This window comes from Ruegeria jejuensis, assembly GCF_041537905.1.
Classification (GTDB): Bacteria; Pseudomonadota; Alphaproteobacteria; order Rhodobacterales; family Rhodobacteraceae; genus Ruegeria_C.
On the sequence record NZ_JBGRUO010000007.1, the window covers coordinates 114652 to 172322 of the forward strand.

Below are 57671 nucleotides of genomic sequence, written 5' to 3' on the forward strand. Positions count from 1 at the left end.
ATCACGGCGATTGCCTTGGGGATCATGGCGTTTCGCAGAAGTGGAGCATGTATGACGTTGTCACCCGCGTGCCCCTGATCGTCTGGTCGCCCAAGCGGTTTGCCGGTGGGCGCACCGTTGAGGGGCTGTGTCAGCTGTTCGATCTGGGCCCGACCATTCTGGAACTGGCCGGTGTCGAACCCGCGTCCGATATGGAGGCGCGTAGCCTCGTGCCCGCGCTGAAGGACGAAGATTGGGAGGCGCGGAGCGAGGTTTTCTGCGAGCAGGCCGGGGACATGGTCATGACCGGTGCCGATTTCATCACCATGATCCGCGACGAGCGCTGGAAGCTGGTGCATTTGCTGGGCACCGACGAGGGGCAGCTGTTCGACATGGAAAACGACCCCGACGAAATGGAAAACCTGTGGCTCCGGCCCGAACATCGTGAGCGCAAGTTTGAGATGAAAGACCGGATTTTGAACTGGTTGATCCAAAGCAATGTGCAAACGCGGGACCGGACCGAAGCGTTCCGCTGACAATCCAGATATTCAGGAGGAAAATGAATGGAGACGATGCAGGCCATCGAGCTTATCGAGCCGGGTGGACCCGGAATGCTGCGACTTGGAAGTGCCGAACGCCCCGTGCCGGGCGCCGGTGAGGTCTTGATCGAAGTGGTTGCTGCGGGTGTGAACCGCCCGGACTGCCTGCAGCGCAAAGGGGCCTATCCGCCGCCGCCCGGTGCGTCCGAAATTCTGGGGCTCGAAGTTGCGGGAACCATTGTGGCGGTGGGCGACGGGGTGTCTGATGGTGAAATCGGGCGCAAGGTCATGGCGCTGATCAGCGGTGGGGGCTATGCCGGATATGCGACGGCAAATGTGCTGCATGTTCTGGACGTTCCCGGGACGCTCAACATGGCGCAGGCCGCAGCATTTCCCGAGACGTTCTTCACCGTCTGGCACAATGTGTTTCAGCGCGGCGAGCTCAAGGCGGGAGACGTGTTTCTGGTGCACGGCGGCACCAGCGGTATCGGCACCACCGCGATCCAGCTTGCCAAGGCATTTGGCGCCAAAGTCATCGCCACCGCGGGTTCGGAGGAAAAGCGCAAGTTTTGCGAAGACCTTGGCGCTGATCTGGCCATCAATTACCGCGAGGATGATTTTGTCGAAGCGGCGCGCAAGTTTACAGACGGGCGCGGGGTCGATCTGATCCTGGACATGGTCGGCGGGCCCTATATCGACCGCAACCTTGATGTGGCGGCGGTTGAAGGCCGTCTGGTCCAGATCGCTTTCCTTCAAGGCCCCAAAGCCGAGGTGGACTTTCGCAAATTGATGCAGAAACGGCTGAACTTCACCGGTTCAACCCTGCGCGCGCGCTCTGTCGAGTTCAAGGAGGTGCTGGCCAATGAACTGCGCGATCAGGTTCTGCCACTAGTCGAAGCGGGCAAGATTAAGCCGGTGATGGATCAGGTCTTTGCACTCAAGGACGCCAGCCTGGCCCATGCGCGGATGGAACAGGGCGATCACATCGGGAAGATCGTGCTCGAACTGTGAGGTTGCGACGCGTCGGCCTTGCTCACCGGCGCGCCCTTACATTGTGCTGCCGACCTTGCGCATGACGGCGAGGTATCGGTCAAAGTTCTCTTCGAACCGGAATTTGTTCGAAGAGATGGCAAGCGCATGGTTGGGGATCGGATGGAATGGTATGGCGATGCAATGGCTGCGGCTGGTGTATTCGGCGCGGTCCAGCGCATAGCCGTTTTCGCGGATCAGCTCGATCTCTTCCCAGAACTTCGCGCGGTCGGTGATGGTGTTGGGCGTGCGCGGTGTGAGCGGATTTTGTTCGAGGAAATCAGCAACCTCGCGGTCGGTTAGCATCGACAGGAGCAACTTGCCCGATGCGCGCGCATGGGCATTGCCCAGCGTGCCAAAGGATACATCGTCAGAACGAATGCGGCCGGCTCCGGCTGCACTGGCAACAACGGTCACATCATTGCCGATCCAAGCGGCGGCATAGGCGGCCTCACCGGTTTCTTCGGCCAGGCGCGTGACCACGGGGGCCAGAATCTCTTGCGGCGTGTACTGGCGCAGGAAACTGGAGACCACGGGCAGCAGGGCCGGGCCAAGCGTGTAGCGCCGACGCGGGTTCTTCCGCAGCACGTTGATATGCTCAAGCGTGTGGAGCAGGTGATAGATCGACTGTCGCGATACACCCAAGTCTTCGACCAGCTCCGGGACGCTGCGCCCGTCAGCTGATTGGGCGACCAATGTCAGGATGTCAAAGGCGCGCGCTGCCGATCTGACCCGGATTTCATTGTTTTCACTGCTCAAATCGCGATTCTCCTCAAAATTATCATCATTATATGAAGATATATAATATCTTGACACATCTTGCGCAAACACCAATATTGGACTAACCAAAATACAAATTGGCATTTTGGGTGGACCAAAATGCAACGCCGAGGGAGGAAGCGCGTTGAATAACTTTGATTTTCTTGTCGACTCGCTCTATCGAATCGCTCGAATCCGCGCCGCCGAGCAGGCTGTGTGGGATTTAAGCGGTGGCAAGGACCCCAAAGTCATCGGTTCCGTACATCTCTGCGCCGGACAGGAGGCGGTTCCCGTCGGGGCGCTGGCGGGGCTGACAGACACAGATCAGATCATCTCAACCTATCGCGGCCACGGCTGGGCGATTGAGTCCGGCCTGACGCTGGAGCAGGTGATCGGCGAAGTGTGTCATCGGTCAGTCGGCATCAACCAGGGCCGTGGCGGCAGCGCTTACATGATGGCCCCGCATAAACGCTTTATCGGCGAGAATTCGATAGTTGGCGCCGGTGTGCCGATGGCCTGCGGTGTGGCGATGGCGAACCTGCGCGAGGGCAACGACAACGTGGTGCTGGTCTCGATCGGAGATGGCGCGATGAATCAGGGTTCGGTCAGCGAGGCGATGTCCTTCGCCAAGGCGCGAAACCTGCCAATGATCCTGATTTGCGAGAATAATGGCTGGGCTGAGATGACCAAGGGAACGGTCATCAACAAGGTCGAAAAGCTGACGCGCCGCGCTGCGAGCTTTGGCATTCAGGCGCTGTCGGTCGATGGCACCGATGCGCTTGCCGTACGCGACGCCGTCAAATCCATGGCAGCGCGGGCGCGGGCCGGTGAAGGGCCCGCAATGATCGAATGTGCGGTTCCGCGCCTTTGGGGTCATTACAACCGCGATATCGAGCATTATCGTCCCAAGGCCGACAAGAAAGAAGCAGAACAGCGGGATCCGCTGGAAAACCTCAAGACCTATCTGGTTTCAAAGGCGATCCTGTCGAGCAGCAAGGCCGAAGAACTGATTACATCGGCGCAGGAAGAGGTGGCGCAGACCGTGGAAGCGGTGCTGGCCTCAGCGCCGCTGGACCCCGACACGGTTGATCTGCGCGCAGTAACGGCTGAACCCGATGCTCAAGGGACATCACCGACGCGGGCCGAACCGCGCGAGTTGACCTATGCGCAGGCGCTGAACGAAGCCTTGCGGCAAGAGCTGCAGGCGCGATCGGAAGTGGCCGTCTACGGCGAGGATGTAGGTTTCGCAGGCGGCATTTTTGGTGTGACGCGCAATCTGCAGAAAGAATTTGGTGAAGACCGCGTCTTTGACACGCCGATTGCCGAGGCGGCCATCCTTGGTTCTGCGGTAGGTGCGGCGATGCAGGGCATGCGCCCCGTGGTCGAGATCATGTGGGCCGATTTCATGCTGGTCGCGCTGGATCAGTTGATCAATCAGGCGGCCAATATCCGCTCGATCACCGGCGGCAAGACCAATGTGCCGATGGTCATGCGCACGCAACAAGGGGCCACTCCGGGGTCCTGTGCGCAGCATTCGCAATGCCTTGAGGCCCTGTTGGCGCATATTCCCGGCCTGAAGGTCGGGCTGCCTGCAACCGCTCAGGACGCCTATGACATGCTGCGCAGCGCGATCGCTGACCCAGACCCCTGCGTCATGTTCGAAGCGCGCGAATTCTACATGCAGACCGGACCGGTTGAGACCAGCGACACTGCGGAACCGGTTGGAAAGGCACGCCTGCGATGCAGCGGCAATGACGTGGCGATTGTCACTTGGGGAACCATGGTTCCCGTGGCCATGGAGGCGGCAGCGATGCTGAAGGAACAGGGTGTTTCGGCCTCTGTCCTGGATCTGCGCTGGCTGGTTCCGATGGATACCGATGCGTTGATGAAAGTGGTGCGCAAGGCGGGCAATCGCGTTGTTGTGCTGCATGAGGCCAATAAAACAGGCGGTTTTGGAGCCGAAGTTCTGGCCTGCGTGTATGAGGCTGTACTGCATTCGGAAAAACCAACCGTGACGCGCGTTGCCATGCCGGATGTGCGTGTTCCAGCCGCACCGCAACTGATGAAAAGCCTGCGCCCAAATGCAGAACGTGTCGTGCAGGCGGTCAAGGAAATGCCGACCTTCGTCGCGAAAGCAATGGTCTAGCCACCGAAAGAGACCTGGAGCCCCAAAGACGATGCAATCGACACTGACCATAAGCTGGCGCGACCGTCCCATAGATCCCATCGTGGTCGAAGGGGTGGAGTGCGGCTTTGCTCTGGCCAAACGCTATGGCTATGCAGGCGTCGAGTTGAACGGCAACTCGTTTGAATTTGAAGTCCCGCGCCTCAAACAACTGCTGGATCAAACCGGGTTGCACCTGTCCAGCATCATGACCGGTGCCGTCAACGGCAATGGCGATACCTTGTCCAGCAAGGATGGCTGCGCCCGGACGCGCAGCAAGGCTGCCATTCACCGGGCCATTGATGTGGCCGCAGAATGTGGTGGCCTGGTGTCACTAGGGCTTGCCGTCGGTGGGCGTTCCGGGGCAGGGCGCGAGCAACTGGTCGGCAGTCTGCGACAGCTGTGCGATTATGCCGCCGAGAAAGACGTGCGACTCTGCGTCGAGCCGATCAACCGATACCTGGGGTCCGGCATTGTCACTGTGGCCGACGCGCTTGCGCTTATTGCCGAGGTTGACCGGGACGGGCTTGGGATCACGCTTGATGTCTTTCAGGCCAATATCGAAGAAACCTCGATTGCCGATGCCATTCACCAGGCTGGGCCTCATTTGTACCATATTCAACTGGCCGACAATACGCGGCTGGTTCCTGGTACGGGCTCGATTGATTTCGACACCATCCGCACAGCACTCCGCATGGTGGGCTATTCGGGCTGGCTGTCGGCCGAACTTATGCCCGAGCCGTCCCCTGACGCGGCGGCGCGGGATTGGATGACGTTCTACCAGGAGTTCACAGCAATGCCACCAGACCTATCCTTGCAGCGCTTCGAGGGTCTCGTTCAGAAACTGAACGCCGACCCTGTGTTTCTTGAGCGCGCAGCGTTTTTCGAAGGGACAGCTTCGCTGTCGATTGACGGAACCGAATGGGTGTTTCGTTTCGCCGACGGCAAGATCGTCAACGTGCGCGAGGGCCTGCCCGCCGCCGGTGTCGATTTCCGCTTCATCGCGCCAAACGACGAATGGGACAAACTGTTCTCCGGCAAGTCCCACCTGATCAAATCGCTGAACAACTATCACGGCACCATGTCTGTCGAAGGCGATCCGGCAAAGCTGAACGGCAACATGCGCCCTCTCTTCTACCTCTTCTCCAGCCTGAAGGAGATCGGCAATGCGTAAGAACGCAATCGGTGAATATATCCGTGTCGGTGACTGCGACGCCTATGTCGAGATCATGGGCGAGGGCCGCCCGCTGATGTTCTTTGCGCCTGCCGGTCGTGACAACATGCACTGGCGCGACAGCCTGCGCCATTTCAGCGATCGCTATACCTGTATCGCAGTTGACCTCCCGGGTCGGGGCAAATCCACCATCTACTCACGGGACCTGCCGTATCTGCTGACTGACAAGCAGATGTGCGATTTCCACTATGAGATCCTCAAGGCACTTGGATTTGACGAGGTCGCCGTCTGCGGCACCTCGATGGGCGGCACATTGTGTTATTCAATGGCCGCCTATTACCCCGATCTGGTCAAGGTGTCCGTGCCTGTTCAGGGGTCGATCAACCGCCCCCTGATGCGGCGTCCCGCGCTGGAGTATCTGATCCATCCCCATAACAACATCATGCATGGGATGGCGGACAATATGGGCAGCCTGATCGGCCGTCGCTGCACCGACGAGGGGCGCGAGTTCCTTGAAGATACGCTGCCCTACACCAATCCACGAGCATTGCACGCCGATCTGGTCGCTTTTGTCGAAACCGACCTGAGCGACGTACAACATCAGATCAAGGCGCCAACCCTTGCCATCGCCGGAACCGATGACTGGCTGATGAACAAGGAAGTGCTTGAAAAAACAATCGCAGATATGCCCGAGGGCTTGGACATCACTTATCACCCGCTCGACCAGCTTGGACATTTTGTCCATCTCGAGCGACCCGACGAGTTCTTTGGGGCCGTCGATCCATTCCTTGCAACGCACTATCCGGCAGGGGGTTAACCACAACACAAGCAATTTTCATGGGAGGAAAACATGAAATATTCCATCATCAAGGCCGCCGCAGCGGCGTTGACGCTGGCCGCGAGCACCGCAGGTGCCTGGGCCGAGGACCTGACCAAGATCCGCTACGGCTACCTGCCCATCCCGCTGATGCCGCTGTTTGCGGCCGAGGCGCACGGGCTGTTTGAGAAACACGGGGTTGACGTCGAACTGATCAAGTTCACATCCGGCCCTGCCGAGTTCCAATCACTTCAGGCGGGCAGCATTGACCTGGCTCAGGGCGCACTAGCTGCATTCTACATGGCGTCGTCGCGCGGGCTGGACGCAAAATGGGTGTATACTTTTGGCGATGCCGGACCGATCGAGGGCTTTGTTCTAGCCGAAGGCACCAACATCGAGTCCTATGCCGATCTGAAGGGCAAGAAAATCTCGGCGCCGTCGGGTTCGATCCTGCATCTCTATCACGTGTCGCAGGCGCTGGATGCCGGTCTAGAGGTCAGCGATATCGAGTTCATCTCGCTGCCGCCCCCGCAGGCCGTTCCGGCGGTTGAGAATGGAAATGTGGATGCGTCATGGTTCTGGGAACCTTTCATCACCATTTCCAGCGAGAAGGGCGCCAAAGAGATGTATCGCGCCCGCGATGTTGGCCTGAGCGACTTCTTCGGCATCGCTGCCAGCGGCAAGTGGCTGGACGATGAGGCCAATCAGGCCGCCCTGGCGCGGATGTTGAACGCAATGGAGGAGGGCGTGGCGATGTACGAACAAGACCCCGCACCGACGCTTGCGAAGGTCGAGGAGTTCACCGGCATCAAGCAGGATCTGGCGACCCGCATCATCGACGGGATCGACTGGGCCAGCCTGGCCAAGCAGACCGAGGCCGATTCCCCATTTAACATGACGACCGAGGGTGCGGGTGCGCATGCGCAGCTGCAATGGGTTCAGGATCGTGCTTTGGCCGCCGAGCTGATGGACAAGCCGGGCGATCTGGATAACTTCCTTGACAGTCGCGCTGTAAGTCAGGCGAGCAAATGACGCCAATACTCGAAGCAAAAGGGCTGGAGAAATCATTCTCCGGCCCAAACTCAAAATCCGATTTGATGATCGCGGTTCAGGATTTCAATCTGGAAATCCAGCCGGAAGAGATCGTCTGTATCGTCGGGCCAAGCGGCTGCGGTAAGTCCACATTCCTTGACATGGTTGCGGGCTTCACCCAGCCAACAGGCGGAACGTTAAAGGTGCTGGGCGAAGATGTGAAACGCCCGCATCCCGATCGCGGTGTGGTGTTCCAGCAGCCAGTGCTGTTTCCCTGGATGAGCATCCACGACAATGTGGTCTTTGGTCCGAAGTCACGGGGCATCTCTGCCGAGAAATACGAACAAGACGCTGCGCGCGTGATCAAAAGCGTGGGTCTGGAAAAATTCCGCGACCATTACCCTTACCAGCTGTCCGGGGGGATGAAGCAACGGGCGCAGATTGCGCGGGTTCTGGTGGCCAGTCCGAAACTCATCCTAATGGACGAGCCATTCGGCGCGCTGGATGCGCAGATGCGGATCAACATGCACGAACTGCTGATCTCGGTCTGGGAAGAATACAAACCCACGATCATGTTCATCACGCATGACGTGGAAGAGGCGCTGTTTCTTGCAGATCGCGTCGTGGTGATGTCGCATCACCCCGGCACAATTGCCCGCATCTATGACATTCCGTTCGAACGGCCCCGCACCTATGGGATCACCGCTGATCCGCGGTTCGCCGAGTTGCGCGGAGAGATCGTGGAAATGCTGCGCGCCAAGACAGAGGAGGCTTTCTGAGATGAGTCGTCAAAACAACTTTCTGAGCCTTCTGTCCGGCTTTGTCCTGTTCGCGATCTGGTCTTTCGTGACCATGACCGGAATGGTCGACGGCACGACGCTGCCCAGCCCGGTTACACTATTCCATACAATCGTCGATCTGGCGGCAAACGGGTACAGTGGCTCGACGCTGTGGGGTCATATCGGCATCAGCATCTTCCGCGCTCTGTCCGGGTTTTCGCTGGCGATCATCATCGGTGTTCCGCTGGGGCTCATGATCGGGCGCAGCAAAGTTCTGGAGTCGCTGACCGCGCCTATTATCGGGTTTTTCCGACCCATTCCGCCCATCGCTTTCATCACGCTGTTCGTCTTCTATTTCGGGATCGGCGAAGGCCCCAAGATCGGTCTGATCTTTATGGCCTGCCTGTGGTACGTGATCCTGAATTGTGCTGAAGGTGTCCGCAACATTCCCGATCTGATCATCCGTGCCGGTGAGAATATCGGACTGACCCGCCTCCAGCTGTTTTTCAAGGTGATCATTCCGGCCTCATTGCCGGCAATCATGACAGCGGTGCGCGCGGCCTCGGCGATCAGCTGGACGCTGGTTGTGGCCTCCGAACTGATCGGCGCGCAGGCGGGGCTGGGCTTTATGATCCTGGACTCGGCCCAGTACTTCAACATCCCCGTCACCTATGTGGGGATCATCATCATCGGGTTCATTGGCCTGCTGTGGGAACTTGTGATTGCCGCAATCCAGCGGCGGGTTCTGCACTGGCAGGGCAAATAGACACCTCCCAGGGGCGAAGAGGGAAACAGCCGGTCTGCGCCCACCGCGGCCCGTCTGTTTCCCTCGACGCTTGGTTTTAGCCCGCGAATTCGTGGGACTTAAGGCCGGTCGCTCCCAACCCCTCAATCACAAAGACTGCACCTGCATGAGGATCTTCCGGCAGATTTTCATGTGCGATCAGATGATTGGTCGAGGTGACGTAGAGAGTATCAAGGTTTTTGCCACCAAAGGCGCACATGGTGGGGTAGGTGGTGGGCACTTCGATTTTCCTTAACAGGTTGCCACCGGGTGAAAAGCAGCCAATCGCGCCGCCCCGTACGAAGGCGGACCAGTAGTTTCCGTCGGTGTCCACCGCAGCCCCGTCCGGACGACCCGGCACGTTGCTGAAATCGTGAAACACCTCACGCGCGCCCAATACGCCAGTCTCCGGATTGCGGTCCCGGACATAGAGCTCGTTTGCAGGTGTGTCGGCGTAGTAGAGCCGCGACCCATCCGGCGCAAAGGCAACACCATTGGCAATTGTCAGGCCATCATCGATTTGGGTAACGGAGTGGTCCGTCCCGATCTTGTAAAGCCCTGCTGTCGGTAATCTGCGCGCATCGCAATGCGAGCCGATCCAGAAGCACCCATCAGGTCCGACACGCCCGTCGTTCAGACGATTGTCGGGCCGGTCGGGTTCGGGGTCGACCAAAAACTCAGTCGCGCCGGTTTCCGGGTCAAACGCATGAAGCCCGGATTTGAGCGAGGCAATCAATTGGCCGTTTGCGCGCAGACCAAGGGCACCGACAGGTTCAGGAACCTGCTGCGTGCCGAAAGATCCGTCAGACAGATCATGATGCCAGATTTCACAGTTCAGGCTGTCAACCCAGAACAGTTTCGAACGCCGATGATCCCACAAAGGGCTCTCGCCCAACGTGTTCAGAAACGAGCCCAGGCGATGAAGTTTCATTAGGTCACGACCGCATTGTTTATGTTGCCGGACTGTCCCATATTATGGTTTGAAATTCAATGTTTAGGGGCAAAAAGCCTGCGGTATTTATGCCTTTTCTCGACCCTGTTTTTTGTTTGTGCGGATGGCATCTGTGCGGGCCGTTTTTTGAAACCGAATTGACCAAGCCCAGCTTTGTCCAAGACAGCCTCGGTTCGGCTGTCAGATCAGCCCTTCGATCAGTGCGATATCAGCGTTGCATGCTCCTGCGCGTTTTTTTCTTGCGGTTTGGTATTCTGTTGAGTTGTAGCAGTTGCGGGCCTGCTGCATCGTGTCGAATTCGATGATGACGCGTCGTTGCCAGTTTGTGCCTTCCAGGGTTTCTGCCTCGCCGCGGGCCAGAAACCGGGCGCCGTATTTGCGGAACGCTTCGGGGGCGATGGACTGGTAGTCCTGATAGGCGTCGGGGTCGGTCACGGTGACATTGGCGATCCAGTAAGCCTTTGGCGTGTCAGTCATTTTCTGTTTTTTCCTCTGCTGCGAGCAGCCTGTCGGCGATGGCACTGGTGTCATCCAGATGTCGCTCGACAGCCCGGCGCGCGGCGTCTGGATTACCCGAGATGATGGCCTGGCAAATCTGTTCCATATGGGCGATGCCCGGGCGTTCGCGGTTGGTGGTGGACAAGGTCATCATCCGCAACCGGCTGATCCGGCCGTTCAGGCGCTGAACGATGTCCCAGGCGATATATTGCCCGGCGCCGTCGAAAATCTCGGAGTAGAAATCCGCCGTGGCGCGGAACAGCGCGCCGGGTGCCTTGTCCGAGAACCCGCGTTTCAGCTGCTCAAGCGCGTCCGTGAGGGAGTGCGCCCGCTCGGGCGTGATGTTGCGGGCGCAGCCTTCGGCGGCTGCGGTTTCGAGCATGCGGCGGATGGCGTAGATCTGACGCGCATCCTCGCGGTTCATGATGGCGACGATCGGGCCGCGCCCGGGCAGGATCTCGACCAGGCCTTCGGCTTCGAGATAGCGTATCGTTTCGCGGATGACGGTTCTGCTGACGCCCAGCTGGTCGCAGAGCGGGCGTTCGACAAGCCGTTGGCCGGGCTGGAAAACTCCCTCGATGATGGCCTCGCGCATCCGTTCCTGCACCATGTCCCGCAGGGTCGCGGGGGGGTGGTCGATCTTCGTCAGTTTTGCGGTGCTCATGCCGGTATGGCTAGCAGGTCGCAGGGGGTCGGACAAGGTATGATTGACAGATGGTATTATGGTATACCATAGTTTCCACATCGAATCGCAAGGAACACATTCATGCCCGCCGAAATCCGCAAAACCCTGCTGCATGTGGAAAACACCCTGATCGAAGGGGGCAAGGTTGCTGAACAGCCGCTGAAGATGATCGCCGCTCTTGCCGTGATCACAAACCCATGGGCCGGGCGTGGTTTTGTCGAAGATCTCAAGCCCGAGATTCATGATTGCGCCCCGGGTCTGGGTCAGCTGCTGACGGATATGGTGCTGGAGGCCGCCGGGGGTGGCGACAAGGTCGAAGGATACGGCAAGGCGGCCATCGTGGGTGTGAATGGTGAGGTCGAGCACGGCTCGGCTCTGATCCACACGCTGCGCTTTGGCAATTTCTACCGCGAGGCGGTGGGCGCCAAATCTTATCTGGCCTTTACCAACACCCGTGGCCCGGCAAACGCACCGATGCAGATTCCGCTGATGGACAAGAATGACGGTGGGCGGCGCAGCCACTACCTGACGATCCAGCTGCAGGTTGCAGATGCGCCCGCGCCGGACGAGATCATGATCGCGCTTGGCGCCTCGATCGGCGGGCGTCCGCATCACCGGATCGGGGACCGCTATCAGGACCTCAAGGAACTGGGCCATGACGTTGACAACCCTGCAGCTGTCTGAGCCTTTCGGCACAGTCACCTATCGCGAGGCGGGGCTTTCCCATGCCGGGATGGCACCGCCGCTGGTGCTGATCCATGGTGTGGGGATGCAGTCGGCGGCCTGGGGGCCGCAGATCGACGCGCTTGCCGGGGCGCATCATATCATTGCTTTGGACATGCCCGGCCATGGTGGCAGCGACCAAATCCCCGCCGGGTCCGATTTGCCCATCTTTCTGGATTGGTTGCTGGCGGTTTTGGATGCGTTGCAGCTGAAACAGGTCAATCTGGCAGGCCATTCCATGGGCGCGCTGATTGCCGGTGGCTTTGCGGTGCGCAACCCGGACCGGGTGGCCCGAGTCGCCCTGTTGAACGGTGTCTATTGCCGCGACGCGGCGGCCAGCAGATCGGTGATCGCGCGGGCCGAGCTGATCGGCACCGGGGCATTTGATCTGGAAACGCCGCTGCAGCGCTGGTTTGGGGATACTGCAACGGACCGGGCGGCACGCGACTGCGTGGCGTCGTGGCTGTCCGAGGTCGATATCGACGGCTATGCCACCGCTTACGGTGCGTTTGCGCGGGGCGACAGGCTTTATGCGGACGGGTTCGGGCAGATCGCCTGCCCGCTGCTGGCGCTGACAGGCGACGGCGATCCCAATTCAACCCCGGCCATGTCGCAGGCCATGGCGCAGGCGGCCCCGCGCGGGCAGGCTGTTGTCATCGAAAACCATCGGCATATGGTCAACCTGACGGCTCCGGATGCGGTCAACGCAGCGCTGGAGACCTGGCTGGCAACCCCACTGCAAGAGGGTGATCCCACATGATCGAATTTGACCCCGACACATTGAACGACCCGCGCGCCCTGCGAAACGCCTTTGGCACGTTCATGACCGGCGTGACCGTTGTGACGGCCCATGACGATGCCGGCAACCCGCTGGGATTTACCGCAAATTCCTTTGCCTCGGTCTCGCTTGATCCGCCTCTGGTTCTGGTCTGTCTCGCAAATACCTCACGCAATTACGACACGTTCGCGAACACGTCGCGCTTTGCCATCAACATACTGGCCGAGTCCCAGATCGAGGTCTCCAACACCTTTGCCCGCCCGGTCGAGGACCGGTTCGCCAAGGTGGACTGGCAGCCGGGGCCGCACGGATCCCCCATTCTGGACGATGTATCGGCCTGGTTCGATTGCAGCATGTTCAACACGGTGGATGCAGGCGATCACCTGATCCTGATCGGCGAGGTCAAAGCCTTTGATCAAAAAATCGCACCGGGGCTGGGCTATGCCCGCGGCGCCTATGTCACCCCCGCCGCCGAGGCGAAGGCGATGAGCAAGCGCACCGGCATGATCGTATCCGCCCTGATCGAACGGAACGGGAAGATCCTGTTGCAGGACGATGGCAATGGCGGTCTGACGATCCCGGCCACCGACGATGTGGCAGATGGGGCCAACGCGGCGCTGATGAGGCTGATCAGCGACAGCGGGGTACAGGCGGAACCGGGATTTGTCTTTTCCGTCTATCAGGATGAAGCGCGCAAACACCAACACATCTCATTCCTGTGCCAGGCCGCCGATGGCGAGCCCGAGAACGGTGTCTACACCGAGCTCAACGCGTCCACATTGATGGATGTCGCTGATCCGGCGATCTGCACCATGCTGGAGCGGTTCGCCAGGGAAAGCCGCATGGGGAATTTTGGGGTGTATTACGGCAACGAGGTGAGTGGCGAGGTCAAGCCGCTTACCCCTGGGAGTTAAGTCGAAAATGAAGTTCTCACTCTTTGCGCATATGGAGCGGATCTCACCGGATCAGGACCAGAAACAGCTCTATGACGAGTTCATTCAGCTCTGCAAGATCGCTGACGATGGCGGGATGCACGCGGTCTGGACTGGCGAGCACCATGGCATGAACTTCACCATCGCGCCGAACCCGTTCCTGAACCTGGTCGATATCGCGCGCCACACCAAGAACGTGCGGCTGGGCACGGGTACCGTGATCGCGCCGTTCTGGCACCCGATCCGTCTGGCGGGTGAGGCGGCCATGGCCGATATCATCACCGACGGTCGCCTGGATCTGGGGATCGCGCGCGGGGCCTATACGTTCGAATATGAGCGCCTCATGCCGGGTCTGGACGCCTGGGAGGCCGGTCAGCGCATGCGCGAACTGGTCCCCGCCGTGCAAAACCTGTGGCAGGGCGATTATGTGCATGAGGGGGAATTCTATCAGTTCCCCAAAACCACATCCGCCCCGCAGCCCGTCCAGCAGGATGGTCCGCCGATCTGGGTGGCCGCACGCGACCCCAACAGCCACGAGTTTGCGGTTCAGAACAACTGCAACGTCCAGGTGACGCCGCTCTGGAACGGGGACGATGAAGTCCGCAGCCTCATGTCCAAGTTCAACGATGCCTGCGCCAAGTTCCCCGACATTCCGCGACCCAAAGTCATGCTGCTGATGCACACTTATGTGGCCGGGGATGATGCGGATGTGAAACAGGCCGCGATCGAGCTGAACCGGTTCTATTGCTATTTTGGCGCGTGGTTCATGAACAAGCGAGAGATATCACAGGGCCTGATCGACCCGCTGAGCGACGAGGAGATCGCGGCGCATCCCTTCTATACCCCCGAGAATATGGAGCGTGATCTGGTGATCGGCACCGCCGATACGGTCATCGACCGGCTGCGCCAGTATCAGGAGCTTGGCTATGACGAGTATTCCTTCTGGATCGATTCCAGCATGCCGTTCGAGCGCAAGAAAGCCTCGCTGGAGCGGTTCATCAAAGACGTCATGCCGGCCTTTCAGTAAGGGATCGTCGTAAAATGCAGCAGTTTCAACAGTATATCGATGGCGCCTTCTCGGACGGGTCCGACCGGTTCGACAGTCTGGACCCGGCAACCGGCACGGTCTGGGCGCAAATGCCCGAGGCCGGGGCCGAGGATGTCAACAGGGCTGTTGAGGCTGCCGAACGCGCGTTCTTCTCGCCCGAATGGGCGGGGATGACCGCCACCGCACGCGGCAAGCTGCTCTACCGGCTGGCCGACCTGATCGCGGAAAACGCCCCGCGTCTGGCCGAGCTTGAGACCCGCGATACCGGCAAGATCATCCGCGAAACATCGGCGCAGATCGCTTATGTGGCGGAATATTACCGGTATTATGCCGGGCTGGCCGACAAGATCGAGGGCGCGCATCTGCCGATCGACAAGCCGGATATGGAAGTCTGGCTGCGCCGCGAGCCGATCGGCGTTGTGGCGGCGGTGGTGCCCTGGAACTCGCAGCTGTTCCTGTCGGCGGTCAAGATCGGACCGGCGCTGGCGGCAGGCTGCACCGTTGTTCTGAAAGCGTCCGAGGACGGCCCGGCGCCGATGCTGGAATTTGCGCGCATCTTTGATCAGGCAGGCTTTCCCAAAGGCGTGCTGAACGTCATCACCGGCGGCCCCATGGCCGGGGCCACCCTGACCAGCCATCCCAAAGTGGCCCATGTCGCCTTTACCGGCGGGCCAGAGACAGCGCGCCATATCGTGCGCAACTCGGCCGAGAACCTGGCCTCCACCTCGCTGGAACTGGGCGGCAAATCGCCGTTCATCGTGTTCGAGGATGCCGATATCGAAAGTGCCGTGAACGCGCAGATCTCGGGCATTTTTGCCGCCACCGGGCAAAGCTGCGTGGCCGGGTCGCGCCTTGTGGTTCAGGCTTCGATCAAGGACGCTTTCCTGGCCCGCCTCAAGGAAAAGGCCGAAGCCGTGGTCATCGGTTTGCCCGATGATATGGGCACCGAGGTTGGCCCGCTGTGTACAAAGCGTCAGCGCGACATCGCGGTTGATCTGATCGCACGCTCCGTTGCTCAGGGCGCCAAGCTGGTGACCGGCGGCAGGCCCATCGACCGGGACGGGTTCTACTTCCCGCCCACCATTCTGGATTGCTCGGACGCGCGAGATGCGGACAGTCTGACCAACGAATTCTTTGGCCCGGTTCTGTCGGTTGTGTCTTTCGAGACCGAAGACGAGGCCATCGCCATCGCCAACAACACGCAGTTCGGTCTGGCCTCGGGCCTGTTCACCCAGAACCTGACCCGCGCGCACCGCATGATCCGCGCCATCCGCGCCGGCATCGTCTGGGTCAACACATATCGCGCCGTCAGCCCCATCGCGCCGTTTGGCGGGCATGGCCTCTCCGGCCACGGCAGAGAAGGCGGAATACAAGCCGCGCTGGATTACACCAAGGTCAAATCCGTCTGGCTGCGAACCAGCGACGACCCGATCCCAGACCCCTTCATCATGCGGTGACGGCCAACTTGAGAAACCGCGCGAACAGAAAAGCGGTGCATTCCTACATCAACAGGAGGACTACACTATGGCTGATATCCGGCCCCCTCAAAACGGCGACCATCTGGTTTCCGAAAAGGGGATTTTCAAAGGGCTACACAACGGTATGAGCATCGCGTCTAAGGCGATGGTTGCCGCATTTGTGCTGTTCACCATTCTCAATGTCGACTTCGCCAGCAGCGTCTATCAGGGCGTGCGGTCCTGGGTCGAAGGGGCGCTCAGCTGGTATTATATCAGCTCTGTCCTCATTCTGTTTTTTGTCTGCCTGTTCCTGATGTTCAGCCGCTTTGGCTCGATCCGGCTGGGCGACGATGACAGCCGCCCCGAATTCAGCAACTTTTCGTGGTTCGCGATGCTGTTCTCGGCGGGTGTGTCCATCGGTATCCTGTTCTTTGGTATCGCCGAGCCGCTGTTCTACTTCGATAATGCGGCAGGCTGGGGCTATCCGAACAATCCGTTTGCCGATGCGGCAGGACACACCGAGATGAACGTGCAACGCGCGGTGGACGCGGTTGTTGTCACCAACTTCCATTGGGGTCTGCATGGCTGGGCGATCTACACCATGACCGGTCTGGCACTGGGGTATTTTGCGTTCCGCAAAAAGCTGCCTCTGACCTTCCGGTCGGCGCTGTATCCGATCCTGGGCGACCGGATCTACGGCCCAGCGGGTCACGCGGTTGATCTGTTGGCGGTTTTCGGCACCGTCTTTGGTATCGCAACCTCGATGGGGCTGGGTGTTACCCAGATGGCCGAGGGGCTGAACGTGCTGTTCAACACCGGCACCGGCACCGGCCTGAAAGTCGGACTGGTAGTTGGCATTTCGATCATCGCGACCCTGTCGGCGGTATCAGGCATCGGAAAGGGTATTCGTATCCTGTCGGAATGGAACATCATCCTGTCCATCCTGCTGGTTCTGTTCTTCCTGTTCGCAGGCCCGACCCAGTGGCTGATCGGGTTCTTCATCAACGCAGTTGGCGACTATGCAACCGGTCTGTGGTCGATGGGGTTCTGGACCGCGTCCGAGCCCGGAGACGTATCCTGGCAGGGTGGCTGGACCATCTTCTACTGGGGCTGGTGGCTCAGTTGGGCACCGTTTGTCGGCATGTTCGTGGCGCGCATTTCCAAGGGTCGCACCATTCGCGAGTTCATGCTGGGTGCCATGTTCGTCCCCACTACGATGGCGTTCATCTGGATTTCGATCTTTGGCGGCAACGCGCTGTTCCTTGAACTGAATGCAGCCAATGGCGTGGGGTCGGCCGGTCTGATCGACATGGTGAACAACTGGAACCTGGGCGGGACCTTGTATGGCACGATTGAACTGCTGGCGGTGAACGGAACCCTGTCCTGGATCGTATCTGCGCTGGCCACCTTCCTGCTGGCCACCTGGTTCATCACCAGCTCGGATTCCGGCACGTTGGTTGTGACCACGATCCTGTCGATGGGCAACGCACACCCGCCGAAACTGCACCGGGTCGTATGGGGCGCCGCGCAGGGTCTGGTGGCGGCCGTGTTGCTGATGGCAGGTGGTCTGTCAGCCTTGCAAACGGCCGCCATTGCAGCCGCGCTGCCGATCTCGATCCTCGTGGTTCTGATGGCCTGGGGCGTTATCAAATCGCTTATCGAGGACAGTTCAGCCGCAAAACCAGCGACTGACGCGGCGCCGGATGGCACAGCGCTGGATGGCGATCTGCACGCCTGATCCCAACACAGAAGCTTTTGAACGGGCGGGGGTAATTCCGCCCGTTTTCGATCCTACAGGAGACTACGATGCTGACTTTGACGCGTTCCGACCTTTTGATCGGGGATGCCTATCTGAACGGAGAATGGGCCGGACGTAACGCCCGGTTCGACGTCACGAACCCCTCGACAGGCGAGGTTCTGGTGCAGGTTGCGGATTGTTCCGTCGCGGATGCCGATGCCGCGATTGCCGCCGCGCAGAAGACCCAGAAGGGCTGGGCCGCGCTGACCGGCAAAGAACGTGCGGCCATTCTGCGCAAGTGGTTTGACCTGATGGTTGCCCATGTGGACGATCTGGGCGCGATCCTGACGGCGGAAATGGGCAAACCACTGGCCGAGGCCAAGGGCGAGATCATGTATGGGGCAAGTTTTGTCGAATGGTTCGGCGAAGAGGCCAAACGCGTTTACGGCGACACCATCCCCGGCCACCAACGCGACAAGCGTATCATGGTGCTGAAGCAGCCGGTTGGTGTTGTTGGTGCCATCACGCCATGGAACTTCCCGAACGCAATGATCGCACGCAAGGTCGCCCCGGCGCTTGCGGCAGGGTGTGCGATGGTGGTGAAACCGGCGGCGGAAACGCCTTTGTCGGCGCTGGCTATGGCGCGGCTGGGCGAAGAAGCCGGTCTGCCGCCCGGTGTCTTTTCGGTTCTTCCTTCGACCGACAGTGTCGGGATCGGCAAAGCCTTCAGCGACAATCCTGTGATGCGCAAGATCAGCTTTACCGGTTCGACCCGAGTGGGCAAAATTCTCATGGAGCAGGGCGCGGCCCAGATCAAGAAGCTCTCGCTGGAACTGGGTGGGAACGCGCCGTTCATCGTGTGTGACGATGCCGATCTGGACAAGGCCATCGAAGGCGCGATGATCTCGAAGTTTCGCAATGCCGGACAGACCTGCGTGTGTACCAACCGGTTTTACGTGCAGGATGGTATCTACGACGCCTTTGTCGCCAAGCTGATTGCTGCGGTCGAGGCCCTGCCTGTGGGCGACGGCTTTGCCGAAGGGTCTGCCATTGGTCCGCTGATCACACCTGCGGCGGTCTCGAAGGTGCGGGAACATATCTCTGACGCGGTGAGCAAAGGTGCCACTGTTGCCACCGGCGGGTCTGCGCATGAACTGGGCGGGACTTTCTTTCAGCCGACCGTTGTCACCAACGCCACGCAGGACATGGCGGTCGCGCGCGAGGAAACCTTTGGCCCGCTGGCCCCGGTCTTCCGGTTCTCGGATATCGGTGACGCCATCGCCGCCGCGAACGACACAGAGTTTGGTCTGGCCTCTTACGTCTTTACCCAGAACCTGTCGCAGGTTTGGCGCTTCATGGAAGAGCTTGAATACGGAATGGTCGGCGTCAACACGGGCCTGATCTCGACCGAGGTTGCCCCGTTTGGTGGCATCAAGGAAAGCGGCTTAGGGCGCGAAGGTTCGAAATACGGGATCGAAGACTATCTGGAACTCAAGTACTGCTGCCTGAGCGTATGAGCGAACAACGGGGACTCCGGGCCAGTGATCCGGTGTCCCCAAAAGGCGCGGTAGCGGAGTTTATGCGGGAATATGCGTTGAGGTCAGTTCCAGCAATTGTCTGCCATCATCGGATGTCACAACTGTTCTGACTGTCGACACGCGGCGACCATGCTTCACGAATTGGGCCGTTGCGTGCAATGTGCCATCTTTGCTGTTTGACAGCAGGTTCGCTGATAGGTTGATCGCTAGGGGAAACCCGCTCATGCCCGGAGTTGGCATCGTGCCTTGAAGGGCCAGCGTTGTGGCGACAACGTCGGCAAACCAGATCATCGCGCCCGCATGGACCGAGCCGAACGGGTTCAGGATTCCGTTCTGTATGGGCATCGTTCCTGTAGCCTCGGTCTCGGACTCGTAGCGCACCGAGAACGCGATTGAACCATCGAAATCCATACTTCCTGTTGCCATCTAAGGTCTCCTCCGGCTCTGTTGTGAGTTTGGGGCCAATATCCAGTGGCCCCATGCTGTTGACGAGACGTGATCTGTCAAGTGTGACCCTGTGGCCGTTGCAGCATATCAGGCGGACTGCCCTTTCAGGATGATCCCAATCGCCGGGGGCAACAGGAACCAAAAGCCGGATTTCGGCAGCAGGCAAATCCCGGTGAGAGCAATCACCAGCAGGACAAACCCGATCGCCCGGGGTTTGGTCGGCATGTTCAGAAGGCACAGGCCAATCGTGAACATCATCAGCCCGCCCGTCAGAAACCAAAGGGCTACGCGATCAGACTCAGATTGCACCGTGTTGAACAGACCGCCCTGTAACCATCCTGCAAGGGTGCCTCCATAGAGGTAGACCCCCAGCATGGTGTGAAGCCCGGCCACACCGACCATCCAAAACCCAACCCAATTCATGATTTCGCTCCTGTTAACTGATGCCCGGGTGACTCTCAACTCGTTTGCGAGCCACAAACTTGTGATGGATTCTGCTCTCTTCGACCGTATCGCTGGCGCCTTTCTGGCTGCGCTGGGGTTGCTTTGTGCCTTGGACGTCCGTTGGCGTGGCCCAACTGCGCCTGCCCCAAACGGAGATGTTACGGATGCCTCCCGTCCTCAGCTCTTCGCGTCTTCGAGTATCATCTGCGCAGCCTTTTCCCCGATCATGACCGTCGCGGTGTTGGTGTTGCCTGATACGATATTGGGCATCACCGAAGCGTCCGCAACGCGCAGCCCTTCGACACCGCGCGCACGCAGGCGCGGATCGACGACCGAATCCTCCTGACCACTCATCATGCAACTGCCGACCGGGTGATACATGGTGTTCCCGAAGGCGTGCACGTATTGCTCAAGCTCGGCGTCGTTGTGGATGTTGACATCCGCGTCGGGGTTCAGGCGCCGCTTGAGAATTGCTGCCAGCTTGGGGGTTGAATAGATCTTGTCGACCAGGCGCAGTGCCGTCATCAAAGATTGCATGTCGTCTGGGTGATCAAGATAGTTGGCATAGATCGCAGGGTGATCATTGGCGTTGGCGGATTTCAGTTTGATCCGCCCCCGGCTTTTGGGGCGCAGATACGACACTGACGCCGACCAGCCCGGGAATTTATGCGGTCCGGGCGTCCCTGACACCAGCATCTCATCGCTCATCGGGCGGAATCCGACCTGTGTGTCGGGTGTGTCCGAATGCGGCAGGCTTTTGCAGAATATATACGCGGTCGAGACACCGATGGTCAGTAGGCCCTTGCCAGTCGTGAAGTACCGCAAGGCATGGGGCAGGATGCGCGCGCCATAGATGTCTGCGTTGATGCTGTAGCCCTCTTGCACCTCATGCACCCAATGCAGATACATGTGGTCCTGAAGGTTGCCACCGACCATCGGGCGGTCGGCGACCACATCAATGCCGTGCTCGGTCAGATGATCACCGGGGCCTACGCCCGACAGCATCAGCGTCTGCGGAGAGTTGACCACGCCGCCGCACAGTATGACCTCGCCCCGGCACTTGACCTCCTCGCGAACGCTGCCGCGTGTGTAGATAACGCCGGATGCACGTTTCCCGTCGAACGTGATCCGTTCAACCATCGCGTTGGCGCGTACGTCCAGATTGGGGCGTTTGCGAGCAGGTTTCAGAAAGACAGCGGCGGTACTGTCTCGTTTGCCCTTGGGGCTGACCGAGTGATCGACCCAGCCGATGCCTTCCTGGACGGAGTCGTTGAAATCGGGATTGTAGGGCAGACCGGCCTCCTGACCGCCCTCGATAAAGAGCTGGGTGGCGCGATCCACCGAGTCGCCTTTGATCAGACGGTGGCGCATCTACGACATGTGTACGCCGCCACCTTTGCCGTGGTTGTCCGATTCTTCGCCCCAGTAGTCTTCGAAGCTGCGGAACATGGGCTGAACCGAATCCCAATCCCAGCCGGTGCAGCCCATCTGTGCCCAGCCGTTGTAATCCTCGGCCTGCCCTCGGACCACGGCAAGCCCGTTCATGGCTCCGGTGCCGCCGATCATGCGACCGCGCGGCCAGCCGATACGGCGGTTGTTCAGCCGTGGCTCGGGCTCGGTCTCATAGCGCCAAGTGTGCTTAGGGTCGTGCAGAAGCCGCGAAAAGCCTGCCGGAATATGTATCCACATGCTTTTGTCTTCTGGTCCGGCCTCCAGAACAAGCACAGTTTTGTCCGGTTGAGCGGACAGGCGGTTGGCCAGGATACTGTCGGCTGAACCTGCACCGATGATGATGTAGTCAAAAGTATCTGACACTGTTCAATCCCACCTTATATTGCGAGCGATCGTTCGATCTCAGATTGCCGAAATCTACTTATGCGCATCTGTCAGGGTTGAGCCTGAAAATGACCTTGTAGATGTTTCCCAAGGCCTGTCGCGAGGCCTTGGGTCTTTTTGTTCGCGGACCCTTAAACCGTCGTTCCGCCGGTGCGAACGATCAGACGAAGTTCCACATCTCTGCCTGATTGATCAGATCGAATTGGTCTGTCAGCTCTGCATCCAGTTCCAAGCCTTCGACGATGACAACATCTTCTATCCCAAAGGCCTTGAGGCCTGTTTCAAAGAATGTCCCAAACCAACCCAGATCGGCATCTATGTCGGAGGCGTCTTCGACCCTGATGATAAGTGTATCGTGGCCTGATCCCCCGACAATGAGGTCCGTTGAGCCATCGGCCGTTCCACCATAAAGCGCATCCTCGGTCCAGATGAACACGTCGTCCCCTGAGCCGCCAAACAAGAGGTCCCGACCAAAGCCATCAACAAGCAGATCATCGCCGGAACCACCATAGGCAGCGTCTTTGCCAGCGTTGGTCGCCAGAATGTCGTTGCCCTTGCCGCCGAAGATGCGGTCATCCCCCGACCCGGCACCGATTACGTCGTCGCCGCGCCCGCCGAAGGCTTTGTCATTGCCAAGCCCCAGCAGAGCGATGTCGTCGCCACTCTTGAGCCACACCCGATCATTTCCGCTTGAGGAGAGGACAAGATCATCCCCATTCGTCCCCTTGATGCGATCGTTGTCCTGACCTTCGATGATCACGTTGGACGTAATCGACTCGGCCTGGAAAACACCCCAGATTTCATGGGTTTCCGCAGTGGGGTGGACCCCGTCCAGAAACACCAGCTGGTCCACCGGCAGGTCAAGAGCATCCGGGTTTAGCTCGATTGTCGGCAACCCGGTGACGCCCAGGATACGGGATTCGGTGTAAGACTGGAAACCAAATGCCGAAAGGTCGTTGCGGATTTCTTCCATCAAGGCGTTGATATCGACCACAATGACTTCGACACCTTGGTCTTCCAGGGCTTCGGCACCGGCGCGCAGGGCATCGTTGTAGCCGATGTTGATTTCCGAGGCGATCGCGCGCTCTTCGTCCGAGGAGTCAGACCGGAGCGGGTTGTATTGCACTTCGTGCATGGTGTGAAAGATCAGCGTGCCGACACCGGCATCCGCCAGCTGCTGGCTGTCGCCGACCACCTTATTGGCGATGCTCTCCCCGAAGGCGCGTGCCTCTTCCAACGTCGCATCTGGTGCGACGTCGTTAAAGTCGTTGATGCCCATTGCGACAACGGCAGCCGTTCCCGACAGATCACCGCTGGCGTCGTCAGACGCCAGGAACCGGTCAATCTGACCGTCCAGATCAACACGCGTACCCAACAGTTCCGCCGTTGCGTCCGGCCGGGCGAGCGGCCCCAGCAGGTCGGCCAGGGTTCTGTCGGTCAGGGCCTGTGTGCCGCCGATAGCGTAGTTCAGGCTTTCCCCACCTTCGACCCCCAGCAAACCGGGCACATAATCAGCATAGACCTGACCATTTGTGTATTGATCGACATAAGGCGCACCAGGCGGCAGCGGCACAAAAGACGCCTGCGCCGACAATTCCCCCAGCACACGGCTGTCGGTCAGACTGTCGCCAAAATAGACGATCCGATTGAAATTCAGAGCATTGCTCACGTTTATTCCTCCCTTGGATTTAGGTCTGTTTTACTTGGATATTTTCACGGCCATACCGAGTTGACATTCACTCCCCGACGTCAGTTCGGGGCCGCAATCTCGTAGTGAACTGTAAATTCGCCGAGGATTTGCCCGGCGGCTTCATGATCAGCGGCAGGTATCCTGACATCCGCCACCATTCCTTTCTTTTCATCGAGAAAGACGGTGACATCACCGGTGATGCCCTTTGCGTTCAGGGCATCCGCCAGAACGCGTTGGGTTGCCATCACCCGGAGTTCGGGTTTGAAGACCTTGCCGACGGCTGTAACCGGGATGGTCTCCAGGACTTCGACATAAACCGGCGCTGCTGCGCGCTCGGGGATGTTTGCCTTGGCCCAGCCGCGAATCTCTTCGGCATCGGCGGCGGCGCCAGGGGCAAGCTGAACATAAGCACAGGGCAGCTCGCCCGCGTAAGCGTCAGGCTGACCGATGGCGGCAACGATTGCCACGTCATCATGTTCGGTCAGGGTGTTTTCGATCATCGAGGGGTCAATATTGTGCCCACCGCGAATGATCAGGTCCTTGGACCGACCGGTGAGCCAGACATAACCTTCTGCGTCTTCGCGCCCCAAATCGCCGCTATCGACCCATCCGTCTTCCAGCAGGCCGGAGGCATCGTGTTTGTAGTAACCCGGAAAAACATGCGGGCCGCGGATCAGGATCGTGCCGACCTCGTCGGTTTCGCAGAACCGCTCGACCTTGCCGTTGCCAACGATGCCGCAGCGCATCTCGGAAAACGGCAAACGTAGGCCGACAGAGCCGATCCGGCTTTCGCCAAACATCGGGTTAAAGGACGCCACACAGGTGCTCTCGGTCATCCCGTAGCCTTCCATAAGCTTGACGCCGGAATACTCCTGAAACCCCTTGAACGTTTCCGGCGACAAGGGCGCTGCGCCGCATCCTGCGAATTTCAGCGAAGACAGATCCATACCATCTTTTGGCACCCCCATGAGGGCGGTATAGATCGTTGGAACAGCACTCATGCTGGTGACTTTGTACCGGTCGATCATCTTCCAGGTATTCGCAATCACGCCAGGTGTTCTGAATCCCAATGGCGTCACCAGCAGAACGTTGGCACCAGCCTGAAAACAGCTGAGCCCCGAGGCCATAACCGCGTTCACATGAAACAGCGGCAGGCCGCACATCATGGTGTCGCCTTCTTCCAGATCGATCACATAAGGCAGAACCCAGGCCTGGTGTACCTCGTTTTCGTGGGTGTGCGGCGCAAGCTTGGGTGTGCCTGTCGTGCCCCCGGTATGGAAGAGCGACGCGATATCTCCGGGTTTGATCTCGCGCTCAAAAGTCAGCTTGTCGGAGGGCTGCTTGTCACGCGCATTCTGGAAATGAATAACGGGTTTGCCGCCAGGGGTCGTGGCGGGCAGTTCAGCAGCAGGAGCGCCATAATAAGGGGCCGGATCAACCGCCAGAACAGCCGCGATGTGCTCGGACTGATCGGCGAGCTCAAACATCGCGGTCATCAGATCCAGACCCGGCATCGGGGTCATCGTGACAAGCAGCTTTGTTTCAGCCGCGTTAAGCAGCTTGCCGATTGTTGCGGGTTCGAGAAACGGGTTGATCGCGTTGATGATCCCGGCGGCCTCGCCACCCCAGATCACCTCATGCGTTTCGGGCAGATTGGGCAAGACATATGATACGACATCGCCAGCGCCGATCCCAAGCTCGTGGAACAGATTGGCCGTTTGCGTAACCCGGGCAAGCAGCTCCACGTAGCTGGTCACGACAGGCGTCTCTTCCCCATCGCCTTTGGGCAGGAACGATATGGCGGGTTTGTCGCCGAAGGCCGCAGCGCTGCTTTGCAAGAGTTCATAGGTGCTCTGCAAATCGCAATGGGCACGCCAGTCGTCTGTTTCAAAGGCTTCAATATCCTTCAGCGACCTGATTTTTGGAAATCCCATAATGTTCCTCCTTGGTCTACTTTAAGAACCGTAAACGTGCTACCACACAGGTACCGACCATCCCCTCTCTGCCTCTCCCGCCGCAGGTTACGTGGCGGGTTTTGGCACCTTATAGGCTCGGTCGGTCAGAATCCTCAAAATGAGTTTTCTGAGCCGGTCCGTATCGCTCAGGCTTCGTCTGCCCATCAGATTATTAGTTGCATTATAGAACCAATTTGTGTGTGTCAAGTTCAACAATCGAGAGTTTGTTCAACAAATGAGGAGGAGAGGCGCGCAATCACTTAGTCGCCCCTGTCAGAACGAAGCTGCAAAACCCATGACAGCTATTGGATTCGAAGCCTTACGCCCACATACTCGTGTGTTCCTCTTAACGTTGGGCCAGAAGCATAGATCAGAAAAAGACACTCGCACTATCAAGCAGGCTGACCTGAAATAGCGTAAGGTAACAGTGTGCGATTTGAAGAAATATGGTTCCTAATTAAAACCTAAACATCTAGATTGTTCAGTGAAACCCATCCTGATGTCTGACTCGGTTAACAAGGACCGGTTTAGACGGGGATGAAACAGCGCTTAAGGGAGGGCATGCAGATGAGTTTCGATCCTGTGAAAGTCGAGGCAGAGATAAACGACTGGTTCTTTGTCGAGTACTTTGACCGGTGGGTTGCCAAGGGCGCGGGTGAATCCGAAGACGACCCCGAGTTCATCGTGCAGTATTGGAACAACCCGATGTTCGTCTGCGCCCCTCCGATCACCAAGGTCTGGCTGCAATCGGACGAGCATGTCGCGCTGTTCTTTCAGGCGCAGCAGGAACAATTGCAGGCGTTTGGCTATACGCACACGGATATTCCCGACCGCCGCATCACCGTGTTCACCGCCGATAGTGGTGAGATTGACGTGATCTGGTCGCGCTGCGCGGGCGATCGTGAGATTGAACGCCTGATTGTGAACTTTCAGGTCACGCGGCTGGTCGACAAATGGAAAGTCGTCGGTGTGCATTCGAAATACACTAGCGCTGATACCGTTGATGAGGCCTGGGCCGGGCCAGAAGGAACCGGGCCGTTGTCTGCGTCAAATGAAGGACGGATGGATCCCTCCAATCTCGCGCCCGAACTGCGCGATGCGTTGAGCCTGGTTCCGAACCTGCCCTTTTCAGTCCCTGCCATGATCCCGGTCGGGCGCGCGCTATACGAGTTCTTTACATTGAAGCACCCGGATCGGGATGTGAATGTGCGCGAAGTCAAACTCGACGACACGTTCCTACGTGTGATCGAACCGCAAGAGAACAAGTCCGGCGCTGCCGTGCTTTGGATACATGGGGGCGGGCTGGTCTCGGGCCGGGCCAACCAGTTGAATGAAGGCGCATCGAAACTGGCCAAGATGACAGGGGCCACAGTTGTCACCGTCAACTATCGTCTTGCGCCGGAGCACCCGTTCCCGGCAGCGCATGATGATTGTTATGCAGCCTGGCGCTGGATTCAGAATAACGCCGATGCCTTGGGCATTGATCCCGCACGCGTCGGACTTGTCGGCAACAGCGCAGGTGGCGGTCTGACAGCGGCACTGGCTCAACGCATTCTCGATGATGGCGCTGCGCAACCGGTCTGTCAGGTTCTGTTTTACCCGATGCTGGATGATCGCACCGCGACGGACACATCGCTGGACGATGTCGGGCACTATGTCTGGGGCAACCGCGACAACCGCACGGCCTGGAACGCCTATCTGGCCCCGAATGAGGCGGGTGCTGCGGAATTGCCAGCCTATGCTTCGGCGGCACGGCGCGAAAACCTTGAAGGGCTTCCGCCGACATGGCTGGGCGTAGGCAGCATCGACTTGTTCAGCGCAGAAGGCCTAACCTATGCGAACCGCCTGAAATCCAGCGGCGTGCCGGTGGAGGTCGTTACCCCCGAGGGCGCCCCGCACGCGTTTGAAGCGATTGTTCCGACAGCCGGGATGTCTCAGCAGTTCGTGGGTGCGGGTCTGATGTTCTTGGCAAAGGCACTTGCGCCGAAGTGACGTTTGTATCAGCACAGCACGCCGTTCCCGCCACCGAGAGTGTGGCGGGACCGGGTGGCGAACGGTCGCGTCAGGGGCCATCAAAGCAAAGCGCGCGCCCGAGAAAAAACAATCAATATACAGGATAGAAGATATGGGAATCGAAAACTTAAGACCGGAACTGCAAGACAGCTTCAAAAAGATTCCGTCGTTACCATTCCACATCAAACCTCTGATTCCGATTGCGCGGTTCATCTACAACATTGCTGCGAAATCCAAATTGGATGACGGGGTTGAGGTGCGAACCGAGCGGCACGGTGCGTTTGAAATGCGGGTATTCACACCGAAATTCGCAAAAAGCGATGCTGGGGTTCTGTGGTGCTTTGGTGGTGGCCATGTCGCCGGAAACGCTGACCATGTGAACGGGATCGCCAACCATATCTGCAAAAAGACGGGGGCAACTGTATTCGCGCCCGCTTATCGGTTGGCGCCCCGGCACCCCTTCCCGGCCAATCTGGACGACGCGTTCAATTGCTGGACGCATATAGTTTCAAACGCTGCAAGTTATGGTGTGAACCCCGACAAACTGGCAATTGGCGGCAACAGCGCCGGGGGTGGGCTAGCGGCCTCGCTTGCGCAGCGCATTTTGGATGAAGGTGGGCCGCAGCCCAAGGCCCAGATTCTGTTCTATCCGATGCTGGACGACCGCACGGCCGCAGACCATTCAAAAGATGCGCTTGGGACGGTTATCTGGCAAAACAAAGCCAATCGCACCGCATGGGGCGTATATCTGTCGCCGCATGCTCCTGGCGCGGCAACACTGCCGGATTATGCCGCACCCGCGCGTCGTCAGGACCTGTCGAGCCTGCCTCCGACCTGGATCGGATTCGGGGATGTCGATCTGTTCGCCAACGAGGACCAGATTTATGCGCAGAGACTGAAGGACGCGAAGGTCGAGTGCGAGGTAGAGTTTGTCCCCGGCGCACCGCATGCGTTCGAGGCCATCTGCCCGGATGTGCCGGTTTCGATTGATTTTGTTGCCTCGGCGATGGAGTTCCTGGTTCAGAGGATCGGATCAGCCAGCGCGACCTGACAGCGTCCAGGCGCTGCTCAACTGTCAAAAAACTCCAGAATTTCCTGCCATAGCGCTTCTCGACCGGACCGAAATCCGCCGTCGTGGCCGATACGTCGCACGCCCAGATCCGAAGGGGTGCGATAGATCAACTCCTGAGGCGAATTCGGATAGCAACTGAGGATGTCTGAAGCGGTCGATGCTGTTGCGATCGGGTCGTCAGAGAAAACCCAGGAGCGGATCGGGGCGGTCACCTTGTCGAAATTTTGTGGCGCAAGATCGGTATCGAGCTCCGGTTTGAAATAGGACCGTCGGTGGCTCCAGCGGCGCCAGGTGCGGAACAGGATAGGCGGCAAGGGTTCACCGCGCCAGCCGCCGACCGGCTTGATATAGCCATGCCGGTATAGCGACCAAGGCCCCATGACCCACCAGAAATAGGTACCGAGCATTTTCTGTTTCCAATGATGCCCGCCTATGAATCCGGTCCCGACCGAGACAAATGCATGTTTGCGGATCAGGTCTTGATTTGGCGCCAAACCTACGAAATGCCCACCGACACTGTGGGCAAGATGCAGTATCGGAAGGTTCGGCTCCAACCCGTTGAGCATCTGAATGGCGGCGGTCAGATCGAAGCGGCCCCAATCGGGATAGTCGATGTCCGACCCCGCAAGATCACCGGATGCAGACCCGCCGATTCCGCGATAGTCATATGTCAGGACGATTGATCCCTGATCGGCCAGCCATTGAGCAACGCGGCCATAAAATCCGCGTGCATAACCTGTCGCGCCGGAGATAAGGATCACCCTTTCAGGCGATGGGCCGCGATAAAGATCGCCGCTCAACTGCCAGCCGTCGTCTGCTTTGAATCTGACGGTTTCGACCAAGCGTCGCTCCATTGAAAGATGATCTGCGGTTGTAGGATCATGGGTTTCATCAGCGAACACAATAATGACGCAACGTAGCCCATAAAATGGTTGCGTAATGAAACTCGTTGGGTGAATGGAAGAGAGACTGAGAAGTTATTGACGCCAAGGAGGAGGCCATATGCCCAACTATGTTGCTCCCGTTGAGGATAGCGAATTTCTGATCCAGGATGTTTTGCGCATTTCTGAACTGGAAATTCCCGGGTATGAAATTCTTGACCGTGAAAGCACCTCGGCCATTCTGACCGAAGCCGGCAAACTGGCCAATGATGTGTTTGCGCCGCTGAATACTGCAGGCGATACAATTGGCTGCAAACTGGAAAACGGCGTCGTCGCAACGCCTCCGGGGTTCCGCGAGGCCTACGATGCGCTGCGCGACGGTGGCTGGACGGGTCTGGATATGCCTGAAGAATGGGGCGGGCAGGGCCTTCCCTTCATCCTCCAGGTTGCGATCGGGGATTTTCTGAGCGCGTCCAATGTCTCTTTGGTGATCTATCAGGTTCTGACTCATGGTGCGGCCCAGGCCATTCTGGCGCATGGCTCAGAGCAGCAGAAGCAAACCTACCTGCCCAAGATGGTTGCGGCTGAGTGGACGGGTACCATGAACCTGACCGAGCCGCATTGCGGTACGGATCTGGGGCTTTTGCGTACGAAGGCAGAGCCGCAAGAGGACGGGACTTACAAGATTTCCGGCCAGAAGATCTTTATCTCTGCCGGTGAGCATGACATGGCCGAGAACATTGTCCATCTCGTGCTTGCCCGCCTTCCCGGCGCCCCCGCAGGTGTCAAGGGCATCTCACTGTTCATCGTGCCGAAATTCCTGGTGAATGAGGATGGCAGCCTTGGCGAGCGAAACGGCGTGTCTGTTGGGAAGATCGAAGAAAAGATGGGCCTGCATGGCAATTCGACCTGCGTGATGAATTATGACGAAGCGACGGGTTATTTGCTGGGCGAGGAACACAAGGGCTTGCGCGCCATGTTCACCATGATGAACGAGGCGCGCCTGAGTACCGCGCTCCAGGGCGTTTCACTGGGCGATGCAGCGTATCAGGCGGCGCGGGATTATGCGCTGGATCGTCTGCAGGGCCGTGCGGCGACCGGGGCAGAGAACCCCGATGGCCCGGCTGACCCGCTGATCGTGCACCCGGATGTTCGGCGCAACCTGCTAGAGCAGAAGAGTTTCGTCGAAGGTGGGCGTGCATTGGCCTTCTGGGGCGCGCAGCTGATCGATCAGGCGCATCAGAACAAGGATGCTGATGCGGATGCCTTGGTTTCGTTGCTGATCCCGGTGATGAAAGGGTTCCTTACCGACCGTGGGTTTGACATGACCGTACAGGCCCAGCAGCTTTTTGGCGGGCACGGGTATGTCGAAGAACACGGGATGAGCCAGTTTGTCCGCGACGCGCGGATTGCGCAAATCTATGAGGGTGCAAACGGCATTCATGCGCTCGACCTCGTGGCGCGCAAACTGCCGACCAATGGCGGCAAGGCGCTGCGCGATTTCTTTGGAATCGTGCAGGGCTTCATTGCCGCGCAACAGGATAACGCTGAGATCAGCGCCGATTTCATCGAGCCGTTAAAGGCCGCGCTTTCCGACCTGCAAGCGGCTTCGGCCTATTTTGCTGAGACCGGGCAGACGGACCCGAACGCGGTTCTGGCGGGGTCCTATGACTACATGCATATGTTTGGGCATGTCTGCCTGGGCTTCATGTGGGCGCGTCAGGCCGAGGCAGCGAGCCGTCTATTGTCCGAAGCTGGGGCGGACACGGCATTCTTGAATGCCAAGATCAAAACCGGCCGATTCTATATGCAGCGGCAGTTGCCGTTGACCGGGGCAATGCTGCAACGCATCCGCAGCGGCGCCTCTCCGGTCATGGACATGGCCGCCGAAGAGTTCTGACAGGGCGCTCAATTATCGACCGGGGCTGGCACCTGCTAGCCTCGGGTTGGTTTTGTTCGGGGGAGGGGGTCGTTCAAGCCATTTCACTGGACGGCTTGGTCTTTCGCGTATCGACAAGATGATATGAGCCCGACCCCGGTTCAATCACGACATCACCCGGGTCGAGATGTTGCCCATTCATGGCAAACACCGCAACTTCCTGGACCGGCGCTTCGGTTTGCTTGTGGATGATTGATACCGGCGCGCCGTCCGGTCCAAATACCCACCTGTCCCCCCATTGTCCGATCGCAACAATCATTGGAAACAGCGCCTTTCCCTTGGCGGTAAGCACATAGGAATACCTGGTGCTGCCTTCGCGTTGGGGGATACGGTCAAATATCCCTTCCTTGCATAGCGTATCCAGACGGGATGTTAGAATGTTCTTTGCGGCTCCGGTGTTGCGCTGGAAGTCCATGAACTTCGTCACACCGGAAAATGCCTCCCGAATGACAAGCATACTCCACCTGTCACCGAAAACATCCAAAGAACGCGCCCAGCTGCAGTCTCGTTCCGATAGTGGGATCGAATATGTGTCGGCCATACCGAGCTTTGAATCCATCTACTACCATACGGCGTGCATCGGCGCACACCGAACTACCTCTTTGATTGAGTTGACTGTTCAGTGAAGAGGTAGTCTTCCGATGCTGCAGTTGCAACATGTCGAAGGAAATTTGGTCCTATTTTAGGCCAGAACGATCGAGAATAGTCTACCTTGCATATAAATCATGCGTGTCGCGAAGTCGTTTAGGCGATTTGTTGCTGGGGCCCCTCGGTCAAGGTCTAACGGGCAATGCGCTTTGGGAGGTGGTTGGTGCATCGCAAATGGTTGCCAGATTGGTCAAAGAGCTTGCGCATTTCTGCATTCGGGCCGTCTCTGTCCTGGTTCGAAAGTGTTGCTTTAAGCGTCATCGGATCTGTAGGGCAGGGCGATGTGCACTCCGACAGTGGCTTCGAAGGCAATGCGCTCTGAGGTAAAGGAGACGATCTTCAGGTTAGGAAGTGGTTCACTTAAGTATTTGTAATTCATATGTTTGTCGGATTTTTTCGTCTTTCAGCTGTCAGTGCGATCATGAAACTAGAGTTTCGAGGCCGGTTCGCTAGTATGTGGAAAAGAAAGTGGGTCGCTGGAAACATCTGCGTTGCGATGCGACGGTGTGAGCGCGCGGATCGGTATCAATTCACAAGATGGCGGGTGATGTCCCATAGCATGACACAAGGCACTATGGCTTCTGAATGGTGCTTACAACGTTGCGGGTTCGGGATCGAAGGTCCTGAGACGGAGAAATTGCAATTTATCGGGCGAGCGCTCGCTTTTTTGGTTGCAAAATGCGACCTAATAACTTATCTACCCGATCAACATCAAACACTGAGTTAGCTGGAGGACCACCATGGCTGGAGGCAAGTACAACTACCCGATGAAAGGCGACGAACCAGATTATCCGCCGCTGGTTTTGGCCGACAACGTAGAGCGCCATACTGTCACGGTCTGGAGCGATGGAATCGCGCTGGATGCGGATGTTTATCGCCCCAAAGGCCTGGCTGCGGATGCGAAAGTTCCGGCTATCGTCATGAGCCATGGATGGGGTGGCACCAAGCGGACCGCCGAGCGCTATGGCGGATTGTTTGCGGCAAACGGCATGATCGCCATCAGCTTCTCGCAAACCGGCTGGGGAGATTCGGCTGGTCGTATCCAGGTGGTCGGAGACGCCCCCGAGTTCGACGAAAACGGTGAAGCGACTGTTAAGATCAAGGAAACCCGTCAGTTTGTCGACCCGACCGAATGGGTGCGCAACTATGTCTCGGCAATTGACTATATTGTCGGCGAGCCCAATGTGGATGTGAACCGTATCGGGGCGTGGGGAACCAGCTTTGGCGGCGGCGTTGCCGCTTATGTTGCAGCTACTGATCCTCGGATCAAGGCCATGGCGGTTCAGGTTTCCGCGATGCTGAGCCTGCAGGGCCCAATGCTGCAGCACGCCACCGGACGGGCAACCGCAATTGCGCGCGGCGACATCGACCCGCTGCCTGCTGGTCTGGACAAGATGCCGAATCTCACCGGCTCGGTGAACTTCGGCAAGGCGCTGCGTTATGACGTGATCGCGGCGGCGGAAAATCTTAACGTACCGTCCCTGATCATGGATGCACAGAACGAAGAGATGTTCCCAACCGCAGAAAACGGCGGCCGCGTCGCCGAGATGCTGCGGGAAAAGGGCGTCGAAGTGCGCTATGAACTGATCGATGGTATTGATCACTATGGCATCTATTTCGATGGCTACGAGCACGGCAGCAAAATGGCCGTTGAGTGGTTCACAAAATATCTCTGACTGACCTGAACAATTGTGCCTGCTGCCGCGCGGCAGGCACAGTCAGCCGGGGCTCAAACCCTTGAGTCCTGCGCGCCGATTAACCGAAAGGCAAAGCTCCATGAAGAAGATCGTTGTCCTCGCCGCGTTCGTGCTCGTGATGGCCGGACTGTTTATGCTGTCCAGCGTCGCGTTCTGGATCGTCGTCGCCCTTCTTGCCGGGTTGGTTTTGCTTGCCATGTGGGTCAAAGGCGGCGGTCAGGCGGCCGAAGGGTCGATTCCATCAGAGCTTGTTGGACCCGAATTCAAGACCTATGAGGCTGCTGTTCCCGATAGCCCGCTGAAGCTGCTGCACTTCATTTCTCAGGCGAATGAGATCAACGTCTCGTCCAGCCTGATCATGGGGGACAAGGAAGTCATCTGTGTGACCGCTCAGGCCACGAAATATGCCGCCGAGCGGCTGGCGGACGAGATCGAAAAAACCGGGCGCAAACTGACCTATATCTATCTCGATCACCCGCATCTTGACCACTCGCAGGGGGCTACCATCCTCAAACAGCGCTTCCCGGACGCCAAATGCGTTGGGGCGCCGAAAGTGGTCAAGCTGCAGCATCTGCGGATGGCGGCTGATGACGAGATGGCCCGCAAGCGCTATGGCGATAATGCCGCGGTGCCCTCGCTGCCCTTTGAGCCGCTGGATACCGACAAGATCATGCTAGAAGGCCGCGAGATTCAACTCTGGCACGACCAGTACGGTGATGTCGGCATCGGTGAAGAGGATGAGCCGCATACGGTTATCTACATTCCCGACCTGAAGGCGCTGCTGCCAACGGATATCTGCTATTTCGGCGCGCATATGATGATGGGCGGCACCACGGCCAAAGGGCGGGAGAAGTGGAAAGAGCAGATCCGCAGCTATATGGATATGGACCTGGATGTGGTCATTCCCGGTCACGTCGTTCGGACATGGTCTGACAAGCTGACGCCCAAGGCCACGCTGGAATACAGCCTTGGCTATATCGAAGACTACGAAGCGGCACTCGCGTCGAGCAAGACATCGAATGAAGTCATCGAAAAGATGCTCAAGAAGTATCCCGAGCAGGAACACGTCTCGGCGCTCTACATGGGTACACTGATCAATTTCGGTGAAACCCATCGGCTGTTGTTCAATCCGCGGATCGAAAAGGTTGCGTCGTTCTTGCCCAAGGGCTTCGTCAAATGGGCCGACAAGAAGCTGTTCGACGCTAAGAAGAAAGCAGCGAACTTTTAGGGGTCTCGCTGCTCGCGAGGGCGGCGGCAAACAAGGGAGGGGCCAATGCAGCCTAATTCGAAATTCGAAAACGCCATACGCTATGTCGGCTTCGCCTATTTCGGACTGGTGTTCTTGTTTCTAACTTATCTGGGTGTCATCTGGGCGTTCGCTCCAGCCAGCCAGATGATTAAATTGGATATAACATCATCTTCGCTTGCTGGCACAAATACGCTCAAATCGATCATGGGTGCAGGGCTGCTCTCGATGGCGATCTTCTCGCTAATGTTTATCATCCGTTCAAAGACCTGGTTTTCGCCGTTGGCCACGCTAACAAGCCTGCTGCTGGTGGTTCGCATCACAACCTTGTCGTCGATGGCTTGCATGAGCGTATGGTGATTTACGCTTGTGCTAGAGGTTCTGGTTCTGTTGTTCGCTATCGCCATCTACAGGGTCGAAGCGCGTCACTAGTCTTGCGGTCATCGCGTTCGGCCACTGGGTTCTGACGCGCGGACTGGTTCTTGGTTCAAAGATCGCTCGTACCTGAGTGAGGTTTGAAGCCGATTTCGTGTTGATACTGACATCTACTCATCTTGGAGGGACGAAATGTTCAAAGATAAGGTCGTCTGGATTACAGGAGCGTCCTCTGGCATTGGTCTGGCTTTCGCCGAAGCGATGCATGCAGAAGGCGCAAAGCTCATCCTCTCAGCTTTGACCGAAGACGAGTTGAAACCGGTTGCGGAGCGCTTGACGGGATCCGTCCCGATCGCTTTTGACGTGGCCGACTTCGACAAGCTGCCCGCATTGGTGGAAAAGGCCGTTGCCGCCTTCGGGCGCATTGATGTTCTGGTCAACAATGCCGGGATCACGCAGCGCGATGAAGCGAAGGACACGTCATTTGCTGTCTATCGCCGCCTGATCGACATTGACCTCATGGCCCCGATTGCCCTGACCCAACTGGTGCTGCCGCACATGATCCGGCAGGGTTCGGGTCGGCTGATCGTCATGGCCAGCATCGCGGGTAAGTTCGGCGCGCCGCTGCGCACCGCCTACAGCGCGGCAAAGCACGGCATCTTCGGCTATTTCGACGCGCTGCGCACGGAAGTCGGTCATCGCGGTATTGAAGTGCATGTCATTGCACCCGGATCGGTGCGGACGAATCTGGCCCGCAACGCGTTGACCGGAGAAGGCAAGGCATTTGGCAAAACCGATGATTTCATCGAAGGGGGCTATGATCCAGCCTATCTGATCGACCGCGCGCTGTGCGATATCAAGCGTGGGAAGCGCGAAATCGTCATCGTGCGCGGGCTTGAGGGCAAGATGGTGACGCTGCGTCGCTTCTTCCCCGAATTGTCCTTCAAGATAATGCTCAAGAAAGCGCCCGCGTTTCTGGAGGAATTTCACGCCTCGAAATAGGCCCGTGGTTTCGCCATCTCGACTTGTGATCCGGAGCGCGCTCCGCCCGGAACCGTGTCGCGGACCATTCGGATCAACTGACTTGGCGCGGTTTGCGCCGCAGGAGTTGGCAAGCGACTAATCCTCGACACGGGTGACAAGCTCGGTTATACGAAAGGTACCAAAATGCAACCAATGAGCAAATCCACGTGACGTGAACCTATCAAAGATGCATTTTTAAAATAGTCGGAGGAGGGCTACAATGAAACTGAAAACTATTCTTGCAGGGTGCGCAGTCGCCGTAACTGCTGCCATGGCACAAGACGTTGACGCACGCGAATTGCGCTTTGGAACCGCCGTACCGGAGACTTCGCCTTGGGGAGAGGTCGTAAACGCGTTCGCTGTAAAACTCGAAGAGGTATCGGGTGGCGAACTGACAACCAAGATCTTCTTCAACAGCGCATTGGGCGACGAACAGAAGATGCTTCGCCAGACAGTAAGCGGTCGTCTTGATATTGCCACGCTGTCGACACATGCGATTTCGCTCGCCGTGCCGGATATCGAGTTGCTGCTACAATCTTACCTGTTCGATTCAAGGGATCAGCGATATTGCGTAGAAGACAATCATATCGAAGAAATCTTCAGTGATATGTTTGGCGATGCCGGCGTGGTCAATCTGACCTATGCGGAACTGGGATCGGAAGTCGTCTTTTCGCAGACCCCTATTGTTTCTCCCGACGATCTGAGCGGCGTAAAAATCCGTACGCCCCCCATTGCGACATCCTCGTCTTATTTTCAGGCGATGGGTGCGTCGGTGTCGACACCCGGTGTCGCCGATATCATTCCGAACCTGAAAACCGGCGCAATCAACGCTGTGGCCGTCAATGTTGTATTTGGCATCGCCATCGGTGTTCCAGCGGTGACCGGGAACATTACGATGACCGAACATGCGCGAACGCCTGGGGTCGTGGTGGTCTCTCAGCGCACCTGGAACGGTCTGAGCGAGCAGGAGCAGGAATGGTTGCGCGAAGCGGGTACCGAGTTTCTCAAGCTTCGCCCGATCATCCAGGGGGCCGAGAAGCACTTGCTTGAAAAAGTGAAGGAAGCCGGTGGAACAGTTCTGGAACTGACGCCCGAGCAAATTGAAGCCTGGAAGGCCATCGCCGAGGCCAACCGCGCAGAGTCCGTGGCACAGGTATCGGACACCGCCAACGCAACCTGGGAAAAGCTTCAGCAGGCAAAAGCAGCGTGTAATTGAGGTTGCTCTGACAAACCTGAATGCGGAGGAGGCAGATGTGTTTCCTTCGCAACCTGTCCGGGGTTCCAGTGTCATTGCGCCGTTTCAACCCACAGCCAGGCACGAAACCGAGCGAGTAGACTTGCTGCCTGTAAGGGCCAGCCAGCGAATACGAGATCGCAATACTTTCCAGTGCGGATTTCGACGCTTGTTGGGTTAGAACTGAGGGAACTTTTGGCAGGGGACAGGTGAAATCCCGGTTCCGGAGAGTGAGGACACTACCATGCTGATCGCAATCAACCGCCTGATCTGCAAGATTGAAAACACTCTCGCGGTCTCGGCTTATACCTTGATGACCCTTATGATCCTGGGCGAAATCATTGCCCGAGAGATTTTCGGCGCGTCGATTTTCGGCTCCACCAAGATTGCCATCCTCGCGGCAGCGGTTGCCGGCTTTTTTGGATATGCGATGGTTACGCAGGCGGGTACACATCTGCGCATGTCCGCATTGGACAATGTCGGGCCGCAGGCTTTGCGTAACCTGATTGATCGCCACAGCGATCTACTGTCATGCATCCTGTATTTGGCAATCTCGTTGATAGCGGTGCAGTACGTTCTGCAAAGCATGGAGTTTGAAGACAAAGTCGCAGTTTTGCGCATTCCGCGCTGGCCGTTCCAAAGCGCTTTGGTCTTTGCGTTTGGACTTTCAGCCTTCAAACACCTCGTTTTCTACATTCACCCTGAATCCAGACCCGTACGGGAAATCAACCCTGTTGTGGAGGCCGAGCAATGACTGGCTTTATCGGACTTGCCACCATTTTTTTTGGCCTATCTTGGTTGCGCCAGCCGCTTCCTCTAGTTTTGATTTGTTGCTCGATTTTTGCACTGATGGTGTGGGGCGACGGGCAACCGGTGTACTTGTTCGAGGACATGTGGGCCGCAATTGACAGCCCGTTCCTTCTGTCGATCCCGATGTTTCTGGTTGCTGGCGCGCTTATGTCCCGCGGTTCCATCGCCGAACGGCTGATCGAGATCATCCGAGCGCTGACCGAATGGATGCCCGGTGGTTTGGCCGTGGCGACGATCCTGTCTTGCGCCTTATTTGCAGCGATTTCCGGTTCTTCCACCGTGACGATGCTGGCGATTGGCGCGATTCTCTACCCGACCCTGCTGAAAGCGGGATACCAGAAATCCTTCGCGCTTGGTGCTCTGACCTCCTCCGGGACACTTGGGATTATCATTCCGCCTTCTATCCCGCTGATTATCTACGGAATCGTCAACGAGATATCGATCGCGGACCTGTTCCTGGCAGCGCTCATTCCGGGTCTGGTGCTGACGCTGTTCTTGTCGACCTACGCCTTCGCCGCCAACCGCCACTCTCCATCAGCTCCCTTGGATTTGGGGCGGGTCGTGCGGGCCTTCCGACGTGGCATCTGGGCGATGATGTTGCCGGTGGTCCTGCTGGGGGGCATCTATAGCGGTTACTTCTCGCCCACAGAATCCGCTGCAGTCGCGGTTGGCTATGCCGCAATTATCGAGGTCTTCGTTCATCGGGAACTGACGCTGAAAGATTTCTGGCAGGTCGGCGTCGAAACCTCGCGTCTGCTGGGGACACTGGTGGTCATCCTTGCCGTGATCATGGCGATGCAGAACCTGCTGACCATCCTGGGTGTTCAGGAATCGCTGGCCGACTGGGTGGTCGAGAATTTCGACAGCAAGATCGCGTTCCTGCTCGCTATCAATGTCCTGTTGTTGATCGTCGGGTGTTTTATCGATGTGATCTCGGCGATTCTCATCCTGTCGCCACTGCTGTTGGGTCCTGCGATGCGTCTTGGTATTGATCCGCTGCATTTCGCAGTGATTATGGTCGTAAATCTTGAAATCGGCCTGCTGACGCCGCCCGTCGGTCTGAACCTGTTTGTGGCAATGTCCGCGTTTCGTGAAAAATTCAGCCTCATCGTTAAGGGAACCCTGCCATTTGTGGCGCTTATGGTTGCGGCGCTGCTGCTGCTGACATTTGTACCTTGGTTCAGCCTGTTTCTTGTCCGCTGAACGAGGAACGGGTTGGCGCGACCTTACCCGTTCCATCGCATGCAAATACCTGCGGTTGGGCCGCATACTGAGCAGCTGCGCAGGCCGAGATGTTCACCGATCTCGTGAGCGTTTTGCAGCAGGCTGAAAAACCGCGAATAGGTCGCAAGCTAGCCGTGACTTTTTTGACATTCTACGCGAATGCCTTCGCCTGTTTCGCTGAATGTCCTTGAATTATGACGTTGCGTCACATAGATAAAGGGAAACCAAAGGTTTTGAAATAGGACCGTTAAGGCGCAAATTGAGAGCTGAACGATCCATATGACCCTTGGTTGAAGGCGGCGCAGACTGGCCAAGCCGCAACATAGACAGACCCCAAGAGCAGGTTGCTTTTATGAACCAGATGAACACAACACCCCTGCAGGAACGCGACTGTAGCTGGGCGCGTGCGCTTCATATTTTCGGCGACAAGTGGAGCATTCTGATCATACGCGAGGCGTTTGCCGGGGTCTCCAAGTTTTCAGACTTTCAAAGAAATATTGGCTTGGCCAAGAACATTCTGGCCACGCGTTTGGACATGTTGTGCGAGCACGAAGTCATGATGCGGGTGCCGCAACGTGAAGGAAGCAGCCGAAGCGCATATGTGCTGACACCAAAAGGCCAGGCTCTCTTCCCCATCATAGTTGCGATCGGCCAGTGGGGTGACAAATGGATATTTGGGAGCAAAGGCGAGCCGGTACGCATTGTCGATAAGGAAACGGGATCACCTGTGCAACCGATCGCGGTATTCTCACATTCGGGGCGACATCTTAACTCATCTGATGTGACCATGACGGCAGGCCCCGGCGCCTCTGAGCGCACGACAAATCACCTTGCCCGCCTGGCCAAAGCGTCAAATAGATAGGTGTCATTTCGCAGGGTCAGTGGGTGCCGTCCGCAGCAATCCTAAACTGTGCCGGACTACTGGCGAGCAAGCAATAAATTTACAGCACGTCTCCGATCAAACGGTTGCACTGGCTTTAGGTGTTCACCCAATTCAACCGGACCAGATATCAGCACGTTGGTCAGCGCAATATTATCTGCAGTGAATTGCACTTAGCCGTCGCGCGAATTACAAACACCGTGGTTGTCCGCGCGGCTTGGCTGCGACCATCTTGGTACCCAACCCTTAGCTTAAGTCGTCCTTGGCGCTAGGTCTGCTAGCGCGCGGATTTTCGGTTGCGCTGGCCAAAAGCGGCAAAACCAGAAGTTCTAGAGAGACCGTTCTACCGATGCGCCTATGCTTCGCCACCTTCTCGATAACCACATGAGCCCAACGGTGGTCAACGGGAGTTTCCGGCAAATCTGTCAATCCTGCTCTTATCCAACAGTGCGGGATCAGATGGCCCGAAGCCGTACCCGATATGACCCAGATCATCCTCCGAGTAACCCTCCAGGTGTGCAGCGTTGACCTCTTCTTACTCCGCGCCGATCACCTTGCTCTGGACAAAAGTCCTTGTTTCGCCCGGAGAGCAACCCGTGACAACATGAAATCTAGGGTTCTGAATTGTAACCATTAAGCTCCACATAGTGATCGAAGGCGGTCTCGAATAGTGCGACAGAGCGTTCCGAAGCTCTGACGTGTAAGGCTGTGGAAGTTCCGCCAAAGTATGTATTTGTGGTCAGGAAATTGAACTAAAGATTCTTTTTTTCTAAAAAATTCGGTTTTGGACGAGCTGACCAGAGATCACACGAAGAAGTAGTGCTGCAAACAAGTGCACGGGTTGCTTGATCTTGCATAAAAGTTTCGTTATGCAACCTAAGAAGTGGAGAATCCAGAGAATGCGACTTCGTTTTGCACTGCATTGGCTCGCTCATAGGCTGTTGAAACGGTCACGGAGTTGCGCCAGCGGTCATGAGCAGGGGATGCGTGTGGGCACGTTGCATTCGCTTTAGCAGAACGTAAAGACGGGGGGAGTATGTCTTTTTTTGATTTGGTAATAACGGTGTTTTTGCCGCTAAGCTTGGCCGTCATCATGTTTTCGTTGGGGGTTGGTCTGGTTGTAGGCGATTTCGTTCGTGTGGTCGTTCGGCCTCTTTCCTTCTTGACCGGCGCCTTCAATCAATTGCTGCTCGTGCCGTTTGTTACGTTTTTGATAATCGTGACTTTCGGGATCGAAGGTGAACTGGCGGTTGGCATGATGATCCTGTCTGCTTGCCCGGGCGGGGTAACCAGCAACGTCTTGTCGAAATGGGCGCAGGGAGACGTTGCACTGTCCGTGACGCTCACGGCGGTGATCAGCTTCGTGTCGATCATTTCCGTTCCGCTGATCGTCAGTTTCGCGATGGGCTACTTCATGAGCGACTCGGGGGTCGAGGTGAGTATCACCGACATCATTCTGCGTCTTTTTCTGTTGTCAGCGGTCCCGGTAGCACTTGGCATGACTCTGAGGCACTTCTTTCCAAAGGTCATGATAGGCTTGGAACCGCTGTTGAATAAGATTGCCGTCGTTTTATTCCTTCTTATCTTCATCCTGGCCTGTGCTGCTGGCTGGAACGTCCTTATGGCAAACGCCTTCACGCTGGGGCCAGCATTGCTGACTTTGATAACCGTTCTTCTTCTTGCGGGTTACTTTCTGTCGGTTGCATTGGGTCGATCTACAGCCGAGGCGAAGACGATTTCCATTGAAACCGGTCTTCAGAACACACCTATGGGCGTGACGATAGGAACAATCGTCGCGACCGACGCTCTGGTCACCGGCTATACGCTGCCTGCAGGCGTATATGGGGTTGTCATGTTCATACCCGCCCTTGCCGCCATATACCTGTTCCGCAAATCCTCTTCCTCATAAGGGTTCGCCTTTGCGCCGCCGGTCTTCGAGGATCGGCGCGCATGCCATAAGCTCGGGTGCACAAGACCCAATGACCTGCCCCGGAGGCGGGGCGCTAACAAATCCAATATCTCAGTCATGCGTGACCGCCATCCCGGCGGTCACGACGTCTTGCGTTTGCCTTGTCGGCTTTTGTGTCGTGTCGCGGTCATTTGCCGCATACGTGCGAAGAAGCGCGCAAACTAAGTGCGAGTACGAAAGTAATGGTTTCATAACGGGACCAAATATGCTAAGCGAAGCTCACACAAAGGAGTCGATACGACATGACTGTTTCCCGCGCCCGTAACGGATTGATCGCTGCCGCTATGGCTGGGCTGCTTCCTTTTGCAGTTCACGCCCAGAATGGCGAGGCCGCCGCTCCGATCCCCAGCACGATCTCGCAAGAGGCCGCCCTTTACCTCGAAGCTCTGTCTCAGCGCCCGGCATCCCCGCCCATGCCATCTGCGGATCAAGTGGAAATCTGGGAAGCAGTACAGGCGCAGGTCACCGCGGCGTTTTTTCCGAACTATGATGCAGCGATTGCACGGTTCGGTGTCGCGGTTGAAGAGCAGCAGATCAACGGTGTTCCGGTTGTCAGTGTGACTCCGCCCAACTGGACAGACAATGGCAAGGTCGTGGTTTATACCCATGGCGGCGGCTATACCTTCATGACGGCAAAGACCACGCTGAACGCAAGCGCATCGGTCGCGGCCGAAAGCGGCCTGCGCGTCGTGTCGGTCGACTACACCCTTGCGCCGCAGTCCAAATGGGAAGCCACCACAGCCGAGGTTGTCGCCGTTGTGCAGGGTCTTCTCGATGAAGGCTATGCGATGGATGACATCGCAATCTACGGAGATTCCGCAGGAGGCGCCCTGGCTGCCGGATCTGTTCTGCGGATGCGCGACGAGGGGATGGGTATGCCAGCAGCCGTCGTGCTCTGGTCGCCGTGGTCCGACATCGACACGGCCAAGGGTGACACATACCAGACGTTAAAGGCGCATGATCCGCTGCTGAAAATCGATGGGATGCTGGTTCCGATGGCGCTGGCCTATGCGGACAAGGAAGATTTCACGAACCCCTATGTCTCGCCCATCTATGGCGACTATTCTATCGAATATCCCCCGACCCTGATTCAGGGCGGCACGCGCGAGGCCTTTCTGAGCAATTTCGTGCGCCACTATCAGGTGCTGGATCAGGCGGGTGTCGATGTGACGCTGGACCTCTACGAAGGGATGCCGCACGTCTTTCAATACACCGCGCTGGACACCCCGGAATCCAAAATTGCACTGGAAAAAACCGCAGCCTTTATTCGCGCAAATCTAGGGCTGGAATAAGTCACCCCGCTTAGCTGGTCGGGTCACATCCCCGACCTGACCACAAAGAAACACTGAACCCGGGCCTGAAGGACTGTTGGCATGTCGCAGAAAGCCGTAATCCGTCTTGTCGTCGCCATCGCAATTATGGCGCTGTTGTTCGCGTTTGTTCCCATCCTCTTCTGGATCGTTCTGATCTTGCTGGTGGGGCTGGTGCTTCTTGGTCGCTGGGTCGGAGGCGGCAGGCTGCCGCCCGAGTTCTTTATCCCCAAATCGGTCGAGGGACCGGCCTTTCGTACCTACGAAGCTGTCGTTCCCGACAGCCCGCTGAAACTGATGCACTTCATCTCTGAACAGGAAGAGTTGAACGTGTCCTCCAGCCTGATCATGGGGGACAAGGAAGTCATCTGTGTCACCGCTCAGGCCACCAAATATGCGGCCGAGCGACTTGTCGGCGAGATCGAAAAAACCGGGCGCAAGCTGACCTATATCTATTTGGACCATCCCCATCTGGATCACTCCCAAGGCGCGACCGAGCTGCTGAAACGCTTTCCAGATGCCAAATGTGTCGGTGCGCCGAAAGTGGTGGAACTGCAAAAACTCCGCATGGCCTCAGATGATGCAACCGCGCTTAAACGCTATGCGGACAACGCGGCGGTGCCCTCGGTGCCGTTCGAGCCGCTGGATGCCACCACCATCATGTTGGAGGGTCGCGAAATTCAGCTGTGGCACGACATGATCGGCGATGCCGGTGTCGGGCGTCCGGATGAGCCGCATACGGTCATCTATATTCCCGATCTCAAGGCGCTGCTGCCGACCGATATCTGCTATTTCGGCGGTCACATGATGATGGGCGGCAGCACACCGGAAAGCCGCGCACAGTGGAAACAGCAGCTGCGCGACTGGCTGAAGATGGACCTGCAGGTGGTGATCCCCGGTCACATCGTGCGCGCGTTCAGTGACCAGATGACTGCCAAGGGGGTGCTGGAATTCAGCCTGAAATACATCGAGGATTACGAAGCGGCGCTGGCCGCCAGCAACAGCTCGGACGAAGTGATTGCATGGATGCTGAAAGAATATCCCGACATCGGGCATGTTCCGGCCCTGCAACTCGGCACGTTCATGAATTTCGGTGAAACGCACCGGATTCTCTTTAACCCGCGCATCGACAAGGTCGCATCTTTCCTGCCCAAGGCACTTGTGCGCCGGATCGATACGAAATTGTTCGAAGCCCGAAAGAAAGCCGCCAACCCAGCCTGAGGCTAGGCCGGACGACACATCAAATCTGGAGAACTAAAAATGAGCACCACCCCCAAAAAGCGGTTCCTGCCCATCTGGGTCTATATCCTGATGGCAATTGAACTGGTCATGATCACCGGAGTCACCATTGTCGGGATGCAGGACATCACCGTTATGCACCCCGACCAGACCGGCTCTTCTTATCTTGCGTCGCTGTACATCACACGCAATCTGGTCGCGCTTGGCGGTCTGGTTCTGGCGACTTATGTGTTCCGCAGCTATGTGGCTTTTTTCCTCATGCTGTTGCAGCGCATTGCCACCGAAGTGTCCGACTTTTCGAATTCCTACTGGTTTGGCCGCGACCCCGAGGTTCTGGCGTCGATCCCTTACCTGATTGTTCTGCTGGTGGTTCTGCCAACAATCGCGATGGTCGTAGTTTGGCCCGACGTCAAACAAGAGGCCGCCGCCCTGCGTGCGAAAACCAATTTTCTTCGCAAGGAGTCCTGATATGCAAAAACTGACGACTTTCGTTGCTGCAACGGCCCTGTCGCTAATGGGCGGAGCTTCTCTGGCCGACGGGCTGGAGCTGGAAATCTTTGTCTCGGAGCCCAACGAGATCAACGTCACTTCGGCTCTGATCATGGGCCCGACGGAAATGATGGTCATGTCGGCGCAAGGCACACGGTCGTCGGCTGAGCGACTGGCCGATCTGATCGACAGCAAGGGGTTGGATCTGGAGTATATTTTCCTGTCGCACCCGCATCTGGACCATTCGCAGGGCGCAAGCGTGCTGCTGGAACGCTTCCCCGATGCCAAGTTCATCTCAACGCCCGAGATTGCAGCCGTACAGACCCACCGTATCCCGATTGACGATGCCGCAGCGGCGGCCCGCCATAAGGAAAACGCTCTGACGTCAATACCGGCTGAGCCCTATGAGGGAGACACCATCGAGATCGACGGCCACACAATCGAGATCTGGAAGGATCTGGTCGGTGATGTGGGGATCGCAGAACCGGACGAGCCCCACGTCGCCCTGCACATCCCGTCGCTGAATGCGCTGCTGCCCAGCGATATCGTCTACTACAATGCGCATGTGTTCCTGGGCGGAAGCACCAAGGAAAGCCGGGAAATCTGGAAATCCCAGATCGAAGACTGGCTTGCGCGTGACTTTGATATCGTAGTGCCGGGCCACATGCTGAAAACCGATCTGGACAACCTGACCGCCGAAGGGGCGTTGACCCATACGCTGGACTATCTGAACGCCTATGAACCGGCGATTGCAGACAGCAACAACTCGGAAGAGTTGATTGGCAAGATGCTGGCAATCTATCCCGATATGCAGCACCAGTCGGCACTCTATATTGGCAGCTGGATCAACTTCAAGGAAATGCGCAACATCTCGTTCAACCCGGCTGCCGCGCAATTCCCCGAAGGGGCGAGCGAAGAGGAGATTCAGCGCATCGATGCAGAGCGTTATGAGGCGTTCAAGAAGGCTTACAACCTTGATTAATCTTACGTAACGTCCCCGCCACAATTGTGGCGAGGGCGCTATTATGCAGCGACTGGCCGCCGGATTGCAGTGGCAAGAAAGTAGGGAGAACCATGCCGAATATCGAAATCAACGGTCGCTCGATTCATTATCAGGATGTAGGGCAGGGTGAAGAGACGCTTGTTTTCTCTCATGGTTTCCTGATGAACCACCAGATGTACCGCCATCAGATCGACGCCTTGTCCAAGCGCTTTCGGGTCATCTCCTTTGATCACCGGGGCCACGGCGACAGCGACCCGTGCCGCCAGCCTTACGAGCTTGCCGATCTGGTCAGCGATGCCGAGCAACTGATCGAAAAGCTAGTCGGCGGGCCGGTTCATTTTGCAGGTATGTCGACCGGCGGATTTGTTGGGCTGCGGTTGCTGTTGAAACGCCCTGACTTGATCAAGAAGCTGGTGCTGATCGACACCAGCGCGCGGCCTGAGCCGACGGCGAAGCTGCGCGAGTTCAAGTTCCTGCTGTTCATGCTGAAGCTTCTGGGGCTGCGTCCTCTGGTCGGGCAGGCGATGAAAAACCTGTTCGCCAAGGAGTTCCTGACCGATCCCGCCCGGAAAACGGAACGTCAGTACTGGAAGACCTATATGGGCGGTCTGGACAAGCGCTCGATCCATGCGTTTGGCAAGGCCATCTTCTTCCGGGGCGATGTGCTTGAGGATATCCGGCGGCTTTCGTCCTATCCCGAAACGCTTATCGTCGTGGGCGAAGAAGACACGCCCACGCCGGTTCACGAAGCGCAGGCGATGAACAAGGCCATTCCCGGCTCAATCCTGAAAACCGTGAAAAAAAGCGGCCACTCTTCGCCTGTAGAGGCACCGGCAGTTGTGACCGAAGCGATGGAGCGTTTCCTGTAGCCAAACAGCGTTGCAGCTAACAAAAATCCCCGGCCGTTCAAGCCGGGGACACCCACTGCTCGGCATATGTTGGGTTTAGTGCTTGCCTTCAGCTTTCTGAATCGCAGCGACGGCCAGCCGATTGGCGTCGTTGGCGCCCGGACCGTCAAGAATTGTCAGGTCGTCCAATTCTACCTCGCGCCCGCTTTCGGTAATCACTTTCAATGGTTTCACATCGCTGTTGGTTTCACGGTCCACATATCTAAATGGGGCCTTGTCAGCGCCAAACACCCATTGGTCGCTCCATTGCGCCATCGCGATCATGACGGGCAGCAAGCCGCGACCCTTGTCGGTCAACCGGTATTCGGTGCGCGTCGTGCCAACGCCTACCGGAATCTTGTCAAGGATTCCATGGTCCTGCAGATGTTGCAGTCGCTGTGTCAGGATGTTCTTGGAAATCCCGATGCTTTTTTCAAACGCGGTGAAGGTCCTGACACCAAAGAACGCATCCCGCAGGATCATGGTCGACCATTTGTCTCCAACCGCTTCAGCGGCCTGCGCCCAACTGCAATTAACATCGGCAAGTGATTTACGTGTCATGATCCATCCGGTCATTTTGGGGATGTCAAAGTCTGTCAAGGAAACGACAATAGTGAACATCCACTGAACTGGAAAGCTGGTTGAAGGTGCGGAACAGGTGTTCCGCACCTTTCGGGTTTATTTGCCCTTAAAGGGGTAAGCGGGCCGGGGTTGGCCGCTTTTTACGGCATTGATCGCGCCGACGAGGCTACCTTGAGCGTCCTCGGTATGCAGCATTTTACCAGCCATTTCTGGCATCATGGCGTCCGCCTTTTCGATCCCACCGGTGGACCAGGCACGCATCAGTTTCTTATGCGTAGCATGGGCTTTGGTCGGGCCGTTGCCCAGTTTCTGTACCCACTTTTCAGCAGCAGCGCCGAGTTCGCTTGCAGGGACCACCTCGTTGATCAGGCCATAGGTCAGCGCGTCTTCCGCCCCAACCAGTTCCGCCGTCAGCGCCCATTGCATGGCGCGCGTCCGGCCGACACGTTCCGCCACGCGCTGCACGCCGCCGAGGAAGGTGAACACACCAACGGTTGCTTCGGGGTGGCCAAATTTGGCGTCGTCTGCCGCGATGATGATGTCGCCGCGCAATGCAAGCTCGAAAGCGCCGCCCATGCAGTGACCCTGGATGGCAAAGACGATCGGGAAGGGCAGGTCTTCAAACGCATTCACCAGCGGCAAACCCTGCGCCATCATGGCCGAGAACGCTTCTTCGCTGACGCCATCCCAGTTGGTGACATCGCCGCCAAAGCCGAAATCGGGGCCGTTTGCCTTGACCAGCAGAACACGGGTATCGTCGCGCCCCATCATGTCCTGAATGGCGGCGCCAAACGCTGCCATAACTTCGTTTCCCAGTCTGTTCTGGGGCGGGTTGTCGATGGTGATTTGCGCGAAACCGCCTTCGTTAGTGTATTCAAGTGCAGGCATCTTATTCCTCCGGTTTAACACTTTCGGCGGGCCTAGCAGTTTTGGTATTGTAATGCAACCATCGCTTTGCTAATGCATACGAAATTCTGTGCAAAGAAGAAGGAGCGTAGTCATGTCATCCGTTGATCGGTCTGTTGTTGTTACGGGTGTGTCCACCGGGTTGGGGCATGCCATCGCATCTGATCTGATGCGAAACGGGTTTCATGTCTTTGGGAGCGTGCGAAAGCCGGAAGATGCAAACCGACTCTCGGCCGAGTTCCAGGACCGCTTCACGCCGTTGATTTTCGATGTCACCGATGCGGAGGCTATCCAAGTTGCTGCGGATCAGGTGGCCAAAGCCCTGAATGGGCGCACTTTGGCCGGTCTGGTGAATAATGCCGGCGTCGCGGTGGCAGGGCCTTTGCGCTATTTGCCCGTGGACGAGCTGAAGTTTCAGTTTGATGTGAATGTGTATGGGCTGCTGCGTGTGTCCCAGGCTTTCATCCCTCTTCTTGGCGCCGATCCCGCGTTTTCGGGCGCGCCCGGTCGGATCATCAACATGAGCTCGGTGCACGGCGAAATCGCGATGCCGATTTTTGGACCCTACTCCATGTCAAAGCATGCAGTAGAGGCGTTCTCGGGCGCGTTGCGGCGTGAGCTTCTAGGCCATGGGATCGACGTCGTGACCGTGGGACCTGGTGCCGTAAAGACCCCGATCTGGCAAAAGTCAGATAACCTCGACATCGAACAATACAAAGGGACGGAATACTACGACACCTTTGTAGGCATCCGGTCCGCGGCCAAGCAATTGGGCGAAACGGGTCTTGAACCTTCTGAGGTATCGGGAAAGGTCGTGGATATTCTTGAAGGCAAAGAAAAGGGAACCCGCTTTGCGGTTGTTGCCAAATACCTTGCTGACTGGCTACTTCCCCGGATTCTGCCGCAGCGGTTGGTCGACAAGAAAATGACACAGCGTATGGGCTTTCCTTCAAGCTATCGCTGAGGCTCTGATACGCAGGGCGGCTCTTAGAATGTTTCAAGTCAGACGGCCCGGACAATTGTCCGGGCCGTTGCGTTTTTGGGTGTCAGAAATGTGCGTCTTTGTCCGCCTCGTGAAATTGTGCGCGGTCCATCGCTAGGCACCCGTTTGTGAATTTTGGCGTGATTGGCGCTGCGCCAACATGGGCGCAGCTTTTCCGTTTTATGTGCGCTCGACAATCACAGCGATGCCCTGTCCGCCGCCAATACACATAGTGGCAAGGCCATAGCGCCCCTGAATGCGCTGCAACTCGTGCAGCAATTTGACAAGGATGATTGTCCCCGATCCACCGATGGGGTGACCCAGCGCAACGGCACCGCCATTGGGGTTCACCTTGTCCGAGGATAGGTCCAGATCTTGGGAAACCGCGCAAGCCTGGGCCGCAAAGGCTTCGTTGCTTTCGATCACATCCAGATCCGACACGCTCAGCCCGGCTCGCTGCAGGGCCTGCCGAGTTGCCGGAACCGGCCCCATGCCCATGATTTCAGGGGCCACACCGCCCAGACCATAGGACACGATACGCGCCAGAGGCTTCGCGCCCTTGGCCGTCATCTTCTCTTCGGACATCAGGGTCACGGCGGCGGCACCATCGTTGATGCCGCTGGCATTCCCGGCGGTCACGCTTCCGTCTTTGCGGAATGCGGGGCGCAGACTGGCCAGACCTTCCATCGTGATGTCCGCGCGGACGTGCTCATCCGTGTCAAAAACAAATTCCTTGCGCCCGCGCTTGATCGTCATCGGCAGGATTTGCTCCTTGAAGCGGCCTTCCTCGATGGCTTTGCTCGCGCGGCGATGGGATTCCAATGCAAAGGCGTCCTGCGCTTCGCGGCCGATCCCCTTGCGGTCCGCGATGTTCTCGGCGGTCATGCCCATATGGCCGTTGCCGAAGGGGTCTGTCAGACCCCCGATCATCATATCCAGCGCTTTTACATCACCCATTTTCTGGCCATGCCGAGCCTGTGTGATCAGGTGTCCGGCCCGGCTCATGCACTCCGCGCCGCCCGCCAGCACCACATCCGCATTGCCCAGCATGACCTGCTCCGCCCCGCTGACAACGGCCTGAAGGCCCGATCCGCACAACCGGTTCAGTGTCAGCGCTGGCGAGGTTTCGGGCACGCCAGCGCGGATCGCGACAACCCGGCTGATGTACATGTCCTCGGGATGTGAGTGCATGACATTGCCCAGCACGGTCTGTTCGACATCCTGCGCTTTGATCCCGGCGCGGTTGATGGCTTCGGCCGCAACTGCGGTGCCAAGATCGCAGGGGGACTGGCCCGAAAGCGATCCAGCAAATGTCCCGACGGCCGTTCGGACGCCGGATGTAATGTAGACAGACTTGGTCATGATGTTTCCTTAGGTTGCAACGCAGGCATCGGGCTAGGCCCGCACCGAGCGCGTCAGTTTACAGACGATTCTCCACGAAGCTGGTCCAGCGGCAGGCAGGCCGCGCGTACAAAATGCTGTACGGTGCGAACATATTCCGACACCGAGACACCCCGCTTGCGGTATTTGGCACGCTTGACGTACCAGTCCTGCAAAAGCGGTTTGATCAACGACGGCAGCAAGGGCGACACATCCTCGCGCAGCAACCCTTGCTCTTGGGCGCGGAAGATGACATCGGCAAAAATCTCTTCGGTCATGATTTCGCTGTTGATCGCGATTTTCCGCTCCTTTGGCGGAAAGCTCTTGGCTTCCATGAAAGAAAAGGCGAACCACGCAAGCATCTCTTCGGTCAGGCGGATATGCGCTTCGATTAGCCAATCCAGATGGGCAATGGGGTCATCCGTCACCTCAGCCGGCGGGTTGTTCAGAACATCACCGACCGAGGTCGTCACCTGGGTCAGGATCATGTTCAGAAGGGTCGTCTTGCTGTCGAAATAGGCATAAAGCCCTCCCATCGACATCCCGGCCTCTTTCGACAAGTCCCGTAGCGACATGGCTTGAAACCCTTTGCCGTTGGACAGTTTCAGGGCCGCTTCGATAATGACGGTGAGGTTCTTGATGGCAATACCCGGCTTTCGAACCGAGATCGTATCGCTGTTATGCGCAAGGATTGATCGGCACAAGGCCTCGGACGAATGTTGCTTAGTGGTCAACACTTGGGATCTCCTTCGAAACTCCGAACTTTACCGAGAGGTGATTTGCACTCTGAACGGCAAAGGGTATGTCCCATTCTGGATATCGGGCGCTCGCTCGCATGGCAACCTGATCAGGCAAACACCGTGTTCAGCGCCGACTGCGGTAGGGTCATCTGATATGCTTTGGCGATGTCTGATACGAGCTGAGTTACGCGGTCCCGGCCAAGTTCCTTCATGAGTGCAACAGGCGGGCGTTCAAATCGCAGGGCCAGCCGGGCTCCTTTGTCGAAATCGCTGGGCGCTGCGACATTCTCTTCAATGGCCTGGAGAACCGGAAAAAATACAGCACCCATAAGGCGATCTCGGATAATCTGGGCCTGAATTTCGGTAAGCTCATCCGCTTCGGATGCAATAGGCCAGTTTTCTTCCGTTGCGCCAACGCGCTTCAGACCGTCTGCCGGCTCGTAGAATGGGCCCAACCCTGACAGGTTCTGCACAGCGTTCAGATTGATGCGGGGCTTGATGATGTTCATCACGGCAAAAGGACCCAGCGCCAGCCCAAAGGTGTCGCAGGCGATCTGATCGATCTGCGCAGTATTGGCCAGGCCATCATCCAGAATGCGAACGGCCTCATTCGTATATGGGCAAAAGAATCTGTTGATTGCAAAGCCACTGGCGTCTTTGCACTGAATGGTCGTCTTGGCCGTATCTTCCAGAAAAGCTGACGCACTGCTGAGGACATCTGGGCTGGTGTCTTGACCTGCGATAAGTTCCACGATCGGGTTGATTTCGGCCGGGCTGAAATAGTGCAGGCCCAGGAACCGCTCGGGATTCGGCAGGGCGCTGGCGAGGTCGGACAGGCGCAGGGCGCTGGTGTTTGTAGCAACAATCGTGTCTGCGCCGAGATGTCCCGAGAGCTTCTCGAACAGGTCGCGCTTGACCTGGAGGTCCTCGAAGATGGCTTCGATGATCAAATCGGCACCGCTCGTGTCGCCTATGTCCTGGGATACGCTCAGGCAGGACAGGGCATGGCTCGCGTCTTCAATACGCATCTGCGCTTTTTCAACCTTGCGATCAAAGAAGCGCGTTATGCGTTTTTGCATCGCGGCCAACCCGTCCGCGTTGGTGTCTATCACGCGCGTTTTAAGCCCAGCGGCCATGCAACTGATGGCAATCCCACCACCCATAGTCCCTGCGCCGATAATCGAAACGGATTGAATTTTCATGAGTGCCTCCCTCAGTGTTCGCCCTGATTATCGAACGAACGCTCGTTTTGCAAGTGGCGTTCATTGCGCCTGCTGACTTGCACTCCTGCTCAAGACCTGGAGAGTTACCGCGCAACAGCCCGTGGCGGCGGTATGTCGTGACTTAGCTGTCCCGCCAGCGCGCCTGCAATGCGGGCTCGCGTTGGATCAATTGCTCGTGTTACCCAAGGTTCTGTCCAGCCGCCAGGCGAGCAGGTCAATCCTGTCTTGTCCAAAGAAGGGCTCGCCGTTGAAGACCATCAGGGGAACGCCCCAATGACCGCTGCTGCCCAGAGCTTGTTGATTGTTTTCGATCTCAGCGCTGATATCGCTTAGGTGTTCGTTCGTGTATTCGTCGAAGAGAGCGGGATTGAGACCACACGCGATCGTCACCTGATCCAGATCATGTATCCAGTCGGCGCTCTGGGCAAACAGAAGATTCGACAACGCTTCGACATATTGAAGCCCGCATCCGAAACGGTGCGCCACGACGCATCGTCCTGTCAGGGCAATCGCTCGGGCTTCGTTTGTCGCGGGATCCGGGGTTAGCGGATCCGGGTCGGGACGGGAGAAAGGATAGCCCAGCATGTCAGCCACCCGCGCAGCGTCCATGTAGTTGTACTGATGTTTCACATGATTTTTCGGATCATGAACGACCGGGCTCCGCAGCGCGAGCGGCAGCACCGGGCGCAGGTTGATTTGATGGCGGCGGCCAAGTTCCCGCAGGCGGGCTATGGCAAGATAACAGAACGGCGAACGGACGGACCAAAAAAGATCGATCGCCTGTGTCGAGGCACGTGTCTGAGAACTACTGTATTCCATCTCGATAAGGCTTCGGTTTTCAGATCGCTCGCGCGCTTTTCCAAGGTCATTCGGCGTGACTTCGGACCGTCCGCCTTTATGGCTGGCGCGTTTTTCTTGCGATGATTTGGACACGCCTTTGATAGCTGCAAGGTTTCGCTTCAGCAAGAGTTTGAGCCCCATGATCGGCTGATAGGTTATCTTGATAAAAGCGACCGTTTCTATCAGGTGCGAATGAACTCGGGAACACCCAGCGTCTCAGCTAGGCGCTGGGTTTCACGAAGCACCAGATCTATGTTGCTGTCGCGGACGGTCGGCAAAATCTGCCGCGCGCGCCTGACCACGTCATAGTCCAAGGTTGCGGTGATCAATTCTTCGCCATCGCCTGCAACTGCAAGCTCATTGCCAAATGCGTCGATGATACGCGAGCCACCCCAGAAATGGAGGTCATGTTCGGTTCCGGTCCGATTGACCATAATGACCGGAGCGCCATACATCATCGCATAAAACCGGCATGTCACAGCCCAACCGCTGGGATTGTCGAAATCGGCGCCAACGGCTTCAATGCCGGAACTCACCGGACAGAGCAGCATCGTGCTGCCATGCAGAAAGGCCAGATGCGCCAGCGCGGGGTTCCAAACATCCGCACAGATCAGCAATCCCGCGTTCCAGCGATCAACCACCGGAAATGTCTCTACAAACCGGCCAGCGGCATAGTGTTTTCCTTCTTCCAGTTTGCCGTAGTTCGGGATGTTGATCTTTCGGTGCAGGTGAACAAGTTTGCCATCTTTCAACACGGCCGCCGAATTGTAGAATTGCGCGGCAGGTCCCTCTTCTATGAAGCCAACGGTCACCGCCATTGGGCCTGCGGCCTCTGCCAGTTTCCTGAGCCGCGCGTCCTGACGGTCCATTGCGGCTCCTAGCAGGTTTTTCGGGCCGTAGTGACCAGTGAGGGACAGTTCTGGAAACACCAGCAAATCCAAATCTGCCACGCGCCCTTTTTCTATCCAGTCAAGATGAATGTCGATGTTGACGCCAACGTCCCCGATTGCACTGGCAAACTGAGCTGCACCAACTGTCAATTTTTCCACTGCCAACATTGACCTGCTCCTTCGACGATCCTGACCCTGCTCAGGCTTCGATCTACGATTGTCAGCTCAAGACAGATTGCCCACTCCCGACAACCGGTTGTGCAATTCCGCCAAACAACTCAGACCTGTCAGATCGCAGATAGCCGCATTCCAGGCTTTGCAGCATTGGTCGGGCTGTTTCGTCCCAGCCCAATAAGCAGCTTCAAAGGTTGTTCCGGGGGCCGCGGTCGGTTGATGCGCTGCCCTGCGGTGGGCTTCCGCGTACGCTCAACCAGACTGGCATCGCCAGGGATCGGTTTCAGGCGCGGTATCAAGCTCGCTTCTGATCCGCGCGGTTCCCTTGATCAGAAAATCATGCAATTCGCGGGCAGGCTTTGAGTTCAGCAGGCTGGGGTCTGACAGCACGGTTACACGCCCTGTCTCACAACTGAGGCCGAAAGGGGCCACCAAGTGACCACTTCGCAATCTGGATCGCGCCAGAAGCGACGGCACGATGCCCACACCCAGTCCCCTCTCGGTCAACCTTATCGCCATACTGTAGGTATTTGACTGGTAATCTTCGGACAGTCTCATATGTGGCTGTCCGAGTTGAGCGGCGGCCAGATACCAGGCTTCCGGGCGTCCGAGGTTATGGATCAATCGCGACGCAGACAACTGGGACGGGGTTGTCAGAGGCAGGCCGTCCACACGAAAGTCCGGCGATGCGACGATGGCAAACCGGTCCTGCCACAAAACAAGCAGATCGCGGGACAGCTTTTCGCTGGGCACATCGGTCACCACGATGTCTGCGACTTCCTGCACCTCGTCCTCCCAGATCCGGGCATGGATCGTGATTTGAACTTCTGGATGCAGGTCTGAAAACTGCGTCAGCAGGTCCGCCATCCATGTCTCTGCCGCTGAGATCGGGCAGGAAACCACGACCCGTTCCCGTCCCCGCCCCTTCAAGATGGCTTTGGTCGCCTGTTCGATGTTTTCGAGTGACTGTTGCACGCTGGGCAAATACGCCTTGCCCAGACTTGTCAGTGACAAGGAGCGCGGGTGGCGATTGAACAATGGCCCCCCGATAAACTGCTCCAACGCCCGCACGTGACCGCTGACCGCGGCTTGCGTCAGGTTCATCTCGGTAGCGGCATCCGTAAAAGACATGTGCCGGGCGGAAACCTCGAAGGATCGCAGGTAACTCAGTGGCGGAAGGTCTTTCATCGTCACAACTCACTCATGACCTAAAATTTCTTTGGTCATAGGGGTGATATTGCTCATGTGTCAACGCGCCGAAGCCAAGTTATTGGAGGGCGCATTCGAACGAGGGAGCGCAGCTATGGGAACGGAACGACGCAAGGGTGGACGCAGGGGCGTTTCTGCGCGCGCAGGCAAACAGATAGCCCAGCTTGGGTGGAGCCAGTCACGTTCCCCTTATGCGCCGCTAAATGTGGCCAACGAAGAACAGATGCAGGCCATCCACGATACCTCCATGCGGATCCTGTCAGAGGCTGGCATCCGGGTGATGAGTATCCAGGTCATGGACTTGTTCGAAGCCGCGGGCGCTATCGTGGATCGCGACACCATGACCATCCGTATCGACGAGACACTGGTCAACGAGGCTCTTAAAACCGTTCCGACCCATTTCGACATGGTTGCGCGCAACCCGGCGAAAACCATCGAGATGGGGGGCACCTCGATAAATTTCGGCCTGGTGGCAGGCCCGCCCAGCACCCATGACTGTATCAATGGCAGACGCCCGGGCAATCACGAGGATTATTGCAACTTCATCCGTCTGGCGCACCACTTCAACGCCGTCAATATCATCGGCAATCAGGTGGTCGCTCCGATGGAGCTGCCCTCAAACACACGCCATCTTGATACATATCTCGCCAATCTGACGCTAAGCGATTTAACCTTTCACTGCACCGCCATCGGGCGGGGGCGGGCCATGGACGGGATCAACATGATGGCGATCAGCCGTGGGATCACTGTCGACCAAATGCGAGAGACGCCCGGCGTTGTTACGGTGATATCGGTCAATTCTCCACGGCTGCTGGACGAGGCGATGACCGATGGGTTGATCGCGATGTCAGAACATGGCCAGCCGGTTTCGATCACGCCGTTCACTTTGATGGGTGCGATGACCCCGGTCACGCTTCCCGCTGCCATGGCGCAGCAAAACGCAGAGGCGTTGTTCGGCGTTGTGTTGACCCAACTGGTTAACCCCGGCGCGCCGGTGCTCTATGGTGCGTTTACGTCAAATGTCGATCT

53 protein-coding genes and 1 pseudogene (2 of these 54 only partly in view) are annotated in these 57671 nt (G+C 57.6%); 34 read left to right on the forward strand and 20 right to left on the reverse strand.

Annotated elements, in window-relative coordinates; all coding sequences use genetic code 11:
- Together AB1E34_RS10450 and AB1E34_RS10455 are read left to right on the forward strand one after the other, a co-directional pair.
- Positions 1–515, forward strand: the 3' end of a protein-coding gene (locus AB1E34_RS10450; protein WP_372572286.1) for a sulfatase family protein. The gene continues 916 nt to the left of window position 1, outside the view; 515 of the gene's 1431 nt are visible here — the last part of the coding sequence; the start codon falls outside the window, past its left edge; it ends in the stop codon at positions 513–515.
- 27 nt (positions 516–542) lie between these two features.
- Positions 543–1529: an NAD(P)H-quinone oxidoreductase gene (locus AB1E34_RS10455; protein WP_372572287.1), complete on the forward strand. Its 987-nt coding sequence runs from the start codon at positions 543–545 to the stop codon at positions 1527–1529.
- Between the two features lie 36 nt (positions 1530–1565).
- Here the strand turns inward: AB1E34_RS10455 and AB1E34_RS10460 are convergent, their stop codons facing one another.
- Positions 1566–2306, reverse strand: coding sequence for an IclR family transcriptional regulator (locus AB1E34_RS10460; RefSeq protein ID WP_372572288.1), 741 nt, complete (start codon positions 2304–2306; stop codon positions 1566–1568).
- Positions 2307–2451: 145 nt separating this feature from the next.
- On the opposite strand from AB1E34_RS10460, the gene AB1E34_RS10465 reads away from it, so the two are divergent.
- The 6 genes from AB1E34_RS10465 to AB1E34_RS10490 are packed head-to-tail and all read left to right on the forward strand — an operon-like array spanning position 2452 to position 9038.
- Complete coding sequence (locus AB1E34_RS10465) at positions 2452–4452, forward strand: alpha-ketoacid dehydrogenase subunit alpha/beta (protein WP_372572289.1); 2001 nt, start codon at positions 2452–2454, stop codon at positions 4450–4452.
- Between the two features lie 31 nt (positions 4453–4483).
- Entirely contained in the window at positions 4484–5644 is a 1161-nt protein-coding gene (locus AB1E34_RS10470; protein WP_372572290.1) for a TIM barrel protein, read from the forward strand.
- A complete protein-coding gene (locus AB1E34_RS10475) occupies positions 5637–6461 on the forward strand; it encodes an alpha/beta fold hydrolase (protein ID WP_372572291.1) in 825 nt (274 codons plus the stop codon). The genes AB1E34_RS10470 and AB1E34_RS10475 overlap by 8 nt, the downstream gene beginning before the upstream one ends.
- A gap of 33 nt (positions 6462–6494) precedes the next feature.
- Positions 6495–7493, forward strand: a complete 999-nt coding sequence (locus AB1E34_RS10480; RefSeq protein ID WP_372572292.1) for an ABC transporter substrate-binding protein — start codon at positions 6495–6497, stop codon at positions 7491–7493.
- Complete coding sequence (locus AB1E34_RS10485; protein ID WP_372572293.1) at positions 7490–8272, forward strand: ABC transporter ATP-binding protein; 783 nt, start codon at positions 7490–7492, stop codon at positions 8270–8272. Before AB1E34_RS10480 ends, AB1E34_RS10485 begins: the two co-directional genes overlap by 4 nt.
- A gap of 1 nt (position 8273) precedes the next feature.
- Entirely contained in the window at positions 8274–9038 is a 765-nt protein-coding gene (locus AB1E34_RS10490; RefSeq protein ID WP_372572294.1) for an ABC transporter permease, read from the forward strand.
- 76 nt (positions 9039–9114) lie between these two features.
- Here the strand turns inward: AB1E34_RS10490 and AB1E34_RS10495 are convergent, their stop codons facing one another.
- The 3 genes from AB1E34_RS10495 to AB1E34_RS10505 form a co-directional block, all read right to left on the reverse strand.
- Positions 9115–9987, reverse strand: coding sequence for an SMP-30/gluconolactonase/LRE family protein (locus tag AB1E34_RS10495; protein WP_372572295.1), 873 nt, complete (start codon positions 9985–9987; stop codon positions 9115–9117).
- A 201-nt stretch (positions 9988–10188) separates the two neighbouring features.
- Positions 10189–10485, reverse strand: a complete 297-nt coding sequence (locus tag AB1E34_RS10500; protein WP_372572296.1) for a DUF1330 domain-containing protein — start codon at positions 10483–10485, stop codon at positions 10189–10191.
- Positions 10478–11170 (reverse strand): GntR family transcriptional regulator, encoded by a 693-nt coding sequence (locus AB1E34_RS10505; protein ID WP_372572297.1) that lies wholly within the window; start codon positions 11168–11170, stop codon positions 10478–10480. The genes AB1E34_RS10500 and AB1E34_RS10505 overlap by 8 nt, the downstream gene beginning before the upstream one ends.
- 102 nt (positions 11171–11272) lie before the next feature.
- Between AB1E34_RS10505 and AB1E34_RS10510 the strand changes: the two genes are divergently transcribed.
- The 7 genes from AB1E34_RS10510 to AB1E34_RS10540 all read left to right on the forward strand — a co-directional run bounded on the left by AB1E34_RS10510 (position 11273) and on the right by AB1E34_RS10540 (position 19384).
- Positions 11273–11875 (forward strand): amino acid synthesis family protein, encoded by a 603-nt coding sequence (locus AB1E34_RS10510; protein ID WP_372572298.1) that lies wholly within the window; start codon positions 11273–11275, stop codon positions 11873–11875.
- Positions 11847–12674, forward strand: a complete 828-nt coding sequence (locus tag AB1E34_RS10515) for an alpha/beta fold hydrolase (RefSeq protein WP_372572299.1) — start codon at positions 11847–11849, stop codon at positions 12672–12674. The genes AB1E34_RS10510 and AB1E34_RS10515 overlap by 29 nt, the downstream gene beginning before the upstream one ends.
- A complete protein-coding gene (locus AB1E34_RS10520) occupies positions 12671–13606 on the forward strand; it encodes a flavin reductase (protein ID WP_372572300.1) in 936 nt (311 codons plus the stop codon). The genes AB1E34_RS10515 and AB1E34_RS10520 overlap by 4 nt, the downstream gene beginning before the upstream one ends.
- Before the next feature lie 7 nt (positions 13607–13613).
- Positions 13614–14651, forward strand: coding sequence for an LLM class flavin-dependent oxidoreductase (locus AB1E34_RS10525; protein ID WP_372572301.1), 1038 nt, complete (start codon positions 13614–13616; stop codon positions 14649–14651).
- A gap of 14 nt (positions 14652–14665) precedes the next feature.
- Positions 14666–16129, forward strand: a complete 1464-nt coding sequence (locus AB1E34_RS10530; RefSeq protein WP_372572302.1) for an aldehyde dehydrogenase — start codon at positions 14666–14668, stop codon at positions 16127–16129.
- A gap of 67 nt (positions 16130–16196) precedes the next feature.
- Positions 16197–17867 carry a BCCT family transporter gene (locus AB1E34_RS10535; protein ID WP_372572303.1) on the forward strand — a complete coding sequence of 557 codons (1671 nt, stop codon included), beginning with the start codon at positions 16197–16199 and terminating at the stop codon, positions 17865–17867.
- 68 nt (positions 17868–17935) lie between these two features.
- Positions 17936–19384 carry an NAD-dependent succinate-semialdehyde dehydrogenase gene (locus tag AB1E34_RS10540; protein WP_372572304.1) on the forward strand — a complete coding sequence of 483 codons (1449 nt, stop codon included), beginning with the start codon at positions 17936–17938 and terminating at the stop codon, positions 19382–19384.
- A gap of 60 nt (positions 19385–19444) precedes the next feature.
- On the opposite strand, the gene AB1E34_RS10545 is transcribed toward AB1E34_RS10540, so the two are convergent.
- From AB1E34_RS10545 to AB1E34_RS10570, 6 genes and pseudogenes are all read right to left on the reverse strand, one after another.
- Complete coding sequence (locus tag AB1E34_RS10545; protein ID WP_372572305.1) at positions 19445–19831, reverse strand: PaaI family thioesterase; 387 nt, start codon at positions 19829–19831, stop codon at positions 19445–19447.
- Positions 19832–19939: 108 nt separating this feature from the next.
- A complete protein-coding gene (locus tag AB1E34_RS10550; protein WP_372572306.1) occupies positions 19940–20275 on the reverse strand; it encodes a DUF6463 family protein in 336 nt (111 codons plus the stop codon).
- A 198-nt stretch (positions 20276–20473) separates the two neighbouring features.
- Positions 20474–21232 carry a GMC family oxidoreductase gene (locus AB1E34_RS10555; RefSeq protein WP_372572384.1) on the reverse strand — a complete coding sequence of 253 codons (759 nt, stop codon included), beginning with the start codon at positions 21230–21232 and terminating at the stop codon, positions 20474–20476.
- Positions 21215–22111, reverse strand: a pseudogene (locus AB1E34_RS10560) (GMC family oxidoreductase); the annotation flags it as partial. The gene AB1E34_RS10555 and the pseudogene AB1E34_RS10560, both read right to left, overlap by 18 nt.
- A gap of 181 nt (positions 22112–22292) precedes the next feature.
- Positions 22293–23801, reverse strand: coding sequence for an SGNH/GDSL hydrolase family protein (locus AB1E34_RS10565; protein ID WP_372572307.1), 1509 nt, complete (start codon positions 23799–23801; stop codon positions 22293–22295).
- An 80-nt stretch (positions 23802–23881) separates the two neighbouring features.
- A complete protein-coding gene (locus AB1E34_RS10570) occupies positions 23882–25756 on the reverse strand; it encodes an acyl-CoA synthetase (RefSeq protein WP_372572308.1) in 1875 nt (624 codons plus the stop codon).
- A 588-nt stretch (positions 25757–26344) separates the two neighbouring features.
- Here AB1E34_RS10570 and AB1E34_RS10575 point away from each other — a divergent pair.
- The gene (locus tag AB1E34_RS10575; protein ID WP_372572309.1) at positions 26345–27769 is read left to right on the forward strand and encodes an alpha/beta hydrolase; all 1425 of its coding nucleotides are present in this window, start codon (positions 26345–26347) and stop codon (positions 27767–27769) included.
- Between the two features lie 133 nt (positions 27770–27902).
- On the forward strand, positions 27903–28841 hold the full coding sequence (locus tag AB1E34_RS10580) for an alpha/beta hydrolase (protein WP_372572310.1): 939 nt from the start codon (positions 27903–27905) through the stop codon (positions 28839–28841).
- Between the two features lie 17 nt (positions 28842–28858).
- Here the strand turns inward: AB1E34_RS10580 and AB1E34_RS10585 are convergent, their stop codons facing one another.
- The gene (locus AB1E34_RS10585; protein ID WP_372572311.1) at positions 28859–29716 is read right to left on the reverse strand and encodes an alpha/beta hydrolase family protein; all 858 of its coding nucleotides are present in this window, start codon (positions 29714–29716) and stop codon (positions 28859–28861) included.
- Positions 29717–29864: 148 nt separating this feature from the next.
- On the opposite strand from AB1E34_RS10585, the gene AB1E34_RS10590 reads away from it, so the two are divergent.
- Positions 29865–31643: an acyl-CoA dehydrogenase C-terminal domain-containing protein gene (locus AB1E34_RS10590; protein ID WP_372572312.1), complete on the forward strand. Its 1779-nt coding sequence runs from the start codon at positions 29865–29867 to the stop codon at positions 31641–31643.
- Between the two features lie 73 nt (positions 31644–31716).
- Here AB1E34_RS10590 and AB1E34_RS10595 read toward each other — a convergent pair whose 3' ends face one another.
- Complete coding sequence (locus AB1E34_RS10595) at positions 31717–32241, reverse strand: winged helix-turn-helix transcriptional regulator (protein ID WP_372572313.1); 525 nt, start codon at positions 32239–32241, stop codon at positions 31717–31719.
- 829 nt (positions 32242–33070) lie between these two features.
- Between AB1E34_RS10595 and AB1E34_RS10600 the strand changes: the two genes are divergently transcribed.
- The 14 genes from AB1E34_RS10600 to AB1E34_RS10665 all read left to right on the forward strand — a co-directional run bounded on the left by AB1E34_RS10600 (position 33071) and on the right by AB1E34_RS10665 (position 47698).
- Positions 33071–34006, forward strand: coding sequence for an alpha/beta hydrolase (locus tag AB1E34_RS10600; protein WP_372572314.1), 936 nt, complete (start codon positions 33071–33073; stop codon positions 34004–34006).
- Positions 34007–34106: 100 nt separating this feature from the next.
- Positions 34107–35255 (forward strand): MBL fold metallo-hydrolase, encoded by a 1149-nt coding sequence (locus AB1E34_RS10605; protein ID WP_372572315.1) that lies wholly within the window; start codon positions 34107–34109, stop codon positions 35253–35255.
- 45 nt (positions 35256–35300) lie between these two features.
- Positions 35301–35633: a hypothetical protein gene (locus AB1E34_RS10610; protein ID WP_372572316.1), complete on the forward strand. Its 333-nt coding sequence runs from the start codon at positions 35301–35303 to the stop codon at positions 35631–35633.
- A gap of 207 nt (positions 35634–35840) precedes the next feature.
- Entirely contained in the window at positions 35841–36650 is an 810-nt protein-coding gene (locus AB1E34_RS10615) for an SDR family NAD(P)-dependent oxidoreductase (protein ID WP_372572317.1), read from the forward strand.
- A 241-nt stretch (positions 36651–36891) separates the two neighbouring features.
- On the forward strand, positions 36892–37887 hold the full coding sequence (locus tag AB1E34_RS10620; protein ID WP_372572318.1) for a TRAP transporter substrate-binding protein: 996 nt from the start codon (positions 36892–36894) through the stop codon (positions 37885–37887).
- 262 nt (positions 37888–38149) lie between these two features.
- Positions 38150–38659: a TRAP transporter small permease gene (locus tag AB1E34_RS10625; protein WP_372572319.1), complete on the forward strand. Its 510-nt coding sequence runs from the start codon at positions 38150–38152 to the stop codon at positions 38657–38659.
- Entirely contained in the window at positions 38656–39918 is a 1263-nt protein-coding gene (locus AB1E34_RS10630) for a TRAP transporter large permease (protein ID WP_372572320.1), read from the forward strand. The genes AB1E34_RS10625 and AB1E34_RS10630 overlap by 4 nt, the downstream gene beginning before the upstream one ends.
- A gap of 373 nt (positions 39919–40291) precedes the next feature.
- The gene (locus AB1E34_RS10635; RefSeq protein WP_372572321.1) at positions 40292–40801 is read left to right on the forward strand and encodes a winged helix-turn-helix transcriptional regulator; all 510 of its coding nucleotides are present in this window, start codon (positions 40292–40294) and stop codon (positions 40799–40801) included.
- 1054 nt (positions 40802–41855) lie between these two features.
- The gene (locus AB1E34_RS10640; protein WP_372572322.1) at positions 41856–42728 is read left to right on the forward strand and encodes a bile acid:sodium symporter family protein; all 873 of its coding nucleotides are present in this window, start codon (positions 41856–41858) and stop codon (positions 42726–42728) included.
- A gap of 302 nt (positions 42729–43030) precedes the next feature.
- Positions 43031–44080, forward strand: coding sequence for an alpha/beta hydrolase (locus tag AB1E34_RS10645; protein WP_372572323.1), 1050 nt, complete (start codon positions 43031–43033; stop codon positions 44078–44080).
- A gap of 81 nt (positions 44081–44161) precedes the next feature.
- Complete coding sequence (locus tag AB1E34_RS10650) at positions 44162–45319, forward strand: MBL fold metallo-hydrolase (RefSeq protein WP_372572324.1); 1158 nt, start codon at positions 44162–44164, stop codon at positions 45317–45319.
- A 39-nt stretch (positions 45320–45358) separates the two neighbouring features.
- Positions 45359–45805: a hypothetical protein gene (locus tag AB1E34_RS10655; RefSeq protein WP_372572325.1), complete on the forward strand. Its 447-nt coding sequence runs from the start codon at positions 45359–45361 to the stop codon at positions 45803–45805.
- Between the two features lies 1 nt (position 45806).
- Positions 45807–46808, forward strand: a complete 1002-nt coding sequence (locus tag AB1E34_RS10660) for an MBL fold metallo-hydrolase (protein WP_372572326.1) — start codon at positions 45807–45809, stop codon at positions 46806–46808.
- 92 nt (positions 46809–46900) lie between these two features.
- Entirely contained in the window at positions 46901–47698 is a 798-nt protein-coding gene (locus tag AB1E34_RS10665) for an alpha/beta fold hydrolase (protein ID WP_372572327.1), read from the forward strand.
- A gap of 75 nt (positions 47699–47773) precedes the next feature.
- Here the strand turns inward: AB1E34_RS10665 and AB1E34_RS10670 are convergent, their stop codons facing one another.
- Positions 47774–48277 carry a winged helix-turn-helix transcriptional regulator gene (locus AB1E34_RS10670; RefSeq protein WP_372572328.1) on the reverse strand — a complete coding sequence of 168 codons (504 nt, stop codon included), beginning with the start codon at positions 48275–48277 and terminating at the stop codon, positions 47774–47776.
- A 117-nt stretch (positions 48278–48394) separates the two neighbouring features.
- The gene (locus AB1E34_RS10675) at positions 48395–49186 is read right to left on the reverse strand and encodes an enoyl-CoA hydratase/isomerase family protein (RefSeq protein ID WP_372572329.1); all 792 of its coding nucleotides are present in this window, start codon (positions 49184–49186) and stop codon (positions 48395–48397) included.
- A gap of 112 nt (positions 49187–49298) precedes the next feature.
- Here AB1E34_RS10675 and AB1E34_RS10680 point away from each other — a divergent pair, with 112 nt between their 5' ends.
- Complete coding sequence (locus AB1E34_RS10680; RefSeq protein WP_372572330.1) at positions 49299–50168, forward strand: SDR family NAD(P)-dependent oxidoreductase; 870 nt, start codon at positions 49299–49301, stop codon at positions 50166–50168.
- Positions 50169–50366: 198 nt separating this feature from the next.
- Here the strand turns inward: AB1E34_RS10680 and bktB are convergent, their stop codons facing one another.
- From bktB to AB1E34_RS10710, 6 genes are all read right to left on the reverse strand, one after another.
- Positions 50367–51548, reverse strand: a complete 1182-nt coding sequence (gene bktB, locus AB1E34_RS10685) for a beta-ketothiolase BktB (protein ID WP_372572331.1) — start codon at positions 51546–51548, stop codon at positions 50367–50369.
- 53 nt (positions 51549–51601) lie between these two features.
- The gene (locus tag AB1E34_RS10690) at positions 51602–52303 is read right to left on the reverse strand and encodes a TetR/AcrR family transcriptional regulator (RefSeq protein WP_372572332.1); all 702 of its coding nucleotides are present in this window, start codon (positions 52301–52303) and stop codon (positions 51602–51604) included.
- Positions 52304–52413: 110 nt separating this feature from the next.
- Positions 52414–53508, reverse strand: a complete 1095-nt coding sequence (locus AB1E34_RS10695; RefSeq protein WP_372572333.1) for a 3-hydroxyacyl-CoA dehydrogenase family protein — start codon at positions 53506–53508, stop codon at positions 52414–52416.
- Between the two features lie 186 nt (positions 53509–53694).
- Complete coding sequence (locus tag AB1E34_RS10700; RefSeq protein WP_372572334.1) at positions 53695–54510, reverse strand: 2-hydroxychromene-2-carboxylate isomerase; 816 nt, start codon at positions 54508–54510, stop codon at positions 53695–53697.
- Positions 54511–54551: 41 nt separating this feature from the next.
- The gene (locus tag AB1E34_RS10705) at positions 54552–55427 is read right to left on the reverse strand and encodes a nitrilase-related carbon-nitrogen hydrolase (protein WP_372572335.1); all 876 of its coding nucleotides are present in this window, start codon (positions 55425–55427) and stop codon (positions 54552–54554) included.
- A 258-nt stretch (positions 55428–55685) separates the two neighbouring features.
- On the reverse strand, positions 55686–56621 hold the full coding sequence (locus AB1E34_RS10710) for a LysR substrate-binding domain-containing protein (protein ID WP_372572336.1): 936 nt from the start codon (positions 56619–56621) through the stop codon (positions 55686–55688).
- A 115-nt stretch (positions 56622–56736) separates the two neighbouring features.
- On the opposite strand from AB1E34_RS10710, the gene AB1E34_RS10715 reads away from it, so the two are divergent.
- On the forward strand, positions 56737–57671 hold the 5' portion of the coding sequence (locus AB1E34_RS10715) for a trimethylamine methyltransferase family protein (protein WP_372572337.1). It continues 604 nt past the right edge of the window; only the first 935 of its 1539 coding nucleotides appear in the window; it begins with the start codon at positions 56737–56739; its stop codon lies beyond the right edge, outside the window.

Excerpts from the sequence above, each read along its gene's own strand:
- AB1E34_RS10670 (WP_372572328.1), bottom strand. The coding sequence starts at position 48,277 with ATGACACGTAAATCACTTGCCGATGTTAATTGCAGTTGGGCGCAGGCC.
- AB1E34_RS10455 (WP_372572287.1), top strand. The coding sequence starts at position 543 with ATGGAGACGATGCAGGCCATCGAGCTTATCGAGCCGGGTGGACCCGGA.
- AB1E34_RS10700 (WP_372572334.1), bottom strand. The coding sequence starts at position 54,510 with ATGGGGCTCAAACTCTTGCTGAAGCGAAACCTTGCAGCTATCAAAGGC.
- AB1E34_RS10600 (WP_372572314.1), top strand. The coding sequence starts at position 33,071 with ATGGCTGGAGGCAAGTACAACTACCCGATGAAAGGCGACGAACCAGAT.
- AB1E34_RS10500 (WP_372572296.1), bottom strand. The coding sequence starts at position 10,485 with ATGACTGACACGCCAAAGGCTTACTGGATCGCCAATGTCACCGTGACC.
- AB1E34_RS10555 (WP_372572384.1), bottom strand. The coding sequence starts at position 21,232 with ATGGTCGGTGGCAACCTTCAGGACCACATGTATCTGCATTGGGTGCAT.
- AB1E34_RS10480 (WP_372572292.1), top strand. The coding sequence starts at position 6,495 with ATGAAATATTCCATCATCAAGGCCGCCGCAGCGGCGTTGACGCTGGCC.
- AB1E34_RS10545 (WP_372572305.1), bottom strand. The coding sequence starts at position 19,831 with ATGGCAACAGGAAGTATGGATTTCGATGGTTCAATCGCGTTCTCGGTG.
- AB1E34_RS10635 (WP_372572321.1), top strand. The coding sequence starts at position 40,292 with ATGAACCAGATGAACACAACACCCCTGCAGGAACGCGACTGTAGCTGG.
- AB1E34_RS10580 (WP_372572310.1), top strand. The coding sequence starts at position 27,903 with ATGGGAATCGAAAACTTAAGACCGGAACTGCAAGACAGCTTCAAAAAG.
- AB1E34_RS10515 (WP_372572299.1), top strand. The coding sequence starts at position 11,847 with ATGACGTTGACAACCCTGCAGCTGTCTGAGCCTTTCGGCACAGTCACC.
- AB1E34_RS10640 (WP_372572322.1), top strand. The coding sequence starts at position 41,856 with ATGTCTTTTTTTGATTTGGTAATAACGGTGTTTTTGCCGCTAAGCTTG.
- AB1E34_RS10470 (WP_372572290.1), top strand. The coding sequence starts at position 4,484 with ATGCAATCGACACTGACCATAAGCTGGCGCGACCGTCCCATAGATCCC.
- AB1E34_RS10665 (WP_372572327.1), top strand. The coding sequence starts at position 46,901 with ATGCCGAATATCGAAATCAACGGTCGCTCGATTCATTATCAGGATGTA.
- AB1E34_RS10535 (WP_372572303.1), top strand. The coding sequence starts at position 16,197 with ATGGCTGATATCCGGCCCCCTCAAAACGGCGACCATCTGGTTTCCGAA.
- AB1E34_RS10510 (WP_372572298.1), top strand. The coding sequence starts at position 11,273 with ATGCCCGCCGAAATCCGCAAAACCCTGCTGCATGTGGAAAACACCCTG.
- AB1E34_RS10645 (WP_372572323.1), top strand. The coding sequence starts at position 43,031 with ATGACTGTTTCCCGCGCCCGTAACGGATTGATCGCTGCCGCTATGGCT.
- AB1E34_RS10495 (WP_372572295.1), bottom strand. The coding sequence starts at position 9,987 with ATGAAACTTCATCGCCTGGGCTCGTTTCTGAACACGTTGGGCGAGAGC.
- AB1E34_RS10570 (WP_372572308.1), bottom strand. The coding sequence starts at position 25,756 with ATGGGATTTCCAAAAATCAGGTCGCTGAAGGATATTGAAGCCTTTGAA.
- AB1E34_RS10615 (WP_372572317.1), top strand. The coding sequence starts at position 35,841 with ATGTTCAAAGATAAGGTCGTCTGGATTACAGGAGCGTCCTCTGGCATT.
- AB1E34_RS10655 (WP_372572325.1), top strand. The coding sequence starts at position 45,359 with ATGAGCACCACCCCCAAAAAGCGGTTCCTGCCCATCTGGGTCTATATC.
- AB1E34_RS10595 (WP_372572313.1), bottom strand. The coding sequence starts at position 32,241 with ATGGATTCAAAGCTCGGTATGGCCGACACATATTCGATCCCACTATCG.
- AB1E34_RS10630 (WP_372572320.1), top strand. The coding sequence starts at position 38,656 with ATGACTGGCTTTATCGGACTTGCCACCATTTTTTTTGGCCTATCTTGG.
- AB1E34_RS10585 (WP_372572311.1), bottom strand. The coding sequence starts at position 29,716 with ATGGAGCGACGCTTGGTCGAAACCGTCAGATTCAAAGCAGACGACGGC.
- AB1E34_RS10530 (WP_372572302.1), top strand. The coding sequence starts at position 14,666 with ATGCAGCAGTTTCAACAGTATATCGATGGCGCCTTCTCGGACGGGTCC.
- AB1E34_RS10675 (WP_372572329.1), bottom strand. The coding sequence starts at position 49,186 with ATGCCTGCACTTGAATACACTAACGAAGGCGGTTTCGCGCAAATCACC.
- AB1E34_RS10705 (WP_372572335.1), bottom strand. The coding sequence starts at position 55,427 with ATGTTGGCAGTGGAAAAATTGACAGTTGGTGCAGCTCAGTTTGCCAGT.
- AB1E34_RS10575 (WP_372572309.1), top strand. The coding sequence starts at position 26,345 with ATGAGTTTCGATCCTGTGAAAGTCGAGGCAGAGATAAACGACTGGTTC.
- bktB (WP_372572331.1), bottom strand. The coding sequence starts at position 51,548 with ATGACCAAGTCTGTCTACATTACATCCGGCGTCCGAACGGCCGTCGGG.
- AB1E34_RS10605 (WP_372572315.1), top strand. The coding sequence starts at position 34,107 with ATGAAGAAGATCGTTGTCCTCGCCGCGTTCGTGCTCGTGATGGCCGGA.
- AB1E34_RS10475 (WP_372572291.1), top strand. The coding sequence starts at position 5,637 with ATGCGTAAGAACGCAATCGGTGAATATATCCGTGTCGGTGACTGCGAC.
- AB1E34_RS10520 (WP_372572300.1), top strand. The coding sequence starts at position 12,671 with ATGATCGAATTTGACCCCGACACATTGAACGACCCGCGCGCCCTGCGA.
- AB1E34_RS10625 (WP_372572319.1), top strand. The coding sequence starts at position 38,150 with ATGCTGATCGCAATCAACCGCCTGATCTGCAAGATTGAAAACACTCTC.
- AB1E34_RS10525 (WP_372572301.1), top strand. The coding sequence starts at position 13,614 with ATGAAGTTCTCACTCTTTGCGCATATGGAGCGGATCTCACCGGATCAG.
- AB1E34_RS10590 (WP_372572312.1), top strand. The coding sequence starts at position 29,865 with ATGCCCAACTATGTTGCTCCCGTTGAGGATAGCGAATTTCTGATCCAG.
- AB1E34_RS10620 (WP_372572318.1), top strand. The coding sequence starts at position 36,892 with ATGAAACTGAAAACTATTCTTGCAGGGTGCGCAGTCGCCGTAACTGCT.
- AB1E34_RS10490 (WP_372572294.1), top strand. The coding sequence starts at position 8,274 with ATGAGTCGTCAAAACAACTTTCTGAGCCTTCTGTCCGGCTTTGTCCTG.
- AB1E34_RS10680 (WP_372572330.1), top strand. The coding sequence starts at position 49,299 with ATGTCATCCGTTGATCGGTCTGTTGTTGTTACGGGTGTGTCCACCGGG.
- AB1E34_RS10550 (WP_372572306.1), bottom strand. The coding sequence starts at position 20,275 with ATGAATTGGGTTGGGTTTTGGATGGTCGGTGTGGCCGGGCTTCACACC.
- AB1E34_RS10485 (WP_372572293.1), top strand. The coding sequence starts at position 7,490 with ATGACGCCAATACTCGAAGCAAAAGGGCTGGAGAAATCATTCTCCGGC.
- AB1E34_RS10650 (WP_372572324.1), top strand. The coding sequence starts at position 44,162 with ATGTCGCAGAAAGCCGTAATCCGTCTTGTCGTCGCCATCGCAATTATG.
- AB1E34_RS10695 (WP_372572333.1), bottom strand. The coding sequence starts at position 53,508 with ATGAAAATTCAATCCGTTTCGATTATCGGCGCAGGGACTATGGGTGGT.
- AB1E34_RS10710 (WP_372572336.1), bottom strand. The coding sequence starts at position 56,621 with ATGAAAGACCTTCCGCCACTGAGTTACCTGCGATCCTTCGAGGTTTCC.
- AB1E34_RS10610 (WP_372572316.1), top strand. The coding sequence starts at position 35,301 with ATGCAGCCTAATTCGAAATTCGAAAACGCCATACGCTATGTCGGCTTC.
- AB1E34_RS10540 (WP_372572304.1), top strand. The coding sequence starts at position 17,936 with ATGCTGACTTTGACGCGTTCCGACCTTTTGATCGGGGATGCCTATCTG.
- AB1E34_RS10505 (WP_372572297.1), bottom strand. The coding sequence starts at position 11,170 with ATGAGCACCGCAAAACTGACGAAGATCGACCACCCCCCCGCGACCCTG.
- AB1E34_RS10660 (WP_372572326.1), top strand. The coding sequence starts at position 45,807 with ATGCAAAAACTGACGACTTTCGTTGCTGCAACGGCCCTGTCGCTAATG.